This window comes from Alkalinema sp. FACHB-956, assembly GCF_014697025.1.
Classification (GTDB): domain Bacteria; phylum Cyanobacteriota; class Cyanobacteriia; order Leptolyngbyales; family Leptolyngbyaceae; genus Alkalinema.
This window is the reverse complement of sequence record NZ_JACJRC010000033.1, coordinates 1-57671: the sequence shown is the minus strand read 5'-3', so window position 1 is coordinate 57671 and position 57671 is coordinate 1. Positions and strand designations below refer to the sequence as shown.

Here is a 57671-nt window from a genome sequence, read left to right as displayed (position 1 = left end):
CTATCATTAAAGTTGCAGTCGGTCGTATTGGTTCACCCAAAATCACCGTTGATGCGGTCATTGATACGGGATTCACTAGCTTTTTGTCTTTACCCCTTTCCATCACACGGATTTAGATTTACCTTGGCATTACCGCGACTTTGGAACCTTGGGAGATGGGAGCGAAGTTGTTTTTGAACTGTACAAGGCTTCAGTGATTTGGGATGGACAGAACCAGATGATTGATGTTGTCGCTTCTGATGCAGAGCCGTTGGTCGGAATGGGCTTACTGTACGGCTACGATTTGTGCATTCGGGCAGTGGAAGGTGGTAACGTCACGATTAAGCCGATTGAGTAGTTGCAAGTCTCTCCGTTGAGGCACGGTCTAATCGGGTCGAGGAGAGAATTTAATCTTCCCCTCCCACACCACCTGCCATGCGGGTTCGCAACAGGCGGATCAGGTCGATGCGCAGACAACACGGATGGCTTAAGTGTAACCCTGAACTTTCATCCAAAGTTTCTTAATTGATAGCAATCCCTGTTTCTTCAACCATTCATTTGTTATTCCCATTTTCATTGCCAACGTCTTCGACAAGCGCCAATAGCCTTTACGATTTATGCCCGTCAAAAAGGTAACTGTCTCATTTACCCAGAAACCCGTCCGCGAAAGCAGAAATAGCGGTAGTTGAGAGCGATCGTGTAGTTTCTCCCCCATCTGTGTGATACAAATTTAGATCGGCTTGTCAGGTTGTTCCGTGGGCAGTCGTTTTTCGGTAAAAATCTAGAAAGATTTGATTATTGGCCTAGTGTGACCGATCGTCGCACCTGACTGGCAATGCTATGCTGGTTTCAGCAAAATCCACTCGCAGCAGGTGAACTTTGCGTTAGCAGGGTTTCGCTTTTTGGTGAAGATGGGACGCAGCAAGACAAAATGGTTATGAGAAATTCCAGTTTAAGACTACTCCCGTTTTCTTTCGTAAATTCTTCGCAAAGATGTTGACTTACAAAATGCTGAGGAATAAAATCCTTGTGACTGATTAGCTAAGTGATTTCTCTGATGCGCTTTGCCACATAAACTACCTGGGAGATTTCTAATGAGGTTCAAGCTTATTGGCTGTTTGTCTACTGCTTTCATCTATTGCATCAGCGTTAATGCAGTGGCTGCGATCGAGATAGTTTCTCAACAAAGGTCTCAATCAACTCCAACGATCGCTTCTAATCCCGTAAGGATGCTTGAACGTGAGCGCCGTAGGCTTGAACGTGAGCAACGTAAATGGGAACGTGAGCAACGCAATGAATTTCGACGACAACAACGCGAACTGCGACGGCTAAAACGTCAACAAGAATTGGAGAAATTGGAGCAAAGGCAGAAAGAACTGGAAGCTGCTCGGCAGGCAGCGACTGAGGAACAGCGATTAGAGGCAGAACGTCGTCGTCAGCATTTTGAAAATTTATCTCCAGAAGACAAGAAAGCTTATTTAGCCGAACAGGAAGCTCAAAGAGTTCAGGCTAGTAAAGTTGCTGCCCTTTTCATCCTAATGCTGGTGGCATCAGGATCAGGTAGTAGCAGTGTAGATCAACCTACAAGGCAACCTGATTACCCTTGTAATAAAGTAGTAAATGGGGTTTGCTGGTAACCCCTTAGTATTTGCAAAGTATTAGTCGTTATACTGACTGCCCAGAGAGAAAAAAACCTTCTATTCTCTGTCTTTCCAGCATTTCAGCTTACGTTTCAGAATTGTGGTTATCAAGATCGCTCCCATAATCGCATCATTAATATCATTCGAGACTCGGCACGGACTCATCGATCGAGGCTTTCACGACATTGATCCGTTCATTTTCCCAGCATTTGGTCGATCGAGGTTTTAGCAAAAGTAACTGGCTCATTGACCCAGAAACCCGTCCACGAAAGCAGCGATCGGGGTAGTTGAGGAGCGATCGTGCATTTTGTATGATGCAAAGTTAGATCGGCTTTTCAGATTGTTTCGTCGGTCGTCATTCTCAGGCAAAAATCTAGAAAGACTTTATCATTGGCAAAGCCTAACATATGCCCTGAGCCTGACATAATATGTCAGTAGTCATCTGACGGCTACGTGAATACTGATGAGACAAACTTTGTTCTAGAGCTAACCTTCGAGCAACAGCAGTGTTCAAGTTACGGGTAGTGTTACACGGTAGTGCTACACAAGTAATCATGCATTCACAGTGATGGGTAGCCGAATACAGAATGTTGTCCCTTCATTGACTGTAGACTTGACTTCTAGTTGCCCACCATGTTGCTCTACGATGATTTGCCGGGAAATAGCCAGTCCTAAACCAGTACCCTTGCCCACCTCCTTAGTCGTAAAAAATGGATCAAACAACCATTGTTGAATGTGCTTCGGAATGCCAGGGCCATTGTCAGTAATATAAATTTCCACCTGATCATCGGATAATGGCACCGTGGAAATGTGAATATAGGGTTGGGGTGGATTATTCTCCTCCAGTGCATCGATCGCATTGGAGAGGATATTCATAAAGACCTGATTCAGCTCACCGGAGAAACATTCAACCCAAGGCAACTCCCCGTATTCCTTAATGACTTGAATCTCAGCCCGCGCAGCCTCAGCCAGCCCCTCCCCGATCGCTGGGGCTTGAAGACGACTCTGTAGGATCATCAATGCGCTATCGATCCCCTCATGAATATTGACAGGTTTTAATTCCGCTTCATCCAGTCGAGAAAAAGATCGGAGCGATCGGACAATTTCACTAATCCGCTCCGATCCCGTTTTCATGGAAGTCAGCAAATTTGATAAATCCTTGTGGATAAATTCCAGATCGATCTTGTCAACTTGCTCAGAAATTTTAGGACTCGGCTGGGGATATTCAGCTTGGTACAGTGTAATCAAATGCATGAGATCTTGGAGGTATTCCGAAGCATAGGTAATATTGCCATGAATAAAATTCACAGGATTGTTAATTTCATGGGCAATCCCTGCAACTAGCCGTCCCAAACTAGACATTTTTTCACTTTGCACCAGTTGCGCTTGAGCCAGTTGCAGTTCTTGGAAATTCTGTTGCAACTGTTGCTTGGCAGCGTCGGAAGCCGCCTTAGATTGTCTCAATTGAGCGTGTTCGAAGTTTTGTACCTGCCAGAGGATGAATATCATCCCCACAACCAACCCAACTACAACGATCGCGATTAAATCCAGCAGTCGCAATTGGTTGTCAATATTTTGGCGGGGAATGACCAAAGCAACGGACCAATTGGCCTCTTGCAGTGGAATAAACGCGACATATTTTTGCGTTCCATCGATCGGAATTAATTCAATGCCTCTGCCTTTGTGAACCATGCGGTGGGCAATTTTAGCTAAATCATTGTCCGCCGACTGTAGAAAACTGGGAGCAGGTTTATCAAGATTGGACAAAAATGTTTGGTTGGGATGGACGATCGGTTCCCCCCGCGAATTCAGGGCAAAGGCATAACTCCCCTCCCCATACTTAAGCTGATTGACAACCTGCGTCAACCGATCCAGCAGAACAATCCCCTGAAAAACTCCGATCGGTGCACGGTTGCTTGCATCATTTGACCAAATGGGTGTGGCAATAATGAATTGAGGAACCTTGAGCACTCTGCTAATCATGGGATCGCTGACATAGCTGTTGCCAAATATAGCCACTTGAAAATGCTGACGATCTTTAATATTGGCGCTATTCGGCCCTCTACGACTATGAAATACATTGCCGTTCGGAGACACCATCGCAAAGGCAATGAAATCTTGAATACGCTTCGTTTCCTCCTGCATGTATGGTTGGACGATCGACCAATCTAGAGATCTCATTGTTTCAGTATTGGCCATCATCCCAACTTCAGCCTTCCGGGTTCCCAACCACCGATCTAGTTGGGTGGCCTGTTGCTGTACTTCCAAAAAGGCATTGCGCTGTAGATTCTCAAGCAGGAGACTGCGCACAAATTGATGGCTGAAATAAGCCGTTATGCCAACGGCAAGGGCCGTTGTCCCGATCGCAAAGCGTACCCAAAAATTACGTTTAGCAGTAGCTTGTTCCGAGACGAGTAAGTCATTTTTGGATGGAAATTGGATCGGAAAAACTTGAGAGAATACAACAGGGAAATTCATGCAAGGAACACCGTTTTTAATCCAAAAGGCTGAGAGGTCTCCGTGAGATAGGAGACCCTGTGCGTGCTCAACCCACTGCAATGCTAGATCGTTCTATTGGCAAGGAAATGGTGAATTCTGTGCCTTGCCCCACTGTTGAATTCACTGTGATCGTTCCCCCATGGGTTTCTTCTACAATTTGACGCGAGATTGCCAACCCTAATCCCGTACCTTTACCCACGCCCTTGGTCGTAAACAAATGGTCAAAAATTCTAGCTTGCACCTCTTGACTCATCCCTTTCCCATTGTCCCGAATGCGAATCGCAACCTGATTGGCTGCCTGTATCTCCGTTTGAATCGTAATCTGTTGCGGATTGAGTTCTAAATCCCGATAGGCAGTTTGTTGAGCAATTTCATCAAACATATCGATCGCATTGGCCAAAATATTCATAAACACCTGATTCAACTGACCCGGAAAGCAATCCACATCGGGCAGATCAGCATAGTCCTGAATCACTTGAATGGCAGGGCGATGTTCATTGGCTTTGAGACGATATTTGAGAATCAGGATCGTACTTTCCATCCCTTCCTGAAGGTTCGCTTTGACCTTATGCTCCCGATCGGACCGTGAAAACGTGCGCAGACTGGTGCTGATATTCTTGATGCGATCGGCTGCTCCTCGCATCGATCGGAGTAGCTTCGCAAAGTCTTCCGTGAGAAACTCCAAATCAACCCGATCGGCGTGGTCTTGAATATTCGATACAGGGTTGGGGTAATGCTGTTGATAAAGGGCTAAATGCTCCAGTAAATCCCTGAGATAGTCCGTTCCATTATTAATACTGCCGTTGAGGAACCCGATCGGATTATTGATTTCGTGGGCAATCCCTGCGACCAAGTTACCCAGCGAAGCCATCTTCTCACTTTGCACCATTTGTAACTGGGTATTTTGTAATTCCTGTAAGGTTTGCTCTAAGGCTTCGGATTTCTGGCGAATCGTCGCCTCTGCCGCAATCCGATCGCTCACATCTTGAACCATCGAAAAAACGCCAACGGCATTGCCCTGGGAATCTTTCAACGGAGTATTAATCCATTCGCAGGTGATGAGCGTCCCATCTTTCCGAAGATTTTTGTTTAAGCTGTAAAACCCCCCTTCCTGTCCCAGCAGTGCCTGCATAATTCGGTCAACATGGGACCGCTCAACATCTGGCACAATTCGGCTAGCGTGGTGTCCTGCCATTTCCGTTGCCGTATAGCCAAAAATCTTTTCCGCCGCTGGATTCCAACTTGCCACCTGAAATTCAGTATTCCACTCGATGATTCCAATCGGTGTTTTCTGGATCAAGAAAGTCAGTTTTTCTTGGAATGCTTTCGAGGCTGCTTCAGCGGCTTTACGATCGCTAATATCCCGCATAATCGTTGAGAAGTTTTCGACCTCTCCCGACTCGGATTTATGGGCAATAATCACTTGGGACACAGGCACTTCTTGCTGATTCGCGTCCAACAGGGCAACTTCGCCGCTCCAACTGCCTTCCTGAATGGCGGTGGGTAAACCCTGTTCGCGAATCATTTGGTTCACCCATTGTGGGTGACATTCTGAAATATGCTTCGGATGGTTGGGGTCCAATAAATCCGGGCGGAACTCACAGAATTTTTTGTTGTGCCATAAAATTCGACCTTGGGCACTGGCCAACCCAACAAAGTCGGGTGTCGTATCCAGAATCTTGATGAATCGCTGTTGCTCACTTTCTAGCTTTTTGCGATCGCTAATATCCCGAACTAAACAGTGGAGAATCGTCTCATCATCGTAGGGAATGGCCGTTAGCGTCACTTCCGCAAAAAAGGTGTGGCCATTAGAGCGCTGGTGTAACCATTCAAAGCAAAGATTACCCGTTTCCAGTGCTTGGGCAATGATCACCGCTTCCTTCTCTGAGGAGGGGCTGCCATCGGGCTGCAAGGCTGGGGAAAGGGCAGAGACAGAAAGATGGAGGAGTTGAGACTTCTCGCGGTAGTCGAAGAGATCCAAAGCTGCCTGGTTGCAGTCAATAAATCCACTGGGATTCAAGAGCAGAATCGCATCCGTTGCTTTTTCAAAAATTGTTTTTAGCCTTAACTCTGAAACCTGTAACTGGAGACTTTTCGCTTGCTCAATCGCATACAATCGAGCATTCTCTAAGGAAATGGCCGCCTGGGTGCAGAGGAAGTTGAGAACGACAATACGATCGTGGGTAAATGCGCCACTGGTTCCTCGATTTTTTAAATACAGGATTCCAATCAATTGCCCTTGATGGAGAATGGGTAAACACAATAGGCTTTTGGGCTGGCGCTGTTGTAGATACTCATCCATCACGGGTAAATCCGTTTTGAGATCATCAATCACAACCGTTTCTGCGGTGTGTTGGACGTAGTGAATCAGCTTAATGGGGACATCGAGAGTATTCTCCAACGGCTCTGAGCGGAGTTCTATGGTTTCGGGCGTGGCAATGGCAACAACCTGCCACTGATTATTGTGATCGGGGAGGATCAAGGCACAGCGATCGCCCCCTGAATTTTGCAAAATGATTTTAGTCAATTGACGCAGCAGTTCATCGAGTTGAATCGTGCTGGACAAAATTTGAGAGGCTTTGAGAATCGCTGCAAAGTCTAAAGCTTGGTTAATGCTAGTACTGCTGGACGTTTCGTGCTGACTCGCCTGAACCGATTGGAGCGGCATCGATTTCGGCGCAGTGATTGTCCTCAGCGTACTCAGAACATCCCTCGACTGGGCTGGAGGTTGCAGAATCGGAGCCAGCAGTTGCGGGTAGCGCGTTGTCAGGTCATCCACTTTGGCCGCAGATCCCCAGTAGGTATAGTCGTAATAGGCTTCCTGGAGGTACCCTGCGGCGACCTTGTCCTTGCCCCAAGCGAGGTAAAATTTAGCTGCTAATTCATTGGCGATCGCGGCTTCCTGGAGATACCCGTTGGCTTTGGCTCCAGCAATCGCCCGATCGTACCAATCGCTTGCTTCGTAGGGTTGGCCCAAAACGCGATAGCGTTCCGCTTCCACCAATTGAAACTTGTGCAAGTAGTTCATGGGCGCGCTGTCTGCCCAAGCCTGCATGCAGCGTTGATTCTCCTGTACCTTTTCCAAGGCGATCGCATCTAGTTCGGGCTCGCTGTTGCCCGCAGCGGCGAGTAGACTCAAGGATTGATAAAAATTCTTCAGGGGAACGATCAGAAGCCCCGCTGCGCCTTGTTCATAGGTCTCAAAGTGCTGGGCATATTCCTGCGCAGCGGGGTAGTCTCCAAACAGATAGGACAGCAAGAGCTTTGCTAAGTAAACATAGCAAATTCCATTGACATTTCTACTTTCGATCAATGCGGGTAGGGTTGTGGATTCATCAAACCATTCACCCACTAACTGGGTAGGCTGTTTGGACTGTTCTCGCAAATTGACGACGGTCTGTTGCCAAGTTGTCGCCCAGATTAACGAGGCTTCTTGCTTGATGCTTTGAATCAACTGACAGTACTTGGCAGCTTCGGACTCCGCCGTTGCCAAATTTTCCCCGCTCCAAAAGAGGAACTGTGCATAGCAATTGGCACAATATCCTACATATTCCAGATCCCCCTGTTCTAAGCCACTGGTCAGCCCCGCCAGAAAAACCGGAAGCGTCGATCGAATGGACGTTTTCCAATGCTTAACAAATAAACCAAATAGCAGGTTCACCTTGCTCGTGAGTTCCTTGGCCTGAAACTTCTCTAATACGGCGGTTGCCAGTTGCCCAAATTGATAGCCCCGCTCGATGTCTCCCGTCGCACAGAGAAATAAAGCATACAGGCTATAGGCGATCGCGGCTTGGGGAGAATTGCCGGATTCAATACAAATCTCCACCATGGTGAAAATTTTCAAAGGCAACAAACTGGGTTGGGCCAAATAGATGGATGCAAATAACCCCACCAGAATTCTCATGGCAGCATCCTGCTCGGGATCGGCTAGGCTGGGCAGATCCACAAAGCTCTCAATGGCCCGATCGCCTAACCGGATCTTGAGTTGTTCATGGTGCGCCAGGGTTGTTGGAAAATCACAATCCTGGGGAAAATCAATACCGACGAGTTCTAGGGCTTGTCTACCCGCTGCGATCGCTTCTAGGAGGCGATTTTGCGCGGTATAGGATTGAATTCTGATCTCGTAAAACTTGACTTTGTCTAAGGGCTTTTGAGTATTGCTCAGGGCTGCCTGAATCAGAGTTTCCGAGGTTTCGAAGTGGGTATTTAAATACTCTGACTCTGCTAGCAATTCATGGAGTTTGAGGGTGAGATTGTAGTGATCCTGCCAACTCTGGTGACCAAGTAGCGTTAAGCCCGTACTGAAATAATTGACCGCAGCACCGTAGGCTGTAGCGACCTTTGCTTTTTGCCCAGCAATCAAATTGAGCTGAGCCAGTTGCAATCTTTCAGCTGAGTCATCAATGAGATCAATACCGATATTAAACTGATTGACAATATTGAAAATTCGGGCTTCTCTTTGTGATTCTGGCGTATTACTAAAGAGTAATTGCCCAATCTTCAAGTGAGTAATTTGCTTTTGCGCCAGGGGAATTAGGGAATAGGCTGCCTGTTGGACACGATCGTGGAGGAAGCGGTAAGAGAGAGTTTCTTGGGACTGCTGAGTCTGTTGGGATTGTTGGTCTACTTCGCCCAAAAAGAACTTGTAAATCTCGCTTTGGGGCAAAATCAATCCTTCTTGCAATGCAGGCCACAGGGCCGTTGCCACCTCAGTTTGGGATTGCTCTGAGACGATCGCCAACGTATCCAAATCAAACTGCGCTCCAATGCAAGCCGCGAGTTTTAAAATGTCTTGGGTTGACTGCGGCAGCTTCTGTAGCTGCAATGCCATAAACTCAACCACATCGTCGGTTAGGGTCGAATCTCGAACCTGGACGATATCGCATTGCCAATGGCCCGCCGTGCGATCGAAGGTGATTAACTGATCGTGATGCAGAACCTTGAGAAATTGGGTTGCGAAGAAGGGATTGCCCTGGGTTTTCTGGAACACCAGTTCCGTGAGTGGCTGCGCTAACGCTTCCGTTGTCCGTAGGGTATCGGCGATGAGAGGGTTGAGGCTATCCGTGGTTAACGGCTTGAGTGTGATCGTGTTCAGATTAGCACCGGCTTTAGCCAAGCTTTCTAGGGTAAGCATTAACGGATGGGCCGGAAAGACTTCGTTGTCCCGATAGGCTCCGAGCAGCAGTAGGTAGCCCGTTTTGGCCTCCGCCATTAGCACCTGAATCAAATTGAGCGATGCAGAATCGGCCCACTGTAAATCATCGACAAAAATGACCAGTGGATGCTCTGCGGTGGTGAAGACCTGAATGAAACGTTGGAAAAGGAGGTTAAAGCGATTTTGGGCGGCAGTTCCCGATAGTGCAGGGGCTGGGGGTTGGGAGCCAATGATGCGTTCCAGTTCAGGAATCAGATCAACAATGACCTGGGCATTTTCGCCCAACGCCTGTAGAATCTGGGTTTTCCAAGTTTGCAATTGACTATCACTTTCGCTGAGCAGTTGGGTCACCAAGTCACGAAAGGCTTGGACGAAGGCAGAAAAGGGAATGTTGCGATTGAACTGGTCGAATTTGCCCTTGATGAAGTAGCCCCGCTGTTTGACGATAGGCTTATGGACTTCATGGATGACGGCAGTTTTACCGATCCCAGAGAATCCCGCGACCAGCATCAGTTCAGAACGCCCCTGCCCCTCCTGCTGCTCCGATGGAGAGGCTACACGATCGAAGGCGTCTAATAAAGTTTGGACTTCGGATTCCCGGCCATAGAGCTTTTCGGGAATGGTAAAGCGATCGCTAATATCCCGTTGTCCTAGGGAAAATTCAGGAATTGCCCCCGTTGTGTTCCAGTGGTTTAAACAAAGTTGCAGGTCGTATTTCAGACCTAGGGCACTTTGGTAACGGTCTTCAGCATTTTTGGCCATCAGTTTGGCAACGATCGCGCTGACCATGGCCGGGACTGCGGGATTCACCTGGTCAGCCGGGGTGGGCTGTTGGGCAATGTGGCAATGGACTAGTTCCAACGGATCTGCCGCAGTAAAGGGTAATTGCCCCGTCAGTAATTGATATAACGTGATCCCAAACGCATAGAAATCCGTGCGATAGTCAATGCCGCGATTCATGCGTCCCGTTTGTTCTGGCGCAAGGTAGGCGAGGGTACCCTCTAGGATGTTGGGATTGTGGATTTCTAGGGTTTCTTTGGGGAGTAGGGAAGCAATACTGAAGTCAATCAGTTGGATTTGTTTAGATTGTGGGTGAATCAGGATATTTGCGGGTTTAATATCCTTATGGACAATTTGGTGTTGGCAAAGATTGTGGAGAATATCAGCGATTTGCAGCGCGATCGCTAACACGTCAACAAGTTCCAACCTAGCTTGTTGAATATACTGATCCAGAGAAAGGTCACCACTATCCGCCATGACCAAGGCATAGCCCCGTCCGACCGGCTCCAACCCTAAAGGGCGTACAATCCCCGGGATAGCCAGATGATTAGTCATTGTGTACTGATTTCGAAACTGAACGAGTTCGCTAAAGCTGGGATACTCGCGTCGCAACACCTTAATAATGACTGGAGACCCTTGTGCTGTCTGCACGGCCCGATAGACTGCTGTGCGAGACCCGAGATACAGTTGCTCCCCCAGGGTATAACCGAGGATGTTTGGTAACGGCTCGTTCGGTAACGGCTCATTCGGCAACGACTCGTTCGGTAATAAGTCGCTGGGTAACCAGTTTTGGGAGATGGAAGCGGGTCGTGTCATAGGTCTCAGGGGAGCAGTGATCCTGGTTGGCAGGGTGCTCCCCTAGGATGCCCGATCGTTGAGGTTATCTCATCATAACTTCACAGAATTCCACAGAACCCTAGAAATCACCTAGCAGCATCCAACTTAAACGATGGGTCAACACCTTTTTGAGCCTATGTTTTCGTAATTTTACTGACTATTTACTGACTATGCTGTGCCTGGTTGCCAGATAACACACTGATCGTTCTCCTCACCAATGCACGTCTAATCAATGCACGTCTAATCAATGCACGTCTAATCAATGCAGTCGGCAGGTCAGCTCTCCACCACTCATACGTTCCCACTGTGTATAGTTTTCTAAATGAATGCTTGCGGGCTGTACTTTCCAAATGTCCGTTGCGTATTCCTCAATTGAGCGATCGGAGGAAAATTTACCCATTCGCGCAGCATTTAAAATGGACATCCGGGTCCAATGCTCACTATCGCAATAACATTGACTGACTTGGGCTTGGCAGTCAATGTAGGACTGGTAATCTGCCAACAGCATAAACGGATCGCTGCTGAGTAACTTGTCCAGCAACGGCTGGAATAACGCCCGATCGCCGTGGGAGAAATGGCCCGATGCAATTAAATCGATCGCGTCCTTCAGGTAGGGATTCATGGCGTAGTAATCCCAGGGATGATAGCCCTGGTGCTTCAGGCTGGCCACCTGTTCTGTTGTTAAGCCAAACAGGAAAAAGTTTTCCGCTCCGGCTTCTTCCCGAATTTCGATATTGGCACCATCCAGCGTCCCGATCGTCAATGCACCGTTCATAGCAAATTTCATATTGCCCGTCCCAGAAGCTTCGAGGCCAGCGGTGGAAATTTGCTCTGACAGATCTGCTGCTGGATACACCCGTTGGCTGTTGGTCACGTTGTAGTCCGGCAAAAAGACCACCCGCAGCCGATCGCGCACGTCGGGATCTTTATTGACCATTTCCCCCACGGCGGTGATTAGCTTAATCATCAGTTTGGCCATAAAATAGCCCGGAGCCGCTTTGCCGCCAAAGATAAAGGTACGCGGTGTCAGGTCTAATTGGGGCTGCTGTTTGAGTTGGCTGTATAGCGTGACAATGTGCAGAACATTTAAGTGTTGCCGCTTGTATTCGTGAATCCGTTTTACTTGCACATCAAACAGTGATTTCGGATCAACTAGAATATCTAGAGTTTTATGGATGTGATTCGCTAAATCCTGTTTAATCGCCTGCTTCATCGTATGCCAGTCGTGGCGGAAGGCGGGATCATCTGCCAACGGTTCCAGTTGCTGCATTTCACTGAGATGCTTAATCCAGCGATCGCCGATATGGGTGGTCACCAACTGCGTCATGCGGGGATTGCTCAAGACGATCCAGCGCCGAGGGGTGACGCCATTGGTCTTGTTGCAGAATTTCTGGGGAAAGAGTTGATAGAAATCCTGCAAAACGGTTTGCTTCAGCAGTTCACTATGCAATTCTGCAACCCCGTTAATGGTATGACTGCCCACACAGGCTAGATTGGCCATGCGCACATAGCGTTCCCCCGTCTCATCAATCAAGGACATGCGAGCCAGCCGATCGCCGTCCTTGGGAAACTTCATCCGTACCTGTTCTAGGAAGCGGGAATTGATTTCGTAAATGATTTCTAAATGGCGGGGCAACAGATTAGCAAACAGGTCGATTGCCCATTTCTCCAATGCTTCCGGCATCAGTGTATGATTGGTGTAGGCGAAGGTTTTTTGGGTGATTTCCCAGGCGGTCTCCCAGGCAATGGAATACTCGTCTAACAGCAATCGCATCAATTCCGCCACAGCGATCGCGGGATGGGTATCGTTGAGTTGAATGGTAAACTTCTCATGGAATTTCGCGATCGGAATGTTCTGGCCTTGCAAAATTCGGAACATATCCTGCAACGAGCAAGACACAAAAAAGAATTGCTGTTCTAAGCGCAATTGTTTGCCCGCCACCTTTTCATCGTTGGGATAGAGCACCTTAGTCAAGTTTTCTGAACTGACCTTTTGCTCCACGGCACCGTAGTAATTGCCTTGGTTAAACACCGCAAAGTCAAACGATTCGATCGCCTCTGCTTTCCACAGGCGCAGGGTATTGGCCGTGTTGACCTTGTAGCCCAGGATCGGTGTGTCGTAGGGAATTCCCAGCACTTCCCGATCGGGAATCCAGCGGACTCGATAGTGATCCTGTTCATCCCGGTAGGCTTCGGTATAGCCGCCAAGTTTGACTTCCACCGCCCATTCCGGTCGTGCAATTTCCCAGGCATTGCCGTAACGCAGCCATTTATCCGTCAGTTCCACCTGCCAGCCATCACGAATCACTTGGTCGAAAATACCGAATTCATAGCGAATGCCGTAGCCCAGGGATGGAATTTCCAAGGTCGCCAGCGAGTCGATATAGCAAGCGGCCAAACGCCCCAACCCCCCATTGCCCAGCCCCGGTTCTTCCTCCTGAGCCAGCAATTCATCGAAATCCAAGCCCAGTTCTTTGATCGCCTGTTTGACCTGATCAAAAATCCCCAAGTTAATCAGGTTATTGCCCAGGTGCGGCCCCATTAGAAACTCAGCGGACAGATAGCAAACTGTGCGCGATCGCTTCTGAGTATAGGCTTCGGCGGTACTGTTCCAGCGCTGCAACAACCGATCGCGCACCGTATAGGCCAACGCCATGTAGTAGTCATGCTGGGTGGCCAACGCCACAGGTTTCCCCTGTAAATAGAACAAATTGTCTAAAAAAGCGCGTTTGATGGTTTCGATACTGAGACCTGTGCGATCGGCCTCGATCGGGGTTAACGGCTCTTCGGTAGGTTGATGGTTGCCAGGGGCTAAATTCTCTACTGAGGTATTTTGTTTTGGCAGGTTCATAGCGGTGGATCTTTGTAGCGATTGCAGGTGACCTAGATAGCCATCCTCATCAGACTCGAGAAGTGGGAATCATGTTGTTCGATACAATACAGGTTTAATAAGATTGGTGTAACAATTCAGGCTGAATACTATCGGCGTAACAAGGCGACAGGCTGGACGATACCGGTTGAACAATAAAGCTGGACGATACTGGCTGAATAACACAGGTCTACGATCGACCCCAGTCGTCTGTGAAGTAACCCCTTCCTTTTGGGCACGAAAAGGAAAGATCCTTAGAGCTTGCCTTTTTGTTGCCACATTGCTAATTGATGATTTCTGATCGTGTTGTTAATTCTATTTGTTTTTATGTTGCTCTAGCGTTAGGTAAATTAATAATGGAATAACTTCTTCGCCTCGTGTAAACCTCCTCTAACCGGTGTGGGGTAAACAAAGGACTCTTTGCCTAAGGACGGACTTGTGAGCAAGTCTTGGATGTGATTTGCCTGCCTAGCTTCCTGAACTATGAATTCTCTCGCTGCAACTTACTAAGTCCTGTGTCCGGACTATACTCAGTTTGGGCACCCTCCTGCTGGGCGCATGGCTCCATCTTTGAATTTTGGATTCCTCGTTCGGGCTTAAAATCCGCCCTTCCCCAGCCTGTCGTCATATTTCATTGCCGACGTAATAATCAAGGAAAGATCTGAAAGCGATTGTCCCGAACCTTCACAGTCACGCAATCTTCCGGTGCAATCCGATCGCTGGATCGAGCATAAAGTTCCAATCCCGCTGCATTCACAAGTCGATAACGGTACTCCCGTCCTAAAAACTCCCGATCGCAAATCTTAAAATTCCCATCCCGATCGGGTGAGAGTTGTACATCTTCCTGCCGAATCATGAGGGTTGCCTGAGCAGTAGAAGGATGGGAGTTGGTTTTCCCAGGGGGCACGATCGGAAACTCACCGAAATCCGTCACCCACTGGCCTTCCTGCTGAACCGCTTGAACAAAGTTCGCTTGGGTCACAAATTCCGCCACAAACCGCGTTGCTGGGTACTGATAAATTTCCTCCGGTGTTCCTAACTGCTCCAAGCAACCCTTTGATAGAACAGCCACCCGATCGCAGATTGAAAGTGCCTCTTCCTGATCGTGGGTGACAAACACCGCTGAAATGCCCGCCTGCTTGAGAATCGATCGAATTTCCTGGCGCAGTCGCAGCCGCACTTGGGCATCCAAATTACTCAACGGTTCATCCAGCAAAATCAATTGAGGACGGGGTGCAAGAGCACGGGCCAAGGCCACCCGTTGCTGCTGTCCCCCGGAAAGTTGATGGGGATAACGCTTTTCCAAGCCCTCCAGTCCCACCAGCCCGATCGCATCCCGGACCCGATCGGTTTGCTCAGCCCGAGTTAAGCCTAACTTCGTCAAGCCAAATCGAATGTTTTCCCCCGCTGTCAAATGGGGAAACAGTGCATAGTCCTGAAACACCATGCCAACATCACGTTTTTCCGGGGGGATTGATCGATCGGGGGTGGCCACTACCTGCCCTGCCAGCATGATCTGGCCTGCACTGGGTTGCTCAAATCCTGCAATCATCCGCAGCAATGTCGTCTTGCCACACCCCGATGGCCCCAACAGCCCCAAGAGGTCTCCTTCCTGGAGGTCGATCGAAATTTCCTGAACTGCTGCGAATGCTGCCTGGGCAAACTGTTTGGTCACTGCCTCTAACTGCAAAATTATATTGCCATCCCCCACCTGAGTCAGAGAATTCATCGGTGCATTTGCAGAGGAAAGATTAGCAGCCATAGATTTTCGAGCAAGGAAAATTTTATTTATTGCAAGTAGTCATCAATAATTCTACGGTGCAGAATCGAGAAACTCTGAAATAATTTTCTGATAGGGCGATTAGTGAGCAACTTAAGAATCATGCAGCGTGGAATGCAACCGCGATCGACTCCAGTAAACTCGATTGCACTCTGGGGACAAAGTATCGGTAATTGGCTATGGATTGTCACGATCGTCGGTCTGGCGATCGTGCTCTCTTCTCCCATCTGGGCAATCCTGGGTGGCCTTTGGGTTGATTCTGGGGAAGTCTGGCAGAATCTGGCGACTACCGTTTTGCCCACCTATGTGATGAATTCCCTCTGGTTGATGGTGGGCGTGGGCGTGGGTGTCACGGCGATCGGGACAGGCACGGCATGGCTGGTCACCCTGTGCCGTTTCCCCGGCAGACGATTGTTCGAATGGGCGTTGCTACTCCCCCTAGCTGCGCCGAGTTACATCCTGGCCTATACCTACACAGAATTGCTGGACTACTACGGCCCAATCCAAACGCAGCTGCGGCAACTGTTTGGCTGGGAATCAGCGGCGGACTATTGGTTTCCCAATGTCCGATCACTGCCTGGGGCAATCTTGATGTTGACCTTAGTGTTATATCCCTACGTTTACTTAATCGCTCGATCGGCCTTTCTAACCCAATCGGTAGTGACTTTGGAAGCTAGTCGTAGTCTGGGTTGTAATCCCTGGCAGAGCTTTTTTCGGGTGGCGATTCCCCTGGCCCGTCCTGCCATTATTGCGGGGTTATCGTTAGCCTTAATGGAAACGCTGAATGATTTCGGCACCGTTGAATTTTTCTCAGTACAAACCTTTACAACGGGGATTTATCGTACCTGGTTTGATATGGGGGAGCAGGGGGCTGCGTTGCAACTGGCGCTCTGTCTTTTAGGATTTATTCTGGTTTTGATTGTGTTAGAACGTCTGTCACGGGGACAGGCGAAATATTATCAGACTGCCAATCGTATCCAAGATCTATCGCGCTATTCCCTCGGCTGGGGCCGATCGCTCCTCGCTTGGATCGCCTGTGGAGTTCCGCTCACCTTAGGTTTCCTGGTCCCGGCAGGCTTGCTTGCCCACCTGACCTGGATCAATCGCGAGATTGCCTTTGATAGCCAATTTATAGATTATGCCCAGCATAGTTTTGGGTTGTCGTTGATGACCGCAGGGATTGCGATGACGATTGCTGTGGTGATGAACTATGGTAAACGACTACATTCCACCTGGATCACACAAGTTTCAACGCAAGTGGCATCACTGGGCTATGCTGTCCCTAGCGCGATCGTGGTAATCGGCATCCTCATGCCCTTGGGCAAAGTTGACCAAGCGATCGGGGCGTGGTTGGAAACTCACTGGAGTATCACCACAGGTTTATTGGTTAGCGGGACGGTGACGGCCTTAATTTTTGCCTACATTGTGCGGTTTCTGGCGGTGGCCATGAATTCTGTCGAAGCCAGTTTAACCAATATCAAGCCCAGCTTGGATGAAGCAGCCCGTAGTCTTGGGGAAGGATGGCTAGGAACGCTTTGGCGAGTTCATATTCCGCTCTTGCGTAGCGGATTGCTAACCGCGATCCTACTAGTATTTGTTGATGTGATGAAAGAACTCCCTGCAACCCTAATCGTTCGGCCATTTAATTTCGACACCTTGGCCGTTCGGGTTTATAACCTCGCCGCTGATGAACGATTGGCAGAAGCGGCAGGTTCTGCTTTGGCGATTGTGGTGGTCGGTTTAGTTCCAGTGATTTTACTCAGCTGGCAAATGACGCGATCGCGCCAAGTCCAGTAAATCGAAGGAAATGGATAAGAAAATGCACACGCCATTAGGTGATATAGCGTGTGCATTGATGATTGAACCGATCTCAACTCCCTTCGATTGCCGGGATTGGGTTGCAGCGTCAAGGTTAAGTCCTTGATTTTTTCACGCCGATCGACTCCTGGGTACCCTGGGACCGCCTTATTTCCAACCAACTCGGTTTGCAATCTCTAACGCTTTGCCATTGTTCTTACCGTAAATTTGAGCGTTGAGCTTATCTTCCTTAAAGCGACCAAAGTCCTTCAGTACGGCATCCATGTCTACACCTCGCAGAACAGGATACTCGTTGTTGCTCTTCGCAAAAATCTCCTGAGCTTCGCGACTGGCTAGATGCTCCAAGAATTTAATGGCTGCTTCTTGGTTCTTAGAGGACTTGACTACGGCTGCACCACTGATGTTGATGTGGGTTCCGCGACTCAACACCCCAGCCCCTTGTTGATTGGGGAAGGCGATGCGAATCTTGCTCGCAATTTCCTGTTCTTCGGGCTTTTTGGACTTAAACAATCGAGCCACGTAATACTGATTGACAAAGGTAATATGCCCTTGGCCTGCGGCAACTGCCTTGATTTGGGCAGTATCATTCCCTTCCGGTTGACGGGCCAGGTTAGTCACAATCCCCTTGGCCCATTCCTCGGCTTTTTTCTCATCGTAGGCGGCAATGATCGAACCAATCAAGGATTGGTTGTACACATGGCCGGAGGAACGGGTTACAACTCGGCCTTTCCATCGGGAATCAGCCAAGCTTTCGTAGCTAATTGCCTTCAATTCATCGCCACTTACTTTCTCACGGTTATAGACCAAAACCCTGGCCCGTTTTGCCATGCCGAACCAGTGGCCTGCATCGTCCCGCAGTTCCTTCGGAATTGCAGTTTCCAGGGTTTTCGACTTCACAGGTAGCAAAATGCCAGCTTCCTGCGCCCGTACCAATCGGCCCGCATCCACGGTAATGATCACATCGGCAGGACTTTTGTCGCCTTCGCTTTGAATGCGACTGATCAATTTGTCCGCGTCTGCCTCAATCAAATTGACCTTAATGCCAGTCTTTTGCGTAAAGCTCTCGTAGATCGATCGATCGGTGTCGTAATGCCGTGCAGAGTAGAGATTGACGACTTGATCGGTCTTGGCCTCTCCGGCTTGATTCCGCAGAATTTGCTCGAAGGCAACCGCAGAAAAAGCAGCCCCTGTGGCTAAAAATGTGCGTCTCGTAATGCTCATAAATCCTATCTATCCCGATCGACTATCGCAATCAATAAAGCAAACTGAAATCCAAAAAAGATGCAATTCTCATTAGAATCTCAAAACTGACATTCCAGATTTAAGACAGGTTAATACAACATGACTTAGACCAATATGAAACGTCAAAAAAACTCACCAATAGTTTCTAAAAGCCTGTTCAACTCAATCATTCAGACATTTTTCATGAGCGATTCCTGCAATCTATATCAATTAGATATTGCACCGGTAGATTGGCATAGGTACCCCAGGAACCTGACAATCACTGTGCAATGTACAAATGAGATTGGGAACTAGGACAGTCAATCCAAGCTTATTAGTAACTATTATCAAGATCTAAGCATAAGCTTACTAAGAATTATTGTCAAGTAAGTAAGGTCGGAAAAATAGCCCCCGATCGCGGATGTTTAACCAAGGCTACGATCGGGGGCTCTGAAGATGTTTATGGAAATGATGTTTATGGGAATGACTTGGGACTCAGCCAGTAGCGTGGTCTTTAGCCTTGAACCAAGGGCTATTCTTTGCTCATCAACACTTCTCCCTTCAGCATCCGTTGGGCTGCGTCCAACAGCGCTTCTTCCAAGTAGGGCTTGGTAAAGTAACCGCTGGCTCCCAGGGAAGAGGCCATTTGACGGTGCCGATCGGCTCCGCGAGAGGTGAGCATCGCGATCGGGAGGTGCTTCAAAGCAGGATCCTTCTGGATGCGCGAGAGTAATTCTAAACCGTCCATGCGGGGCATCTCGATGTCGCAGAAAACAATGTCGCAGGGCAGCCCCGATCGCAGTTTTTCCCAAGCTTCCTGCCCATCGCGGGCCTGCTCCACCCGGTAGCCCACTTTGTTGAACGTCATGGACAACAACTCGCGAACGGTGATGGAATCGTCCACGATCAGCACCATCGGCTCCGTCTTGGCCGCTGCGGGTTCGGCAGACGATTGGCCGCTTTGATCCCACATGCTGCCGCTATCCCGTCGGATGCGACCCATGGAGAGATCAATCAGCTCTAGGACATCGGCGATCGGCATAATTCGACCATCCCCCAGAACCGTCGCCCCAGCCACCCCAACCGGCTTAGGCACGGGGCCTTCCAGTTGTTTGATTACGATTTCCTGTTCCCCTAACACTTGATCCACCTGGAGCGCCAGGTAATTGCCTGCACTGCGCAGCACAACCACAGACACCATGTCATCTTCTTGGTTGCCGCCGTAGACGTTACCTCGGCTGAGATGACGGTTGTGCGCCAAGAGTTCCGTCAGGGGACGCAGAGGCAGCAAGGTATCCCGCCAGGAGATACAAGCCTGACCTTCACTATTCGTTTGGATCCGATCCTTGGGTAAATCCAACATATCCTCTACCCCGTCCATGGGGAAGGCAATTCTAGCCCGATCGCTAATGCAGCAGAGTGCCTTGGAAATACTGAGGGTCAGCGGTAGACGAATGGTAAAGGTGGTTCCTTTGCCAAAACCAGAATCCGTGTTGATCGCACCTCGAATTTCACTCAAACTGGTACGAACCACATCCATGCCCACACCCCGACCGGCAAAGTCATCGGCTTTATCGCGGGTACTAAAGCCGGGATGGAACAGGAGATCGTAGATATCTAGCCGACTCATGGTTTGCGCTTCAGCGCTGGTGATCAAACCCTTCTCGATCGCCTTTTGGCGTACCCGATCGACATCAATACCTGCGCCATCATCGGCCACCGAAATGACGGTTTGGTTCCCTTGGTGGAAGGCCCGGATCAAGATGCGCCCAGTTTCCGGTTTGCCAGAACGGCGGCGCTCCTCCACGGTTTCGATGCCGTGGGTAATGGCGTTATTGACTAAGTGAGTCATCGGATCATAGAGATGCTCCAGAATCATCTTGTCAATCAGGGTTTCGCGACCTTCAATCACGAGTTCCGCCTGCTTACCGCATTTGACGGCAATGTCCCGTACCGCTCTGGGGAGTCGATCGGCGGTTTGGGCAAAAGGCACCATTCGAGAACGGGTCAGTCCCTCCTGTAACTGGGTTGTGACCTGCCGGAACATGCGAGTCACTTGGTCGGTTTCATCCACAATGAACTCGATGTCAGATGCCGACTCCCGTACTCGAACAATCAATTCAATCATTTCTTGGGACAGGGAATGGAATCCCGTGAAGCGATCCATTTCCAAGGGATCATACTCCACTGGGTTTTCCCGTTGGGCTTCAGGGGAGGCTGCGGCATGTTGCAGGGAAAGACTGCCCGCCATCCGGCTTTGCCGACTGGCTAGCAATGAACTTTCCAGCAGCGATCGCTCATACAGATCCTGCATCCGTTGCCCCACATCACTGAGTTGCTGAACTTGGTACAGCAAGTTGTCCAGGGATTGGCGCAGCCGTTCCTGATCCTGTTCCAGGCTGTTCCGGTTAACCACCAGTTCCCCCACCAGGTTGCTGAGGTTATCCAGATGCTTAACGGGCACCCGCATGGTCTGTTCGCTAAACCCTTTGCTCGATCGCACCGTTCTACGCGCTGGGGGCGCAGTCATCCCTTTCGACCCCGACCCAGTGTTTGGGAGCGACTTATCACCATCTTCCAGGAGGCGTTCGAGATCATCAAATTCCGGATCCGCTGCCAGCCGCAAATTATCGCCCATCTCAGGACTGCCCGAGAGCAGCGCTTCTAAATCAGAAAATTGATTGTTGGCTGCTTCCCCTGGCAGAGCGGTTGATTCAATTAAGGGAGTGGAACCTAACAGTGCCTCTAGATCGGCAAATGCACCTGCCTCCTCCGAACCCTCCATGGGTTCCAGTAGAAATTCGGAGTCATTGGTTGCCAGATTATCCAGATCTAGAAAACTGTCTAGGTCATCCAGCCCCGACATTGCCAAGTCCGGACTTTCAGATTCAGACGTTTGGTGCAAGGCCGCCGCACCCAAGCCCGCCGCACCAGCGGCTATCCCAGCATTCATCAATAAGCCAAAGTCATCGAGGCCATCACCTTCCGTGGATTCAGGTATCTCCATGGCAAGGTCTGTCTCTGAACCAAACTCTGAACCTAACAAACTATCCAGATCGCCCATGCTATCGAGATCACCCATGTCCTCTAGATCGCCGAGGCTGCCTAGACTGTCCATGCTATCGAGATCACCCATGTCCTCTGTGGCGAGTAAACCTGCTGAATCTGTTTCTGACAGGAGATCATCATCCCAGGGTGAAGGCTCGTCTAAACTCAGATCTAGATCCTCTAAATGATGAGTGTCTGCGGCAATATCTACATCGCTGGCGAAATCGGAAGCCGCTTCTAAGTTAGCTAGTTCGTCATCTAAACCAGTGTCTAAATGATCTAGGAATGAAGTCTCACCAAAGTCTAGGCCAGTTTCAGAGAACATAGCGTCCAAATCCGCCGATGCCTCATCCAGCGGCTCTGGTTCATCCAGCACTAGGTCTCCCAGGCGTTCTCCCTGGGCACCGTCAATGCTCAAGTCAGGGCTCAACTCATCCATCTCGAAGCTATCTAGACTGTTGAAATCGAGCAGGTCTGCCTCGATATCCATTGCGTCAGCAGCCTCAGCACTGGCGATACTGGAATCGCCAAACAAATCATTATCACCAAACAGATCATTAAAGCTATCCGTTTCAGGGGCTGCTAGGCTCTCTTGATCGATCAGTCCCCCCAAGGGATTATCCGGGAGAAGGCCCATGGAAGATCCACTAGTTCCTTCCTCACCCAGCTCTCTCTCAAAAGCCAGCTCTGTCTCAAACGAGAATTCCTCAAAGCTGGATGCTCCATCTGCATCGCCAAATAGATCTAAAGCGGTTCCATTGGTGAGGTCAGCCGCATCCAAATCTGACTCCAAGTCGAAGGATAAATCATCATCTGCCTGAAGATCGGTGATGGAACTGTCGCCTGTCTCTAGCCCCAGAAAGGCAGTTTCATTGTCCTCTTCTGGCAGATCTAGGAAGGTTGGATCATCACTCATAACACTGCTGGGAAGGTCATCTAAACCCTCCAGCGATCCAAATAAATCGAGGTCGGGAGAGACTTCCGTGTCGTTGAGATGAAGAACATCAGATTCTTGCTGGAGGGTGTCTCCCAAGAGATCATCCGGCGGAAAAGCAGACCCATTCTCGGGTGTTAAATCCAGTACTAGGCCATCGGCTTCTTCCCCAAAATCGCCAAAATCGCCAAAATCCAAGTCCAGATCCGATGAAATGTCTGCCCCTAGGAACGTCGCTTCTTCTAAGGTGGTTTCCTCGTCTAAGCCTGCAGTGTTGAACAAGTCATTGACCGCATCCAAATCTGGATCTAAACCTGGCGTTGAAGCAAGAGCCAAGCTGTCACTCTGAGCATCTGTAAGAATTCCCAAATCTTCGAGATCTCCTAAATCTCCCAGATCTTGATCCAAGTTGTCTTCTAGCCCCATCCCAAAGAGATCTTCCGGTTCAGCTAGATCCTCGGATGCGCTGGCAGCAATGTCTAATTCATTTTCGTCTAGCCCCATGAAGAGCTCGCCTAGATTATCTAAAGAGGCGTGGGATTCACTATCCAACCCCAAGCCATCATCTAGACCTAAGTCATCCTGGCTCAGCGCTCCGTAGGACGGATTAGATGGGGCTTCAGCCTCGAGTAAATCCAGTCCGAGGTCATTTAAATCCAACCCGTCTAAGTCTGAACCGAGAGAACCATTGAGATTTTCAGTGAGGCTGAAATCATCCCCGATCGCCCCGTCTGCTGCTCCAGTCACATCCGACGATTGTGAGAGTTCATCCAACAGATCTCCCCCAAATAAATCTGCTAGGTCATCGGCATCTTGGGCATCCGCTGGCCCTGTAACCCCTTCTAGCAAAAAGTCATCAAGCCGATCATCGGCTGGCGTAGCGGAGGGGGATTCTCCTAAATTCAGCGTGCCTGCCTCCAGCAGAACTTCTTCCTCTTGCCAGGTGGAGCCAAGATCTGGCACTTCCCCTTCAAATAAATCTGCTAGGGAATTAAGCTCCGCCATCCCCATTTCCGGGCCATTGTCATCTAAGCCTAATTCATCCTCCACCGCTACAGTCTGACCTGAACTGCTCAATTCATTGGTTGGAAGGGTGTCGTTCAAATCGAATTCATCCAATTCCATTAAGCTAGTGTCGGCGCTCTCAAGCTCCAGCCCCTCCAGATCCAGCGCTTCCAACCCTAGTTCTAAGGAATTGTCTTCCATAAAGCTCAAGTCATTCGCCTCATCGGAGTCCGCCAGTCCTCCGGTTGCGAACAAGTCTTCCTCCGTTGCTTGACCAAACAAATCATCAAAGGAGGTATCCGAAAAGTCATCGGCAACGACCCCTGAGGTAAGGTCTACGGCGATCGGTGCTAGGCTTGCTAACTGATCACTGGGTTGCAGCGTGGCATCCTTGCCTTGGATAACCAATTCCTGGGCCTGTTTTAATTCTTTAATGATGAGGGGAGCTAGGATCCGACAGGAATTCTCTGGGCAGGCGATCGCGCGTCGAGCTGTCTCTGTGAGATTGCACCAACCTGTCAAATTAAAGGGTTCACCCAAGGCTTTCAAAGAATCGCAGAGTTCTTGCAACTGCCGTCGCCCATCACTTCGGCTATCCGCTTGCTTAAAGAATTCCAGCATTTCCCGCAATTGGGACGGCACATGGTCTTGGAAAATCCGCACCATGGTGACATCGGGTTTAGCCGTGGCTGGTCGAATATTAGCCGAGGTGGCGAGAGTGGCGAGATGTTTTTCAATCTCCCCAAAAACGGGTTCTGCTGCCGCCATCGCCTGGGAAGAAGCTTCCTCCGGTAACCCAAAAGGCCCTTGCAATTGTTCCAGTAGCCCTTGCAAAGCATCGAACACCTGTAACAGCAAGGATTCTAGTTTTTGGTCAACGGGTATGCCTGGGGTTTCCTTTAAGATTTTGAAATAATCTTCCAGGCGATGGGAAATTTTCTGAATCCCACCCAGATTGAGCATCGCAGCTCCACCTTTGACCGAATGAGCGGCTCGAAACACTTCGTTGGCCATCTCTGGATCTTCGATCGTGCTTTGCAGATTCAGCAAACCCTGCTCAATGGTATTGAGGTGATCCTTAGCCTCCTCAATAAAGTAACCCATGATTCGTTGCTGTTGTTCAGGCTGCATAGCTATATCCCTATTTAATAGATCGCCTTCCCGAGAGGTACTTCTGTTTTATCGCAAACGGCTATTGAAGTTATAGCGTAGTGTTTTTGGGGCAAGGGGAGATTGACGGTCCCACCATTAGCTGCGATCGACGGTTTCAACGCGGAACCGTTCCACTGAGGTCAACAGGTCGCGGGCAACCCCCACCAGATTTTGCAGGGAAGCTGACACGCGCTGGGCCTCTTGGGAGGTTTCCTGCGCCGTCAATTCCACCGATTGCATCACCTGAGCCACGGCTCGTGAGGTTTCCGTTTGCTCCACCGTGTCTGCCGTAATGGATTGCACCAGGGTGTTAATCCGGTTGGATACCTGAATGATGTCATCCAGCGATCGCTTCGCCTGTTCAGCCAAGCGGGTTCCTTCGATCACCTGTTGTGTGCCTTCTTCCATGGCAGTCATCACTGACCCCGTTTCACTCTGAATCTGCAACACAATCTGTTCAATTTCCTTGGACGCTTTGGCGGCCCGGTCAGCCAACTGTCGGACTTCATCGGCCACGATCGCGAAGCCTCGTCCCGCTTCACCCGCCCGCGCCGCTTCGATACTGGCGTTCAAAGCCAGCAAGTTGGTTCGGGAAGCAATCTGAGAAATCAACGCCACAATCTTGGAAATTTCTTGGGAAGATTCGGCCAAGCGCTTCACCTTGCGGGTGGTTTCCGCCACCGTTTCTCGGATTTCCAAAATCCCGGATACCGTGCGTTCCACGGCTTCTCCGCCCTTGAGTGCGGTGGCTGATGCCTGTTGGGCCACAGACTCCGCTTCCCGCGCACTTTCGGCCACCCGTTGAATCGAGTCCGTCATCATCTGGACGGAATTCAGCGTCACCGCCAATTCTTCCGCTTGGCGCAACGCATCCGACGAGAGCCCCCGAGCAAACATTTCGTTTTCGGTGGATCCTTTACTGACCTGGCGGGCGGCCAATTTCACCTGTTGGACAATCTCCCGCAGGTTTTGAATGGTCAGGTTAAAGGAGTCCGCTACGGCACCTAGCACGTCTGCGGTCACCTCCGCTTGAACCGTCAGATCCCCTCGGGCCGCCCCTTCCACGTCATCAAGGAGGCGAATCACTTGCCGTTGCAGATCTTCCTTGGCTTGCTCCTGTTCTTCTGCCTTGCGTTGGGCTTCACTGGTGGTCGTCAGAATTACGCGGGCCATTTGGTTGAACCCGGCGGATAACTGGCCAATTTCGTCTTCTGAATAGACACTGGCGCGGGCATTGAGATTGCCATTGCAGACTGCGTCGAATTGCGTCCGCAAATCGTTAATCGATCGCTGCATTTGTTTGGCGTTCAGTTGACCCACAGCGTAGGCTGTTCCGCCCCCCACAACGAATCCCGCCAGGGCCATGAGCCATCCTGTCCCCGTCAGTCGAGATACCACTTCGCGATTCGCCTGTTGCGCCGCCGCATCTTGGTTCGTGGTAACCCCTGAACTGCTAGCCACCGCAAAACTGACGACTCCGACAGCCAGGGCTGAGGCGGCCCCCGCGGCCAAGGCGACGACCCACTGTTTTGCCTGTAGGGGAGCATTTTCTAAGGGAGCCAACCAACCCTGCTCTACGGTGGGGGCAACCTCTACATTTTGCGGCTCCAACTGGGTAAAACTAGGCAGTTGCTCGCTGGTACTCGAAAAATTAAATAGTTCGTCATCCCGAAGGGAACTGGTTTCTCCGAAGCTACTGCCTCCTGGCATGCCTGTTGCTATCCCAGCACCCGACATCGCAAAGCTACTTCCCATGGAAGGACTCGTAAACCCAGCTGAATCTTCGGACATGTCAAAATCAGCTAAGTTGCCCAAGTCATCAAAATCCTCAAAATCATCTAAGAAATCGACGCCCCCGCTAGCAGGATTCGAGGTGGACTTGAAGGCAGTCGCAGAATTATCAAACTTAGGCCCGCTGGAAAAATCGGAAATCTCCATGGTTTCCGCTGTTTTTCCAGGCTCTCTCCCCCCTACATCAAAGCTTCTCACGGGCGCATCCCCACCAGACAAGCTGGTACTGTTCCCCATAAAGAGTGTGGCTTCATCGGCATCCTCGGTCACTGAGTAGGATGGGTTCGTAAACGGCATCCCAAAGTCACTCGTGCCTCCAGTCATAAAGGCGGATGGAGAACGGTTCCCTTCCTGTTCGTTTTGGCTAGGAACCCCGGCATTTCCGGTCTCCTCGTCTTCGGAAAATACTTGATCAAATTCACGAAAAGCGTCTGGCAGCGGTTCATCCATCAGGGGATAATCCGCAGGCTCTGCAATCTCGAAGTCATCCAAGGTTCCCTGTGGTTCATCCAGAGAAAATCCATTCGCCGAAGCATTGGCAACTTCCCCCCCAAAGGGATTACTGGCAAACGGATCAGCCGTATCCAAAACCACCTGATCTAAGGAATTCGGTTGGAAATCAAAGGGATTGGCTTGAAAAGATGTGGCAGATTCTTCCTGCCGCAGCGGCGCAGAGTCTTCGTCTAGGTCAAAATCCATATCCGCCAATACAAAGTCATCTCCCCCAGTGCTGGCAGAAGTCTCTTGCCAACCGGATACCTCATACTCATAGGTTTTGAGAGACCCGGTATCCGGTTCCGCATCCCCTGCTGCGCCATTACTTTCCGCAGCACATTGGCGGGCGTAGTTCAATCCTGTATTGGCATAGTCCACAAATTCAGGATCGGAGGTGACTCCCAAGACCGATTGGTATTCATCCTGGGCCACGTCATAGCGCTGAAGGCCATAGCAATAGATGTGCCCCTTCAGCAAACGCGCACTGGGATCCTGGGGGTAATCTACGACAAGGCGATCAACAATCTCAGCCGCCTCTTCGTAACGCCCTTGCATGTAGGCTTTTTCCGCCTGTTGATATTCCTGTGCAAATTCAGTGCCGCGTGCCATTTGCCTCCTCCCAGTGCTTACTTGCCATGCCGTTAAAAAGTTTGACGCTGATTTGACGTTTCTCCTGTAGCCGTTTACCTACTGATCTCAGGCGTAGAATTCCGTTGTAGAGTTAGACTAGGATGACGCTCAGTATGTGTACCACTTGTGTTACCTGAAGTTGTGTTACCTAAAGGCCCAAGCAGGAAAGGCCCAAGCGGGAGTCAGGACTGAACGGTTGTTGTTGACTGCTCCCTCAACGGACGAGGGTACTTCAGGATACTGAATTTTTAAAGTTTTGAACAACTGAATCGTTTTTTATCTGGATACCTCCAGCGAGGCGTGTAAGTTTTCATAGGGATACCATTTTAAGAAAATTACTAAGGGTTCAGCCAGACGGTCCCTGGGCCAGGAATTTTCAATGACCCTCTGATCTCGCTTTGTCTATCCAATTGGCAGAAACAGCGGATGAACTTAAGCTGCCCATCGAGCCGATCGCAGAATTGAGACTTGATCGAGCAGTCGCAGAAATCGTTTTCCTTCTTCAAAATGCCATTCTCCCCGCAGAAACGGTGCAACACTATCGTTGACGTTACTGGCAGGGTGAACTTGCTCTACGTCCAGCCATTCCATGCCAACCACCCGATCGACTGCGAGACCAAGGAGGATGTCCTGATCTTCTACCGCAATCACCGAAATTTCCTGGCGATCGGTGTTCAAAGGAACTGGATCTCCCAGAAATTGTCCCAGGTCTGCTACCCACACCACTCGGCCCCGCACGTTCAAGGTTCCAAGGAGGAGGGGAGAAACATTGGGAATTGGCGTAATACGATCGGGCGAAGGCGAAAGCACTTCCCGAATTCCCGTGGCTGGCAGGGCAAACTCCCCCCCTGAGGGAATAAAAAACCTTAGGTGCAACTCACCTTCAGGACTTTCCAATTCCTGAAATTCAGGGGCCTGATCCTGCCCTCGACCGGTTAAAAAATCTGGATTACCAACCATGGGTACCCCTAACCTCGTAACAACTGCTTCACAGTGCCGACCAGCTCAGTGGGCTGAAACGGTTTGGCGATATAGGCATCAGCCCCTTGTTTCATCCCCCAGTAGCGGTCAAATTCCTCCCCTTTGGAAGAACACATCACCACAGGAACATTCTGTGTCTTGGGATCGGACTTGAGGCGACGACAGACTTCGTACCCATTCATCCGAGGCATGACAATATCCAAAACGACCAAATCTGGACATTGCCCCTGGATTTGCTCCAGAGCCTCTACCCCATCGGAGGCTATCGTCACACTGAGACCGCTCCCTTTGAGGAGATCCGTAATCATTTCCCGTTGAGTGACACTGTCTTCCACCACTAAGACTGTACTCATAACCCCCTACCTGCTCAATTGGCCTGACCGATCGCGGGAAGTTTACCGCTCCTTGGAAAAACCACCTAGATATTAATTAAGGTACCCTCAATCGCCGAAATAATAATGAGGTTCATGGGAAAACCCTGAATTTTCCATCTACCGGCATCACCTGTTGGACTTCGCTGGGACTTTGTTGGGACTGCGCTGAAGCTCTCCCCATGGTTAACGCCCCCTATTGCTAATGAAGAATTTGTCAATGACGAATTACCCCGAGTTAATTTCCAGTTGTCCCATCCCCACGTACTTTTCCAGCAACATAATGAGTTCATCTTCACTAAAGGGCTTGGCTAAATAGTCCGTTGCCCCTGCCATGCGAGCCCGCACGCGATCGATAAAGCCATCACGCCCCGTCAACATAATAATGGGGGTCTGACGAAACGCGGTGGATTGTCGTAGCATGGCACAAACTTCATACCCATCCAAGTCAGGCATGGCAATATCACACAGGATCAGGTCTGGCTTCAGCTCAAAAAATTCACTCAATGCTTGAACAGGATTGGAGAGAATGGCAACCCCATAACCGTGACGTTGCAACAGATGCTCCACAGTGCGGAGTACCGTTGTCGCATCGTCCAGACAAGCAATTTTAGGAGAATAGCCCGGTTGGGCATTCATCAAGAAGTTAGAGGACAAAGGTGTAGCAATATCTTTTTTAGTCCCTGAAGTTGGCAGTGGCGAATCACCATAGGCAAATTGAATCCATCCCCGCTGTACACAGGGATAAATTGCCCGAGCAACGGTGAGAATATCCCGATTGAGGCTGCGGGCAATCTGCTGTAGGCTAGTCACTCCGTCAGCGTAGCGCAACAGCGCGGCCACCGTTCCGGGAGGGAGAGCACTGCGCAGAGAAGTAGGATCCACAATCACCGGGCACTGATCCGAAGACTGCAAATGGGGATAAAACTGCTTCCATTCTTGAACTTGTTGCACAACTTGAGTAAGAAGAGGACTAATCTCTAATGTTGTGAGCTGAGGGGTCAAGGGAGCGGCCATTTCAAAAATAAAGTACCCCTGATGCAAACTCAGCAGGTCAAAGAGTGTTTCATGAATGAGCCGCTGGAGAATATTTCTGGCTTGCTCCGGCGTCAGCGTGCGATTTTCAAGTAAGGCCCAGAGGCAGCCATACTCCGGTGCATTCACGATCGAATATGCAGACACGCTTAAACTATCCAGGGCCGCTTCTGCGTGATAGCGCCCTAAATAGCCACGCAAACGTGTCAACCCCACATTGGGGTTGCCCGCATAGACGATTTGACCGTTGACGAAAAAGACATACCAGGATCGCCCCACCAACGATCGTTCTGGCGAGCCATTCGACGATCGACCCAATCCGTGGGTAGAAGGGACGTAGGACTCCACCAGCAACTGGCCAGTGCGTTGCCCCAATTCAATCAACTGAAGAATACTGCGAACATCAATTTCAGTCAGCTCACCCTGCATGGATCCCCAATTATCTCCCGCTGGATGCAGAATTTGTTATCTCTCCCTATTGTGCCTCGGGTCTTGGGGATTGCCTCACTGGAATCTTAATTAAGACTGTGAAGCCTGAATGTCCCTATCCGTTGGTACGATCGTGCTAGCCCTCAACGGAATCGCCCGTCAGGGGACTTCCGAATTTTCAGATATCCTTTGCGAAATCTCCAACGATCGCCAGAGACATTCAGCTAGACTGATGAAACAGCAAAACCTTGGGCATAATGGGATATAGAACATAAATTGCAGAAAGTCATTGCAGAAAAGTCAGGCCTGCTAGCATGAAACCCATGGAAGCGGCCTGATTGATTGCATGATTAAGGTTATATTCTGTAGGACTGGGGCATAGACACGGGAGAGGGCTATCGGCGTGCTATATCTAGCAGAGGTCATTCAGAAGAAGGGCGGGATCATGGGAGGCAGCAAGGCCGAATTGCGCTTGCTGGCTTGCCAACGCGCAGAGCAAAATTGGAGCGCTGTCAACGGAGAAGAAATCGTTGCTGCCGAAGAAGCGAATCGTTACAGTGCTGGCACGCTGCTACTGGTGGATTTGACAAACAGTAAACAAGTGCAACGCATTCAGGAGGCTGGACGTCCCCTCGTCAGCATTCTACAGAATTTTTCGCGGCTCCAAGAAAAGTTTAAAACCCAGGAAGAAGAGATTGAACAGTGGAAGCAATCTCTGACTTACCAAAGCCAAGAGCTCAATCGACGGGAAATGGAAATGGAAGCCCGTCGGGAACAGTTAGAGCAGCTTGAGGAGGACTTTGAGCAGCTTGAACAGCAGCGTCAGCAGTTTGAGCAGTCACGATCGGAATTTGAGCAAACCCACCAAGAGGTGGAACGCCAGAAACAGGAACTCGAAGGAGCCTGGGAGCATCTGAGGGGGGAATTGCGTCGTTTAGAAGAACGACAACAGGAACTTCAAGGGGCTTCTGTTCTCGATGAGGATAAGGCTCAACAGATTGATCAACTGTTGCAGCAAATTGCTAGAAATCGCATGTCTGCTCAGCAGATACAGGAGCAGTCCCAGCAGTCAACAAACCAGGTTAATCAGCATCAAGACTTGCTGAATCAGCACTGGCAAATCTTGGAACAACATCGCACCTCGATCGACCAGCTGCGGAATGAACTCAATCAGCAATCCCAGGAACTGGCCCAGCGTTGGAGTGACTGGCGCGAGTCGGAGTGTTCTTTAGAACAAGCCAAGTCTGAACTGAAATTCCAGCAGGCAACTTTGCAAATCAAGCAAGAATATGCCCAGATGCTGGGACTCCAAATTCAGCACCACGACGATATCCATCACCAGCTCTATCGCATGACCGAGGGGATTGATGGCGTTAATATTAGCGACCAGGTGGATGTGGATGCTCTGGAGAAAATGCCTCTGGATAACCTCCAGTCCATCGTGAATGACCTGCAAATTGACTTTGACAAGTCGTCTGAATTTGTTCGGGGTCAGGAAGAAGAACTGGACTTTAAACAGCGGGAAATTGATGCTCTTCAGGCAAAAGTCAGTCAGGTCAGTGAGTTCGATCGGATGAGCTTGGAGGCTGAACTGGCGGATGAGCGGGATGCTTACCAGTTCTTGAACGAAACGCTAGTTGGGCAACGGCGGAATCTCCGGGAAAAACAAGGCGTTCTCCGCCAGCACCAGTCGATTTTGGCCCGTCGGCAAGGGCTGCCGGATCCCTATGCTCAGGAAGGTGGGCTCAATCTCGGCCCCGTCTTTGCTCAGATTGAGGGAGTGCGCCACCAGCAATCGGATGAATTGCAGAAGGTTGAGGCCCAGATTGAACAAATTCGCAGTGCGATCGACCAAGCGCAGGGTATCCTCACCGGCCAATCAGCCGAGCTTGACAATCGGCGACGTGACCTAGAACAACAAGACCAAGCTTTGGCGGATAAGCGTCAGAGTTTGGGAGAAGTGGTGGGTAAGATCGCCCTGTATGAAGCCCTCCTGCAACCGGTGCAGGATAGTTTGAACGGCTTACGGCATAAATTAGCTGAAATGGCGGAAGTTGCGGTGCAAATGCAACAAATGGAAGACGCACAGCAGCAGGCTTTGACTCAAGTTCAAGCAGTCTTTACCAGCCTCCAACAGCCCCAACTTGCTGCGTCCTAATGGGTGGCTAGGGCTCCATTAGGGCTTCATCCTGTACGGAGCAGTTACAGAGCAGTACAAGTTACCTCAGCAGTGGAAGTTTACCTCAGAGGTTGGCCCAGATAGATCCAATCTCCTTCGACCCAGGCGATCGCGCCACCGGGAAGGGGATCGGTGGTGGATTTTTGGGGTGCATCTAATAGGGCAACAATTTTTTCGATATGGGCGAATGTGGGGGCATGGTGAAGGGTTTCTTGCAAAATCTGGCGAATGACTCGGCGCTGGAGTGCGATCGCGGTTTTCTGTAAAAGACGGCGGTTGAATAGGGCGGTGCTGGAATGGGGCCGTTCTGACTGAATTTCCTGACGGATTTGACGGGCCAGCGCTTCGAGATATTCCACTTCCGCTGTCAAAAGTTCTGCGGTTTGGGCGAGGTGAAACTCCGTCTGGGGATTAAAATGCTGCTGCAAGTAGGGGATTAATTCTTGGCGAATGCGGTTACGGCGGTAGGCAAGATCCTGGTTGGTTACATCTTCCCAAACGGGCAACTGGAAGCTGGCACAAATCGTGGCAGTTTCCTGCCGAGTAAAGTTTAATATCGGTCGAACCAGTTGTATGGTGTCTGAGACCGATCGACTCCAGGCCAGTGCTTGTAACCCATCAGTACCGCTGCCCCGCAACAGATTATAGAGAAGGGTTTCTGCCCGATCGCTGGCGGTATGGCCTGTGGCAATTACTGTGAAGCCGTTGGTTTGAGCGATGTTGGTTAGACAGTCATAACGCCACTGACGCGCTGCGGCTTCGCTGGTAGGTGGAGTTTCAGCGATCGATCGATAACATGGCAAGCCTCGCTCCTGCGCTAACTGTTCCACATGATCGGCATTGGCTGTGGAATCTGCACGCCAGCGATGATCACAGTGGGCCACCGCAAGACTCCACTGCCACAAATCCTGTAAATCGAGGAGTAGTTGTAGCAGTCCCAAGGAATCCTGACCACCGGAAACCGCAATGAGAATGCGCGATCGAGCGGGCAAGAGCGGTCGATCGCGCAGGGTTTGGTGGAGTCGCCCATGGAGGGCTGTCCAGTGAGGCCGAGCCATAGGCGCAAGGTTGTGTGTAATCAGCAGAAGATTGCGGAAATGGCACTATTCAAGGCAAGGTTAGCAAGGCAAGGTTAGCAAGGCAAGGTTAGCAAGGCATTCGAGGCAATTGAACGAGGTAATTGAACGATCTTGAAGACCAGTCAACCGTTAAGGCAAGTCAAATTCATCCAAGTCATCGGATTCCATCGTTCGAGCCTGAATGCGGACACGTTCTCGCGAGCTGCTATGCTCTGGCAAGCTTTCCTGGGGTTTAGCCGGTGAAAATTCTAGACGAATTCGTACCCGGCCCCGTTGCCAGCCAGAGCCTGTCAGTCGCATGGCATCACAGGGCAGCCCATCGGCAAACCAGCTTTCATGGGCTTCAGACCAATCTAGTTCTCGATCGCTGATCGCCTGCGCCAAAGCATCTAAAAACTCGCTGACCTTAAATGTTGGATTTTCCATCAAAATGCGGCCTGCTTTGACAAACAGAACCTCATCTTCCTCTAAGGGCACAAAGCGATTATCCATAATGAGACGTTAAACCTTGCCCACCGGGTGCATTGATTGATTCTCCGATCGGTGAGTTTCCCCAGAACCCCGACAGACTAGAGAAACCAGCCATAACTATGTAAGCCCTTGCCCAGCAAGTTAACACCGAGGTAGCAAACCCAAACGACAACAAACCCCATTGCTGCCAACAACGCAGGGCGACGACCCTGCCAGCCCTTTGTGATTCGGGCATGGAGATAGGCCGCAAAGACCAACCAGGTAATTAACGCCCAAGTTTCTTTGGGATCCCAACTCCAGTAGGATCCCCAAGCTTCATTGGCCCACACGGCCCCGGAAATAATCCCGATCGTTAGCAATGGGAAGCCCAATCCGATAATGCGATAACTGATGTTATCCAAGGTATCTGCAAGGCTCAAACGCTGGGGCGACAGACTCACAGAGGTGGAGGTTGAAGGGGCTTCCAGGACTGCCGTGCTGCCCCGGAGTTGACTGCCATCTGACGCTGTAGAGATCGGGTTAGCCACAGCGGGGGTCTCCGGAGATTGCGATCGGGTGAGGCGATAGGCCCCTGTTCCCACGGAACTTCCCCGTAGTTCAATATTTTGTCCCCGAGTAACCAATAGAAACGCGATCGCCAAAACTGAGCCCACCATTAAAGTGGCATAGCTGAACATCATGACGCTAACGTGCATCATGAGCCAGTTGGACTTGAGTGCTGGAACCAAGGGGGCAGAGGCTTGCATATCATCCGAGAGGGACAAGGCTGCAAAAGCGGTAATGCCCATGGCAACGGGAGCTGTCGCTACGCCAACGAGACGACTTTTGCTCATATTTTCAGCAATCAGGTGCATTGTGGTAATGCCCCAGGCCAGGAAAAAGAGGGATTCGTAGAGGTTACTGAGGGGAAAGTAACCAGCTTCTAGCCAGCGGGCAGCTAAGAGTGCTGCCATTGTGATGTTTGCGATCGCCATTCCGGTTGTTCCCAACCCTGATAGCACTGGAATGCCAGGAAACGCAGCTCCCACCCAGTAAACCAACATCGTGACAAACAGCACAGCAAACGAAGCATTATCCAGGAGTCCCTGAAGGGCAACCAAATCCATAGGGTGTTCTCTTCTTACAGTCCAACGGTCTTGATCTCGTCGATCGTCACAATCGCTCTGATCCATTCTAAAAGGCTGACTGGATCATCGGTCATAGAACCTAGAATTTGCGAACTTAGAATTGACGAACCTAGAATTTGCGATCGCGTCATGGCCCGATCAAATAACGGCCCGATTTCACAAATAACGGCCCGATTTGACTTGACAAACTAGAGAATAAAAAATCTAGAGAATAAAAAAATGGGGCTCTACCATTGTGTAGCCCCGAATTCTCTTTACAGTATTTCAGGGAAGCAATCCCTTGTCGCTCTAATGTCTTCAAGCTTTGAACGATGGAGGCTTTGAACGATTGAGGTGTCCCGCTGAGTATTTGTATAGGCATTTGTACTATAAAAAACTCAGCCTGGAACAACTCAGCCTGCCATCCTAGGCATCTCGATTGAGGGCAATCTTGACTTGACGGAACTCATCCTTGAGGCGATTTTTCATTTTTTCGGGCACAGGCCGATTCGGATAGGACGAATAGTGGCCGGCCAAGGAATTGACAGCGGTTCGCATCGTTGTAAAGGAACTCAGCTTGACAACCGAACCATTCCGACGGTAGCGCGCTGCAAAGTCGTTAATTTTCTGCTTAGCGTCTTCTACCAATTTTTTGCGATCGGGATTGTCTGGTGTCGCATCAATGGCTTCTACCAAAACTTCAATGACACCCAAGGTATCCTCTTTGTAGTTCCCCGTGAGACTATCTGCTGCGGCCATCCCCGGCAGACCCATTAGCCCCATTACAACTACTAACACGAGCGCCAGTAGGCGAGACAGATAGCGCTTCATAAGCCGTTTAGCAAACCTTATAACAAATCAGCCTTTCAATCGTACCGTGGATTGGATGCACCCGTGGGAAAAGTTGCCAAGATTACACTTTGCTGAGATTTCCCGGTGCTGAGATTTCCCAATGTAGAGATCCTAGCTGCAATCCGCCCTCGCGGAATTAACCAAATCGACCGCTCACATAGGCTTGGGTCGATTGCTCCTTGGGACTTTGGAAAATGACTTCGGTTCGATCGTATTCCACAATGTAGCCTGTCCGCCCCTTGGGGGTTTGCTCGACATTAAAGAATGCCGTGTAATCAGAAGACCGGGATGCCTGCTGCATGTTGTGAGTCACGATGATGATCGTGTATTTCTCCTTCAATTCTTGCAGCAGATCCTCGACCTTCAGGGTGGAAATCGGATCCAATGCAGAACAAGGTTCATCCATTAAAATTACATCCGGCTGCATGGCGATCGTCCGGGCAATACACAACCGCTGTTGTTGCCCCCCGGAGAGTGCTGTCCCACTTTCCTTAAGCTTGTCCTTGACCTCATCCCACAGGGCCGCGCCCCGTAAAGACCGCTCCACCAGTTCATCCATGTTGCCCTTGTAGCCCACCAGCCGAGGGCCAAAGGCAATATTGTCATAGATGGACTTCGGGAAGGGATTGGGTTTTTGGAACACCATGCCAATCCGACGACGAACTTCAACCGGATCTACTTCAGGGGCGTAGAGGTTTTGTCCGTGGTACTGCACACTGCCCCGTAGTCGGAAGCTTTTGATCAAATCATTGAGACGATTAAAGCAGCGCAAAACCGTACTTTTACCGCAACCGGAAGGCCCAATAAACGCGGTAATGGCATTGTGAGGAATCCCGATCGAAACATCTCGAACTGCCAAAAAATCGCCGTAGTAAATGTTCAGGTTATCGGTATGAATAACCGTATCGGTTTTGGCAAGCATGTTCGGTGAAGCAGTCATAACTTAAAAATTAATTCCTTAGTCACAATAATGGACGGGTTCCGTGAAATCCAGAGGACATCAAATCTTCCGACGGATAAAAAATCTCGCAAGGATATTAGTCACCAACACTAGCAGAACCAGTAACAGTGATCCAGCCCAGGCTAGTTGCTGCTGGTTGGGATAGGGGGCGGTTGCAAACTTATACACCAACAAAGAAAGCGTATTGGTCTGCTGCCAAATATTTTGGATCCAAGTCGGCCAACCCAAGGCAGTAAATAGGACAGGAGCCGTTTCCCCAGCGGCCCGTGCGACCGAGAGCATGACCCCAGTGATAATTCCCGGTAAGGCTGCGGGTAGCACAACCCCGGCGACGGTTTGAAATCGGGTTGCTCCCAACCCCACCGCTGCTTGCCGCAGTTCACTGGGTACCAATTCCAAGGCTTCTGTGGCCGTCCGCACGATCACCGGCAGCATCAAAATGGCCAGAGCGACCCCTCCCGAGAATGCCGAAAACGTTTTCGTTGTCAGAACGATCGCGCTGTAGATAAAGGTTCCTGCCACAATGGACGGCACACCACTTAATACATTGGTAGCAAATCCAATCCATCGCGCCAACCGGGTATCCCGAACAAATTCGGAGAGGAAGACCGCCGCCATCACACCAAAGGGGACTGCCAATAGGGTGGCAATTCCCACCGTGTAAAGGGTTCCCTGTAAGGCATTCCCGAGCCCCCCATTGAGGACTCGAGGCGGGGGTTGGACTTGGGTAAATAAATTTAAGTCTAAGCGAGATACGCCATTAATGAGGACATATAACAACACGGCAACCAGCGGAACAATCGCAATGACAGCACAGGCGATCGCTAAACCCGTCATAACGTTGGAAAATAGCGTGCGGGGAGCCCAAGGGTTGCGGTGGAGGCTACGGGAGATAAAGGGTTGACTGTCGCTCATAGAAAAACTCTGTGCATCAGGATAGGACGGGTACCACTAAACCTTCATCCGAACCCGACGAACGACGAGTTCTGCGAGGACATTGACAATTAATGTGATTAAAAAGAGGACAAAGGCTGCATACATCAGTGAAGAGATTTGCAGTCCACTGGCCTCTGCGAATTGATTGGCCAGCAATGAGGCGATCGTGGAGCCTTGGTCAAAAAGTGAAGGATTAATTTTATTGGCGTTACCAATCACCATGGTGGTTGCCATGGTTTCCCCCATGGCCCGACCCATCGCCAGCATGATGCCGCCAACAATTCCAGAAAACGCGGCGGGCAAAATCACTTTGAACAAGGTTTCCCAGCGGGTTGCCCCTAGGCCATAGGAAGCTTGCCGCAGTTCAGGGGGCACCGCAACGAGGGCATCGCGGGAAATGGCTGCAATGATCGGCAAAATCATAATGGCTAGAATCACGCCCGCGACATACATACCTGGCCCGGTAGGTCGCGTACTAAACAAGGGAATCCAGCCCAGCCCTGCATTCAGTGCCACACCCATGTTTCGCAGGATGGGAATCAGGACAAAAATGCCCCACAGGCCGTAGACAACACTGGGAATGGCCGCCAACAATTCCACCATGAAGACGATCGGACGTTGAATTTTGTTCGGTAGGAAATCTTCACTGAGAAAAATTGCCACCCCAATCCCGATCGGCATCGCAATCAACAAAGCAATCAGCGAACTGACCAACGTTCCGTAAATTTGCGGTAGGGCACCATAGATGTCTTCAACGGGATCCCAACGGGAGGAGGTTAGAAAGCCAACTCCAAACTGCTGGATGGCAGGTAGCGCTTCCCAGCCCACCCGAATCGCAATGGCCACCAGCACGAGGGCGACCCCCACTGCAAACAACCCCGTCAGCCAGACAAACCCGTTGTCAAGTTGTCGAGCCAAGGGCGATCGCGCGCGTTTGATTTCGGACACTTGTTGATTGGACAATGCCATATCTAATCAGGAGGAAATAATAAGCAAGGAGTGTGAGGAAACGAACTGATATCGAACATTTACAGCCCTAGCAAAGCTCTATCGAAAAACTCTATTGAGCCGCTTTGATGCCATCAACAGTCGCTAAGACCTTGGTAGCTACTTCATCGGGCAGGGGAATGTAGCCCAGGTCAGTTGCTGCGGCTTTACCATCCTTCATCGCCCACTTCATAAAGTTCTTGAGGGCATCCACTTTGGCTGCATCGGGATAGTTTTCGTACAAGAGCAACCAGGTCAGGCTCACGATCGGATAAGCTTCTTTTGCTTCCGGATCGGGTACAGACACTGCAAAATCCTCTGGGATTTTAACACCCGTGAGCGCCTTAGCTGCCGCATCGGGGGTGGGGGTAATGAATTCACCAGCTTTGTTCTGTAGGGCCGCCATCTTCAGATTGTTTTCCTTAGCGTAGGAAAATTCGGTGTAGCCGATCGCGCCTTTGGTCTGCTGGATCTGGGCTGTGACCCCTTCGTTCCCCTTGGCTCCGGTTCCCGTCGGCCATTCCACCGACTTGCCGGATCCAGCTTTCCAGTTGGGGCAAGCTTTTTCAATGTGCTTCGTGAAGACGGATGTCGTACCGCTGCCGTCGGAACGGTGCACCCAGGTGATAGGATCCGCAGGCAGATTCACACCCGCATTATCCTTGGCAATTTTGGCATCGTTCCAAGTCTTGATGGAACCATCCACAATGCCGCAGAAAGAGTCTCGGGAGAGCTTCAGGTTATCAACCCCATCAAGGTTGTAGGCAAATACCACAAACAAACCCGTGGTCGGCACTTGAATGGCTTTCCCACGCTTAGCAGGAAACTTTGCTCGCTCGTCATCCTTCAAAGCAGAGTCCGTTGCACCAAAGTCTACGGTTTCTGCGAGGAACTGCTTGACTCCAGCCCCACTCCCCACGGATTCATACCCAATTTGAATCCCGTTGGCTTTGGAGAACTCATCAAACCACTTTTGATAGAGAGGATAGGGAGCGGTTGCGCCTGCACCTTTGATGGCTAACCCAGCACCACCAGCAGCCGGGGGAGCACTCGTGGCTGCGGAAGGCCCTGAAGAAGGTGCTTGACCTCCGCCACAGGCAGTCAGACTCAGGGTTAATGCGCACAGGGAAGCGGGGGCTACCCAACGAACCATCGAACGGGACAAAAACATAACTCAGGAAAATGATTGGTATCGCAAATTACTTACTTACACTACAGGCCAACCTTAAAGGCTAGGTTAAGGCCAAAGTAATATCTAGAGAATGCGTGGGTGAACTGTTGGCAAATCCTGACAACGTGGAATTCCACAGATTTTTGAGCTCCCTTGAGTCGGGTCAAAAATCCCGCAACAGGACCGAAAAGACGCCATGCCAATATGGAAGCGACTTTACAATGATTTACTTGGGATCCACTGAGGAATCCTGGTCAGGGGAAAATTTAAAATGCTTAGGAATTTTTTTAGGGATTTTAGCTCGTAAGCACGATCGATTCGTGATGATTCAGAGCTAGGCCAGGAACGCAATTCGGGCCTTCCCAACCATTTCTTAAACTTCTTGTAATCTAGGAAACAAATTTGGTTCTTATCCAAATGTATCAGCAATATTGCCAAAACTTAAGCAGTTCTGGCTAGTTATGATTTGAAAGTCTGACAGAAGATCTGGAAAAGGTTAAGTGAATGTTAAGTCAGGACTTTTACTGAGTTGTTCAAGATACTGGTGGTAGGTCTGAGTTGAGGGAGGCTTGGGACTATCTACAAACCTGTTATGAAAGCTCTGTTCTAACCAGATTCTGACCAGATGAGGATGGCCCGATCGCCGCTTTGGTGCGTCCGGAATCCCCATAGAATTCGTCCATTCCATGACGGCCTAGAACCCGGCCTGGGACCCAGCCTAGAACATTGTTGTTCAGAAACAATTCAGGGGTGTTTAGAAACAATTAGGTATCTAATGACACACTCACAAGAATTTATTTCTATAAAGTTAAAGATTCTGAGATAAAAGCCCTTGAAAAGTGTAATACGCCCACCTGAGCAGGTCAGTTATAATGTCTTACAACTATAGAGATATAGGGTCTGTAATTGTGCTACGAACCGGCCTACTGTCGAGCCTTTGTCTTGCATGCAGGCTGCGTTAGCAAAATATCGACCTTGAAACCTCAAGACGGATACGGAGAGTATCGTGACTATCTACGTTGGCAATCTGTCTTTTCAGGCAACTGAAGACGATATTAAAGAAGTTTTTGCAGAGTACGGCACTGTATCACGAATCAGTCTGCCGATGGATCGAGAAACGGGTCGAAAACGGGGCTTTGCCTTCGTAGACCTCAGTAGCGATGCAGAAGAAGACTCTGCGATCGACGCTCTAGATGGGGCTGAATGGCTGGGTCGAGAGCTCAAAGTGAATAAAGCGAAGCCCAAGGAACCTAGACGGTAATTCAGTATTGGAACTTTAGAATACCAGAAGAGGCCACCCATTTCGTAAATTCAAGGGAGATGGGTGAAGTGATTTTGGGGGAATTTTTCAACTATTCTCAGACTTGGGTCAGGGTGTCTGTTGGGGTGAGTTAGAAATTGCTACCCCAACAGCTCGCTGTCTCATATTTCTATGCTATTGGGTGTCTACGCTATTAAGCGTTCTGTGCCATGGATTCAGCCTGCTAGTTAAGCCGCCTGCTGAGTCCATGGTTCCTGCTGTCATAAAGTTGCTACCCCTAGTTCAGAAATTTTGCGGCTAGATTCATGGCATCTCCAATATCCACGTCACCATCTTGATTGGAGTCTAGAAACAGACTGAGAAGGGGGTTATTTCCCGTGGCCATGCCTTGGGTACTTGCTCCAGTTTGCAGGACATTGAGGACAACCGGTACCAGGGTGGGCAGAATGCCTTGGATGAGGTTGGGATCCAATCCGGTGCGATCGCCAATGGCCGTGGCAATCTGTTGTTGCATGGCTGGTGAGAATAGCGTGGAGAGAGCTTGGGGATCCGCAGAAGTTCCGCTTAACTGATTGACTGTGGCCTGTACCGCATCCGAGCCTTGGGTGGCTTGCTGGTCTTGGAGTGCCGATCGCACGTAGCCGCCCACCATGGACATGACCATTTGGCTAGTCTGTTGATCCATCCCGGTTTGTCCTGCCAGTTGTTGCACTGTGCCGAGAATGGAGCCTAGCTGGTCAGGGGAGCCTTGCTGATTGGGATTTTCGATCGCACCCAAAATTTGGTCAAATAAACTCATAAACTGCTCAAAATGAATTGCTAGAGAGAATTCCCTCTGGATTGTATCGACTGTTGTTGGAAAGAGCAGACGTTTGATCGTTAACATTTAAGGATCGCTGGTCAAGATGACAGGACGATCATTCTGTCTTGTGGTTGTGACACAGCCCAAATTATTCGCAAGCCCCTGCTAACCCATGCCTTTGCCCCGTTTACTTGCGCTTACCATTGGCACGATCGTCATTCTTAGCATGATGATTTGGCTGGTGGCTTCGCTGAACCAATTAGCTACTCAACTGGCCTTTTCTCCGGTATTGGCGACCGTGCTGTTGGGGTTGCTGATCCTGTTGCTGGGGGTGTTAATTGGGACGTTTGTCTATTACCTGCTGATTGTGCCGCAGCGTCAAACCGCTCGACGATCGGCTAAACGCATTCCGCCCAAGGTGCCAACGGACAAAGCGGAAGCTGCCCTGGAAAATATCAAAGCCATCCAACAACAACTGGATCAAATTCAAGACGAAATTACCAAGCGGGAATTGCTGGAGCGATCGCGGGAAATTGAGCGCAACCTGGCTCGGGGCGCACTCATGGTGGTGGTGTTTGGGACGGGATCGGCGGGTAAAACCTCTTTGATTAATGCGCTGATTGGCCGGATGGTGGGGCAAGTGGGCGCAACCATGGGCACGACGGAAGTGGGAGAGACTTACCGTCTAGCGTTGAAGGGGGTGGAACGGGAAATCCTGATTATGGATACGCCGGGAATCTTGGAGGCGGGAATTGCGGGAACGGAACGGGAAGCGCTGGCGAAAAAACTGGCAACGGAAGCTGATCTATTGCTGTTTGTCGTAGATAACGATCTGCGCCAGTCGGAATACGAACCCTTGCAAATGCTGGCCGCCATGGGTAAGCGATCGATCCTGATTTTCAACAAATCTGATCTTTACACGGCAGAAAATCAACGGCTGATTCTAGATCAATTGAAAGAGCGGGTGCGCGGGACGATCGCGGGGACGGATGTGATTGCGGTGTCGGCCAATCCGCCGGAAGTTTTGATGGATACGGGAGAACGGGTGCGACCGGATCCGGATGTGATGCCACTGATTCGCCATATGGCGGCGGTGCTGCGGGCGGAGGGGGATGACCTGCTGGCGGATAATATTTTGCTCCAGTCGCAACGGTTGGGGGCGGATGCGCGACGGCTCCTGGATGCCCAGCGGCGCAGTCAGGCGGAAAAAATTGTCGATCGCTTCCAATGGATTGGCGCAGGGGTGATTGCGGTGACGCCGGTTCCGGTGGTGGATTTGCTGGCGACGGCGGCGGTGAATGCCCAAATGGTTGTGGAAATTGGCAAGGTTTACGGCTGCGAAATTAACCGCGATCGCAGTCGGGAGTTGGCGCTGTCCCTGGGAAAAACGTTGGTTAGTTTAGGAATTGTCAAAGGGGCGATTACGCTGATTGCGACGGTGTTGCAGGTGAGCGTGGCTGGCTTGATTATTGGGCGGGCGGTGCAGGGGATTAGTGCGGCCTATCTGACGCGCATTGCGGGGCGGAGTTTTATTGAATATTTCCGGCAGGATCAGGATTGGGGCGATGGGGGCATGGCGGAAGTGGTGCAACGGCAGTTTGAACTGAATCGCCGCGATGAGTTTGTCCGGGAGTTTGTCAAAGACGCGATCGATCGGGTGGTGCGTCCGTTGAAGCTGGAGGCGGAACTGGAAGACTCGCCGATTCTCCAAGAAGAACTGCCTGCGGACTCCCCTGAGGATCGGGATGAATGGCAGCGTTAACGTTAGTTCGATGAATTTGTGGTATTGCGCGATCGTCGGGGCTGCTGCGCAGCAAAGATCTGTCGAACTCCCATGGGGTTAATCTACAATCAGGGACTGCTGAAAAGCTTGGTATTCTGACGAGTTCAAACCAAGTTGTAAGACCGACCAAGTTGTAAGACCGAAACGACCCTCGCGAGATTTCCTGATAATAAATCGGTTTCTGCTAACCACAGTCCTGGAAAAATTTGGCTTCTGAGAATGCTGTCTGCATCGGCCAATAGCGGCACATAATCGCCATTGCTCAACACAAACCAATCCAAAGCCTGATCTAAAACCCGCCAAACCAGATATTCCTGCACGCCATTCCGGCAATACACTTGTTTTTTGCTGTGGAGGTCGTAGGAGGCACTACTCGCTGCAATTTCCACAACGAGTTCTGGCGCACCTTCCACATAATCATACTCATGGTCATCCTCCGTAATGCCTTCAATTAACTCTGCTTTGCAGTGTTGGGCCATGGCCTGATAGCGCTGCTCAAACTCACTGCGAGATAAATGATCACCATTTTCCAGAGGGGGAGTGGTGAGTGATGGCTGAGAGACGGTCACCATAGACTGACTCCAGAAGGGCTACGGAAGGAATGCCGTTGAGAGGTACTGCGGTTGGGAAGGAATGCTGTCGGGAAAGAATGCCGTTGCGGGGGCTAATAGCCTGAAAAGGGCTGGGCTATTGCCCTCGGTGGCTGGAATTTACTGGCCGAATAAAAATCCGATCGGGGCGGGTACCATTTCGCGGGCGTCTAGGAACTGCACCACGACGAGGTAAATAAAACCGAGGATTAAGGAAATGACTCCTGTCAAAATAGCGGTTAGCTTAGGGCGTTCCATTGCGATCGGGGTCGGGATTGAAGAAAGGTCTACATGGCTTAGTGTAGCGCGGAGGGCTATCTTCGAGTAGCATGGCATATTTGAGTGGCGTTACGTTTGACGTGGCGTTACGTTCAAGCAACTCTGGGTCACCTTTTTCGAGTAGCATTTTTCGAGTAGCATTCCATAAGTGCATTGCCTAGGAAGCCATGACTGATTCCGCTGTAAGAGCTGTTGAGGAACCTTCGATCGTCATCCAAACCCAAAATCTCTGCAAAACCTATCGGGCGGGATTTTGGCTAGTGCAGCGGGTGCGATCGCTTCAGCATGTGGATTTAACGGTGTACCAGGGGGAGACCTTTGGGCTGCTGGGGCAAAATGGCGCGGGTAAGACGACGCTGCTGAAGACGTTGTTGGGGATTGTGCGGCCTAGCAAGGGGAGTGCGATGTTGCTGGGTCAGCCGATCGGCGATCGGCGGATTAAACAAAGGGTGGGTTATCTGCCGGAGAATCCTTACTTTTACGATTACCTTACGGGGTGGGAAATTCTGCAATTTACGGCGGGGCTGTTTCAGCTTTCTGGCTCTGTGCAGAAAAAGCGGATTCCAGAACTGTTGGATTTGGTGGGGCTGTCCCAGAAAGATGCGAAGAAGAAGCAACTGCGGCGTTATTCCAAGGGGATGTTGCAGCGAATTGGGTTGGCGCAGGCGTTGATCAATAATCCTGATTTGGTGTTTTTGGATGAGCCGATGTCGGGGTTAGATCCGCTGGGTCGCTACCAGATCCGCGAGATTATTGTTTCTTTGAAGCGGGAAGGTAAGACGATTTTCTTTAATAGCCATGTGCTGTCGGATGTGGAAAAGATTTGCGATCGGGTGGGGATTCTCGATCGGGGTGAATTAATCTGCGAAGGTTCGATGCAGGAGTTGTTGGGGGAAGCGAAGCGGTATTTGGTGAAGGTGAAGGGGGGAAACCCGGAAATTTTGCAGCAACGGTTGGCGGGTTTGCATTTTCAGGATGGGTTTTGGGTGGGTTATCTCAAGGGTGATCCGCAGGACTTTATTGCGAGTCTGCGGTTAATCCAAGCGCAATTGGTGTCGATCGCGCTGGCACGGCCTAGTTTAGAAGAGTTTTTTGTTAAGCAGGTGGAAGAACGGGGGATTTCTTAAGTAATGTCTAGCCTGTTGTAAAAACTGTTCTTATTTTGGTTGTATTGAGTGGTTTGAAATTGTTTTTAGTAAGAAGTGTTCAGCGTTTCTTGGGATTTTTTGAATAGATTGTAGTTAGTTTAATTTCTAAAGTAGTTTGTAATCCTTTTTAGTGTTTTAACGCTTTTTTTAGTGATTTAGATCAATTGACTCAGCGTTTCTAAGATTGCCAATCTATTGAGGTTCAATCTTTACGATCGATCGTAATTTTGGATTCCTCGATGGGTGTTTTTTGCAAGGCTGAGGGGGCTACCGGATTTTCTGGAGTACTGCGCTAAAATTCTGCATCAACAAAAAATACAAATTAAGCAGTTTTGTAAAGTGGGATTGACAGGGTGCTCCTTTCTCCGTAGTGTATTCTGTCATAGCGATCGCCATGGACATCCTTCTTTCGTGAGATGGGTTGGTATGAAGCATGGAGTCGCTTGGATCCTAAAAATTTAGGGCACTACTCGGGATTGGTAGGACAACCCCAAGTAGCTATTCCCCCTCGCTGAGTGCACAGCAAGGAGGCTTGATGAGGATTTTAGCATCTGACCGAGCCACTCTTGTTTGTGATGTCAAACGGGGTGGCTCTAAATTTTTGGGCTTCTTTAGACCCTCATCCCCGGCCCTTCTCACCAGTGAAAAGGGTGTCATTTGCGGTAGGGATGGGATTCACTTCAACAAGGAGAAGCTCACATTATGGCGAAAGGTTCTAGCGATCGGAGCGATCGTGAAGTTCAACATGAGAAACAACGCTTGCAGATTCACTTAATCGGTCATCAAGAATTCATTCAAGACACGATTAATCAATTGCATAGCCATCGGATTGCAGACAGGATTCACTGGAGTCAGCCGATGCCGATCGTGCATTCGGACGGACAATACATCAGCATCCTCAGCCGAGAACGCCAGCGTTAATAGTTGCAGTATAGGCATTCCGATTGAGTCATGAATGTCAGCGTTAACAGTTGAAGTCTAGGTATCCCGCAGGTTGTATAGGTCGTTTCGCAGTCTGTGGGTACCCCCCCCCCTAACGAGGAATATGGGCGCAAAGCATGGTTGTCATCCTAATGGTGAAACGACTAACAACTTAAGAAGATCTCCCATGGATTCTATAACTCAATCACAATAGAAATACATTGGAGAATCAATAAAATGACAAAATAAACAATGGAAAATAGAAATAAAATTCAACATTCAGATCCTGGCTTATAGATTCGCTAGATCGTTAAAGCGATTGTGGTATTGTTCTCGAAATGGACGGGGACACGGTAGTAAGATGACGCTGCATCAGGGGGCATGGTGTGAGGCAACACAGTGTAAGGTGACTCTATTGGGCTTCGATCGGATGGGGTGGATGACAGTATGGCGAATCAACTAGACCTGATTGGAGAAATGGTGGTTGTCCTAGGGGCTGCGACCCTTGGAGGGGCCATCACCCATCGCCTACGTCAACCGGTCTTACTGGGGTATTTAATCAGTGGAATTGTGGTAGGGCCGGCGGGACTCCAGTGGGTGGGCCAATCGGGCGATATTCAGGTGCTTGCTGAGATTGGGGTGGCTCTGTTGCTGTTTGCGCTGGGGGTGGAGTTCTCCCTGCGGGATTTGCTGCGGATGCGGACGATCGCCCTCGGGGGTGGGAGTCTGCAAATTTTCGGCACCATTCTCTTGGGCGGTGGCTTAGCCTATCTCACGGGTTGGGTGGAGAGCATCCCGCAGGCCCTATTTCTGGGTGCAGTGCTTTCCCTCTCGTCCACCGCTGTGGTGCTCAAAAGTTTGATCGAACGTAACGAAATTCAAACAAGTTTCGGTCAAATTATGTTAGCCATTTTGATTGTGCAGGATTTAAGTTTGGGCATTATGCTGGCCATTTTGCCCACCCTGAGCTACCCCCAACAAACCATTGGTATCTCGATCGCTGCGGCCATTCTCAAAGTCCTCCTCTTCCTGACGGTCTCCGCGATCGTGGGTAAATGGAGCCTGCCTCCCATAATCCAGAAAATTGTGCGCACGGGATCCTCAGAACTGTTTCTCTTGAGCTTGTTGGTGTTATGTCTTGGGATCGCCAACCTGACCCATACCCTGGGGTTGGGAACTGCGATGGGTGCGTTTGTCGCAGGTTTGATGATTTCCAATATCGAATATGCCGATCATGCCCTCGATCGGGTCTTGCCGATGCGGGATGTCTTTGCCACCCTCTTTTTTGCCTCCATTGGCTTGTTGATTGATCCCAGGTTTCTGCTTGCCCATGCCGTCACCCTGTTGGGATTGGTTACCGTCGTCATGCTAGGCAAAGCCGCGATCGTCATTGCCATCATTGTTGGCTTTCGGTATTCCCTGAAAACGGCCATCACCGTGGGCTTTGGGATTAACCAAATTGGAGAGTTTTCCTTTGTCCTAGCCGGGGTTGCCAAAAGTCAGGGCCTGTTTTCCGAAGACCTGTATGGCTTAACCGTGGGAACCACAGCGGTGACTTTGTTGATGGCTCCCTTTATGTTGAAAATAGCGCCGATCGGGTTGCGTTATTTAGAGCAATCCCCTTGGTTCAATGCCCTGACCGTGCAGCCTGAACCCCAAATCGTGGGTGCTGCGGCAGACCTGAAGGATCACATTGTGGTGGCTGGCTATGGCAGGGTTGGCCAAACGCTGGTGCGGATGCTGTACTTCCAAGGCCATGCTTTGTTAGTGATTGACAACAATGAGTCTGCGCTGGGCAGCCTCCGCCAGCAAGGGATCCCCTATCTGTTTGGGGATGCGTCCAGTCCGTTAATTCTGGAAAAAGCCCACCTCCCCCAGGCCAAATCCATGGCGATTACCCTGCCCGATCCGATCGCGACTCGGTTGACGATCGCTCGGGCTTTAAGCCTGGTGCCGGATTTGGATGTTACAGTACGAGCCCACATTAACGAAGAAATCGAATCCTTCTATCAACTGGGGGCGAATGAAGTCGTCCAACCTGAATTTGAAGCCGCGTTGGAAATGGGAGCCCATATGCTGCTCAAATTGGGCACCACTCCCCAAGCGGTTCAGCAGACCGTCAATCGCTATCGCAACGGTCGGTATCGGGACATTCTGCCTGCACGGGCAGATTATTGGGGCTGGACTGACTTAGAGACGATGGTTTCGGGGTTGAACCACCAATGGTATACCCTGAGTGACAACTGCTCGATCGTGGGTCAAACCCTAGCCCAGAGCAATATTCGCCGCCATACAGGAGCTACAATCATGGCCATCGATCGCCAGAATCAAGTCCTCCGCTACCCCACCGGAGAAACTTGCCTGCAAGTGGGCGATCGGCTGTTGGTTGTGGGCACCCGTGAAACGCTCCAGGGCTTTGAGCGGACGGTTCTCGCCCCGATGCAGCCGCCCCAGTCCCCGGAGTCCTGACTGGCTGGCCCGCCCACTCTGGAGGGGCTGTGACGGGTTGCAGTTGCAGCCTCCTTACCGCAGCGAAAACAACCTTCGCTAGAATAATGCTCAGCGTTCCATCCGTGGGAGGAGTAGACCAGTGGACGAGCTACGGGCGGCTTTGGAGTTGGCAACTGAGGAAGAACTGTGCGAACTAACTGAAATCTTGTTTCGTCCCAAGTTTAATCCGATCGACTACCTGAACAAAACGGATCCATTAGATATTCAAGCCCTCGATCGGGAGGATTGGATGGATGAGTTGGAAAATCGGTTTCGGTTTTTAGCGGCAGATGGCATGACGGTTCTCCAGCGCAAAACCCACCATGTCAGTTATCGTCAAGCCTTACTGCAAGTCTGCCGTTACCTGCGTCTGCCCTACCAAGCTGCCATGACCACCATGGAACTGGAAGCCGAGATTTTTCTGCACTTGCTCAACCGTGCTTGGAAGAAGCTCCCCGAGGCGGAACAGGTGAGCTTGAGCAAGCGGGTACAGCGATCGCTCTCCCACACGAGTTTACTCGATCGCTTACCCCAAGCGCTCCAAAAGGATCCCATGAGTTTGGTGATCAAAGGGGGCAGTGCGATCGCCCTCAGTTCCGTGGTTAAGCCCTTGTTGCTGCAACTGATTGCCCGTCAGTTTGCCCTCCATGTTGCCCGCTACCAAGTAGCCAATTCCACACTGGCCGCCGGGGGCTTAGCGACCGTTTCCCACTTGCAGACCCAGGTGACGATGCGAATGGCCCAGTACGGCATGGCCATGAATGCCGCCCGCTACGGTACCGTGAGAACGGCTTTTTCGTTCCTGGGGCCTGCGATGTGGGCTTGGTTTTTGGCAGATCTGGGCTGGCGCAGCATTTCTACGAACTATGCCCGCATTATTCCGACCATTTTTACCTTGGCTCAAATTCGCCTGACGCGGGGTAACGATGACGGGGGGATGGTGATGGCCTACAGTTCATAATTCCGCCTGCACCTCATGCAGCCATCTATTAAACCGAACCGCCTGCGCCCTAAAATGGTGCAATGCTTTTTCAACCCCATCCCGATCCTAATCTTCGTCGCCACTGGTACGTTACACAGCTTGGCTTGGTTCTGCTACCGTTTAGCACCCTGCTGGGGGGCGTCACGCTCCTGATTAATTCCTTTGTCCTTTGGGCAAGGTACGCCAACCAATTGGTGCAGAATTTGGTCAACCAAGTCCTGCTGATGCTGGGTGTTTGGATGATCATTATTGCCCTGTTTGCCCAGTACAAGGGCTATTCGTTACCAGGGTTGTTTAACTTTCTCCCCTTTTTCATCGTTTTTGTTGCCCATAGTCGGTTGATTGAATTTCCGGGACAACTGCGGCGCATGGCTTGGTTGATGGTCTTGCCCTCGATCGCGATCGCGGTCGTTGGGTTAGGACAACTGTTTTGGGATTGGCATTTCCATCTTAAGTTGCTGACCGTAGAAAATCCCAATGGAGCGGATTCCGATGGGGTTATTCTGGATTGGCTGGTGCATCAAGGGGGTCGCCCGGAAGGCCGCATGTCGTCGTTGTTCTACTACGCGACGGTGCTGGCGAGCTATTTTGTCATGACGTTTACGTTGTCCCTGGGGTTGTGGGTGGAGACCCTCTTTACCCGGCGCGATCGGGGTTGGCAACGTTGGCTATCTATTCTCGGATTAGGCGCGATCGTAGCCCTAGACGGCGTAGCGCTGTTTTTAACCAATTCTCGCAACGCCTGGGGAATTGCCTTGGCAGCCTGTGTGTTGTATGCCGTTTACGTGGGCTGGCGTTGGGTCTTGGGGGTCGCAACTTGGGTGGTGGTGGCGGTGTTGGAAGCGGCCTATGCGCCACCGCCGTTAAGGGATTGGTTTCGGGCGATCGTGCCTCGGATGATCTGGGCCAGAATTAATGATGAGTTGTTCCTCGATCGACCGATCGCGTCACTACGAACAACCCAATGGAAGTTTGCTTGGTCGATGATTCAGCAGCGGCCTTTAACAGGGTGGGGATTGCGCAACTTTACGCCCATGTACGAAGCGGCAATGAACTACTACATTGGTCATCCCCATAATTTACCGTTAATGCTAGCGGCAGAGATGGGAATTCCTGCAACGTTAGTTTTTTATTCCCTGATTGGCTGGGTGATGTTTAAGGGGGTGATGTGGGTAAGGGAATCACAACATTCTTGGAATGATCATTATGCGATGTTTTCCATTGTATTAACGTTCGCAGCCTGTAGTGTGTTTAGTTTATTTGATGTGCCGATTTTTGATGCGCGGATTAACCTGATGGGCTGGCTGCTACTGGCTGGCATCTGGGGGGTTGTGTTGCGCAAGAAGTAGGACTTGCAGTTCGAAAAATGGGTCGGTCGCGTGTGAGTGGTCTGCACGCTGCACCGACCGTTCAGTGACCTAGACCGTGCACTAGCAAGCGGCTGCAAGATCTATCGGCGTGGTTGCCATTCAGTTGCGCTGGCAGCGGCGATCGGGGCCGGATCCCCACTATTGGAAAGATACAAAACCCCTGGATCGTTGGCAGGGGTAATTTGCATAGCTGGGTTCGTCAATCTATGGGTCATGGCAGCATTACTGTTGCCGGGAACGGCTCCAGACGGCATGACGCCGTTATCCGTTTCTCGACAAATCTTGCGTAAATCCACAACCGTTCCGTCTGGCTTGCGATAGAAACAGGGAGAATCCTCCCCACGATTCTGAGCAATCTGACTAACTTGTTCTTGAGCAAGGGTTTCAGCGGGTGCAGACGGTGCGGGTGCGGCTACCTGGGTGTTCGGGAACATCATTGCGCGATCGGACTCGGTACTGTAACTCGGAGTCGGTTGCCACAGATGGACAAACAGCACAATGAGTAGAGAAATGATGGCTAATCCGATCAGGGATATCTGTTTTTTCATCACCGGGCCTCCTAGCCTACACGAATGATTTTGGATACACTGGGCACACCCCGACTATTCAAGGCAAATAACATGTAGTAACCGGGAGGCGTCACGTTAGCATTCGAATTCAAGTTTAAGGTGTAATTGCCCCCACTGCCTGTAAAGCTGACTCGCTTAAAGCGCTGATCGGTATTAATGCTGTGGGTGACGGACGACGATCGAACCAGGGTGAACTCCGTGACATCGCTACTGGCCTGAACCGTAAAATTTTGGCTGTAACCCACGGCTGCTGGTGCACTGGTAATCGTGGGACGGCTGCCATTAAATAAATAGGGTGGACTATAAATTTCAGCATCCGCATGATTGACGCTACAACTCCCGCATAATCCGCCACCGCCAGCTAACACGCGCCCATCGGGTAGCAGTAACGCAACGGAGTGATAGGTGCGGGGTGTCGCCATACTGGCCATGGTTGACCAACTATTGGTGCTGGGATTGAACATTTCTGCGGCGAGGATTGCACCATTGTCACTAAAGGCTTTGCCGTTATTCAGCCCACCGACCATCAAGACCTTCCCATCGGGGAGTACAACACCGTTGCCATAGGCGCGGGGATAACGCATGGAGGGGACTTGTTGAACCGTGGCTTGATTGTTATTGATATCGATCGTGTAAGCAGCACTGCTCGAGGCAGTCGTCTCAGAGTTTGCGCCGTCGTAATTGGGATTGCCCCCAGCGGATAGGACTTTCCCTACGTCGTACATGACATAGACGCCGTTTTGGTTAAAGATATCGTTGCCCCGCTGGCCAGCAGCTTGGTAAGACCCACTGCCACCCAGATCCAGCCACTGCAGGTTGGGGGTAGGGCCAGCCCCAAACAGTTTGCCATTGGGCGCTACGATCAGGTGGGGATGTTCTTCGGCGCGGTTGAGCGGATTCCCACTGTAAAAGGGAGTCATGATCGCACCGGTCAGCGTCCGCCAACCCTGAGTGAGATTCCAAATTTCACCTCGCCCGTCTAGGCCAGAGGTGCGGTTGCCACCTAACGTGAAGACTTCGCCGTTGGGTAGGGTGACGGAGGTGTTGTACCAACGCCGCTGGGCCATATCTGCCGATCGATTCCACTGATTGGTTTGCCCGTCAAAAATACTGGTGGTTGTGACCGTGGGGCCGCCTCCATTCACCAATAACCGACCATCTCCCAACAGGGCAGTCCCAGGACAGAACATGTCGTGGTTGGTGTTGGTCACCAGGTTTTCCTGGACTTGGTTGGTCTGGGGATCAAAGATGGCTGTATAGGTTTGCTGCGGGCCTTGATTGCCAACGAACGTATTGCGGTCAAAGGAAGACCAAGTGACCACTTTGCCATTGGGGAGCAGGGCTGCCGCGACGGGAATCGAGGGGAAGGCAATGCGGCTACTCCATTGTCCTTGGGTGGCGGGACTGGGAACTGCGGGGATCGCTGCAACGGGGGTGAGTTGCCATTGTTGATTGGTTCCCGTGTGAGCTTGCCATTGAATCAGTTGAACCCCGTTGTTTTGGCTGGCACCGGGGACATCGATCGCCTTTTGGCTATGTTTGGCAAGGATGCGATAGTAGCCATCTCCGGTCGGTTGAAAACACCAGCGCTGACTGTCACTGTTGGTGTTTTGCCATTGAATTAATTTCGCCCCATTATCGCGGCTCGCTCCGGTCACATCGGCACTTTTTTGGCTGTGGCGAGCGTTGATGGTGTAGTAGCCATCGGTTAGGCGCTTCAATTGCCATTGTTGGTTGGCACCGCCTTGGTAGGGCCATTGGATCAGTGCTGCACCATTACTGGTCTGCCCCCCATAGACATCGATCGCCTTACCGCTATGGCGTGGGGTGATGCGATAGTAGGCACTGGTGTCGAGATTAGCGCAGATGTTTGCTTGGGCGAGTTGGACAGGCGCTGGTTCACGTAGGGTGAGGGGAGTTTCAGCGGGTGTGCTGTTGAGTGATGGAGCTGCTATAGGCGTCAGCAATTGATCCTTGGCAAGAGCTGTGGCAAGAGCTGTGGGTGCAAATAGGCTCAAACAGAACCACATCAAAAGGCTGAGGAGAATTCCAGGATAAGTTAATACCGCGACTAGTCGATGACGTAGCCATTTCAATCCGCTTTGCAACATAGTTAACCCTGAACAAACAATTCTGAACAAACAATTGAGTGCCCCCTAAAGAACCTCACCCGTCTTGGAAATCAAGTTTGACAGCCGTTAAATCTCCAATAAAAAATCACAGGCAACCCATCAAACCCCTCAAAAACGCGATCGCATGCCACTGGAATCACAATTTTTAGGGATTCAATTGTTAGGTGCCCTAAATTCGACGGCGCAGAATGTTGATTAGTCAGGCTGGATGAGGCGTCTCCTCAAAAACTTTGGGATTATCATTGGGATTGTCATAATGTGATAGAGGCTAATCACATATGCATAGAAATCTAAATTTCTATGATTTACTGTCGATAATAAAAATTGGCCAACCAGGTTTGCATCCTGCTGAAGAAATACTTGTTTGTAGCGTCAAGAAAACGATACAAGTGTTGATGCTATTAGGTAACAAGCGGTTATACCTGCTTAATGAATTCTTAAGCAAAATAGTCTGATTCAGGTTGTCACAATCATTGCCGTTGACATTCTATTCTGCATAGACAATTGATTGTTTTTTCATCAAAACCGGAATTGTCTTCAGTATTTGCAGTCAACAAATCACTGATTCTGAATCCCGGTTTTGCCTCTCCTTAGGACAACTCGTCGATCGCCGCTACTCCAACGTCCGATCGCGTTCCATCATGCTGATGTATTTCCAATCGGAACCAAGGACGGGAATGGGTGGACTCCAACGAATCCGTTCACAAAACCGCACGACTTGCAGTTGGTTGATCGTGGATTGGATTTCTTCGCGGGTGCCGAGGAGGTAAATTTGGAAGGGTCTGCGGGAATCGTCGATCGAATTCTCTGGGCGATCGCTGCCGCCGAAGCCAGTAAACATGGGATTTCTCCTGATTGTAGAGACGGGAAGAAACCCCAAAAATTAAAGCCACCCTTTTGCGCAGGACAAGTAGGGTGGCCCGATCGAATGTTACAATCCGTGTCAGACCGCCTAGCTGCCTAGATCAGCTTGGGGGTTTAGCTGCCCTCTGTTGTTACCAGCAACGTTGGGTAGCGCCTTAATTTTCGGGAGCTTAAGCTGATTTCAATCGGGGTGTTTAACACGGTTGTACTCAGCTATGAGAAACAAGCCTACGGACAAACGAAGGTTCTGTCAACCGTATTTCAAAATTTTGCAATCCCGTAATATTTGGCAATGTCGTAGGGCGATCGGCAAAATTATAACGGTAGCTAAAATCGTTAGGACAAGCATATTTGTGATTACCAATCGTTCGATCTATTGAGTCGTGAACGGCTGCGTTAACGGTAACGATGAAGCTGAGGTGACCTACAAGTTTATTCATCTGGCAGACTGTAGGTACCTCACGGGGTGTTGCAAAAGCGATCGGCTCGTTGGCCCAGAATCCCATCCGCGAAAGCAGCGATCGGGGTTGTTGAGAGCGATCGGGTATTTTCTCACTCATCTGTGTGATGCAACGTTCGATCTGCTTTTCAGGTTGTTCCGTCGGCAGTCGTTTTCCGGCAAAAAATCTAGAAAAAGTTCATGATTAGCCCCACCTAACCGATCGTCGCACCTGACTGGCAATGCTAAACTGGTTTCAGCAAAATCAACCCACAGCAGGTGAACTTTGCGTTAGGTTGCTTAAAATATCGGTGAGGACATAGCGAGAGGTTGTCCGGTGGTGCTTGATGTTCAAGAGTGCGAACAAATCATCTCAGAAATTGAATATGAGAAGGATATTCGCAAGTATCCAGATAATCTCCGTAGAGGACAATTTAAATCAGGTTGGGAAGATGCAGTTATTCGCCAACAGGTTTATTCACCAATCACTCTTCAAAGACTAACTTGGCGTAACTTGGGCTATCGGACAGGAGTACGTTTTGGTGAGAGGTCAGTAGATGAGATCAATCAGATTTTTGAACTGTTTGCCCGACATTACAAAAGCGTAAGGGGCATTGACCCTTTGTCTTGGCAAAGTGACATAGAGCAATGGGTCGCAAAACATCGAAAACTACCTAACACCCTAAGTAGGGATTTAGTAAGATTTTTTGATCTGGTTTTTGAACATACGCAACATCCAGACGAAGCGTGGTTTGGAGTTCATGAACAAACAGTGAGCTTAGTGGTGGGTGGCATATTTTTGGCTGCAATCAATCTGTCTAATCCTGATTATGGTATTTGGGTGCTTTTAGACCAAAACCCAGTAGTCATTCCTAAAGTTGATTATAAGCCCGTTAAATCCACGCAAAAGTATGATCCTCTTACTTGGGCACATCTAGATGATGTTACAGATGTTAGTGTCTTGCTTGAAAGTTCTGAATTTTGGTTGTCTTACTCAAACGCATCCACCAAAATTCTAAATTCACCAATTTCCCGTACTCGTAGTGTAGAGTTTCAGCAAGGCAGACATAAACGTCGTCTAAACGAGTTTTGGAGTAATCGGCTTGAGAACCAGGATGACCTAGCGGAGTTGCAAGACGAGCGACAAAGAATTGAAGCAGAAGGATACTTTAATGTTGAGAATCTAGAGGATGCAAGAAGAAGAGTCACAGCTTCTATTGTGCAACGGCAAGGGCAATCTGAGTTTCGTCGTAAGCTACTTACTGCTTATGCTGGTCGGTGCGCTATTTCTGGCTGTGATGCAGAACCAGCAATAGAAGCGGCGCATATCTTTCCCTATCAAGGTACTCAAACTAATCACATCACAAATGGGTTGCCACTAAGAGCGGATATACACACTTTATTTGATCTATATTTACTATCGGTTCAGCCAGATACTTATGAAATAATAGTTGCCCCAGAACTTATTGAAACCTGTTATCAGGAATTTTTGGGCAAGAAGCTCATTTTGCCAAAGGATACGTTTTCATTACCTAGTAGCGAGGCACTCAGAAAGCATTATGAAAACTTCTTGCAGAAGCATAGTCGGGGAGAGTAGCCGCAACCTAACACGTCACGGCAGTGGACGGGCGAAAGCCGCTGGTACAGAGTTCGAGGTTGCTAGCCGCCGCTGCGTTTTGCCGTTATGCTGACTGCTCAGAGAGAAAAAAGCGCTTCCATTCTCTATAGCTAAAGCCAGCGACCTTAGGACGTAGACTAGAAGGGAAGTGAGTAATTCCCCCTGCTGACCATGGCCCGCCCCTACAGTGAAGATTTTCGACGCAGAGTCATCGAAGCGATCGAATTGGACG

36 protein-coding genes and 1 pseudogene (1 of these 37 running past the window's edge) are annotated in these 57671 nt (G+C 50.2%); 12 read left to right on the top strand and 25 right to left on the bottom strand.

Annotation, left to right across the window (positions count from 1 at the left end; genetic code table 11):
• Together H6G21_RS22405 and H6G21_RS22400 are read left to right on the top strand one after the other, a co-directional pair.
• Nucleotides 1–337 (top strand): annotated as a pseudogene (locus H6G21_RS22405) (clan AA aspartic protease); it begins 34 nt to the left of the window's first position.
• 736 nt (nt 338–1073) lie between these two features.
• Nucleotides 1074–1616 (top strand): hypothetical protein, encoded by a 543-nt coding sequence (locus H6G21_RS22400; protein ID WP_190576193.1) that lies wholly within the window; start codon nt 1074–1076, stop codon nt 1614–1616.
• 555 nt (nt 1617–2171) lie between these two features.
• Here H6G21_RS22400 and H6G21_RS25865 read toward each other — a convergent pair.
• The 4 genes from H6G21_RS25865 to H6G21_RS22380 all read right to left on the bottom strand — a co-directional run bounded on the left by H6G21_RS25865 (nt 2172) and on the right by H6G21_RS22380 (nt 15488).
• On the bottom strand, nt 2172–4097 hold the full coding sequence (locus tag H6G21_RS25865; RefSeq protein WP_190576191.1) for an ATP-binding protein: 1926 nt from the start codon (nt 4095–4097) through the stop codon (nt 2172–2174).
• Between the two features lie 67 nt (nt 4098–4164).
• The gene (locus tag H6G21_RS22390) at nt 4165–10869 is read right to left on the bottom strand and encodes an AAA family ATPase (RefSeq protein ID WP_190576189.1); all 6705 of its coding nucleotides are present in this window, start codon (nt 10867–10869) and stop codon (nt 4165–4167) included.
• A 280-nt stretch (nt 10870–11149) separates the two neighbouring features.
• Nucleotides 11150–13741, bottom strand: a complete 2592-nt coding sequence (locus H6G21_RS22385; RefSeq protein WP_190576187.1) for a glycogen/starch/alpha-glucan phosphorylase — start codon at nt 13739–13741, stop codon at nt 11150–11152.
• 667 nt (nt 13742–14408) lie between these two features.
• Complete coding sequence (locus H6G21_RS22380; protein ID WP_190576203.1) at nt 14409–15488, bottom strand: ABC transporter ATP-binding protein; 1080 nt, start codon at nt 15486–15488, stop codon at nt 14409–14411.
• A gap of 153 nt (nt 15489–15641) precedes the next feature.
• On the opposite strand from H6G21_RS22380, the gene H6G21_RS22375 reads away from it, so the two are divergent.
• Entirely contained in the window at nt 15642–17336 is a 1695-nt protein-coding gene (locus tag H6G21_RS22375; RefSeq protein ID WP_242042006.1) for an iron ABC transporter permease, read from the top strand.
• A 168-nt stretch (nt 17337–17504) separates the two neighbouring features.
• Here H6G21_RS22375 and H6G21_RS22370 read toward each other — a convergent pair whose 3' ends face one another.
• The 6 genes from H6G21_RS22370 to H6G21_RS22345 form a co-directional block, all read right to left on the bottom strand.
• Complete coding sequence (locus tag H6G21_RS22370) at nt 17505–18578, bottom strand: Fe(3+) ABC transporter substrate-binding protein (RefSeq protein ID WP_190576185.1); 1074 nt, start codon at nt 18576–18578, stop codon at nt 17505–17507.
• 532 nt (nt 18579–19110) lie between these two features.
• Nucleotides 19111–24696 carry a hybrid sensor histidine kinase/response regulator gene (locus H6G21_RS22365; protein ID WP_190576183.1) on the bottom strand — a complete coding sequence of 1862 codons (5586 nt, stop codon included), beginning with the start codon at nt 24694–24696 and terminating at the stop codon, nt 19111–19113.
• Nucleotides 24697–24813: 117 nt separating this feature from the next.
• Nucleotides 24814–27612 carry a methyl-accepting chemotaxis protein gene (locus H6G21_RS22360; RefSeq protein ID WP_190576181.1) on the bottom strand — a complete coding sequence of 933 codons (2799 nt, stop codon included), beginning with the start codon at nt 27610–27612 and terminating at the stop codon, nt 24814–24816.
• Between the two features lie 453 nt (nt 27613–28065).
• Nucleotides 28066–28593: a chemotaxis protein CheW gene (locus tag H6G21_RS22355; RefSeq protein WP_190576179.1), complete on the bottom strand. Its 528-nt coding sequence runs from the start codon at nt 28591–28593 to the stop codon at nt 28066–28068.
• Between the two features lie 8 nt (nt 28594–28601).
• Nucleotides 28602–28967: a response regulator gene (locus H6G21_RS22350; protein WP_190576177.1), complete on the bottom strand. Its 366-nt coding sequence runs from the start codon at nt 28965–28967 to the stop codon at nt 28602–28604.
• Between the two features lie 246 nt (nt 28968–29213).
• Nucleotides 29214–30449 (bottom strand): response regulator, encoded by a 1236-nt coding sequence (locus tag H6G21_RS22345; protein WP_190576175.1) that lies wholly within the window; start codon nt 30447–30449, stop codon nt 29214–29216.
• Between the two features lie 403 nt (nt 30450–30852).
• Here H6G21_RS22345 and hmpF point away from each other — a divergent pair, with 403 nt between their 5' ends.
• The gene (gene hmpF, locus H6G21_RS22340) at nt 30853–32607 is read left to right on the top strand and encodes a pilus motility taxis protein HmpF (protein ID WP_190576173.1); all 1755 of its coding nucleotides are present in this window, start codon (nt 30853–30855) and stop codon (nt 32605–32607) included.
• A gap of 80 nt (nt 32608–32687) precedes the next feature.
• Here the strand turns inward: hmpF and tilS are convergent, their stop codons facing one another.
• The 8 genes from tilS to pstS all read right to left on the bottom strand — a co-directional run bounded on the left by tilS (nt 32688) and on the right by pstS (nt 40185).
• A complete protein-coding gene (tilS, locus tag H6G21_RS22335; protein ID WP_190576171.1) occupies nt 32688–33686 on the bottom strand; it encodes a tRNA lysidine(34) synthetase TilS in 999 nt (332 codons plus the stop codon).
• Nucleotides 33687–33836: 150 nt separating this feature from the next.
• Nucleotides 33837–34199 (bottom strand): KGK domain-containing protein, encoded by a 363-nt coding sequence (locus H6G21_RS22330; RefSeq protein WP_190576162.1) that lies wholly within the window; start codon nt 34197–34199, stop codon nt 33837–33839.
• A 77-nt stretch (nt 34200–34276) separates the two neighbouring features.
• Nucleotides 34277–35284: a c-type cytochrome biogenesis protein CcsB gene (ccsB, locus tag H6G21_RS22325; protein ID WP_190576160.1), complete on the bottom strand. Its 1008-nt coding sequence runs from the start codon at nt 35282–35284 to the stop codon at nt 34277–34279.
• A 426-nt stretch (nt 35285–35710) separates the two neighbouring features.
• Nucleotides 35711–36115, bottom strand: coding sequence for a photosystem II protein Psb27 (psb27, locus tag H6G21_RS22320; RefSeq protein ID WP_190576158.1), 405 nt, complete (start codon nt 36113–36115; stop codon nt 35711–35713).
• A gap of 157 nt (nt 36116–36272) precedes the next feature.
• Nucleotides 36273–37076, bottom strand: coding sequence for a phosphate ABC transporter ATP-binding protein PstB (pstB, locus tag H6G21_RS22315; RefSeq protein WP_190576156.1), 804 nt, complete (start codon nt 37074–37076; stop codon nt 36273–36275).
• Nucleotides 37077–37136: 60 nt separating this feature from the next.
• On the bottom strand, nt 37137–38012 hold the full coding sequence (gene pstA, locus H6G21_RS22310) for a phosphate ABC transporter permease PstA (protein WP_190576154.1): 876 nt from the start codon (nt 38010–38012) through the stop codon (nt 37137–37139).
• Between the two features lie 36 nt (nt 38013–38048).
• A complete protein-coding gene (gene pstC / locus H6G21_RS22305) occupies nt 38049–39002 on the bottom strand; it encodes a phosphate ABC transporter permease subunit PstC (protein ID WP_190576152.1) in 954 nt (317 codons plus the stop codon).
• Nucleotides 39003–39093: 91 nt separating this feature from the next.
• Complete coding sequence (pstS, locus tag H6G21_RS22300; protein WP_242042005.1) at nt 39094–40185, bottom strand: phosphate ABC transporter substrate-binding protein PstS; 1092 nt, start codon at nt 40183–40185, stop codon at nt 39094–39096.
• Nucleotides 40186–41197: 1012 nt separating this feature from the next.
• On the opposite strand from pstS, the gene H6G21_RS22295 reads away from it, so the two are divergent.
• Nucleotides 41198–41452, top strand: coding sequence for an RNA-binding protein (locus H6G21_RS22295; RefSeq protein ID WP_190576150.1), 255 nt, complete (start codon nt 41198–41200; stop codon nt 41450–41452).
• A gap of 277 nt (nt 41453–41729) precedes the next feature.
• Here H6G21_RS22295 and H6G21_RS22290 read toward each other — a convergent pair whose 3' ends face one another.
• The gene (locus H6G21_RS22290; protein WP_190576148.1) at nt 41730–42251 is read right to left on the bottom strand and encodes a DUF937 domain-containing protein; all 522 of its coding nucleotides are present in this window, start codon (nt 42249–42251) and stop codon (nt 41730–41732) included.
• A gap of 175 nt (nt 42252–42426) precedes the next feature.
• Between H6G21_RS22290 and H6G21_RS22285 the strand changes: the two genes are divergently transcribed.
• Nucleotides 42427–44016, top strand: a complete 1590-nt coding sequence (locus H6G21_RS22285) for a GTP-binding protein (RefSeq protein WP_190576146.1) — start codon at nt 42427–42429, stop codon at nt 44014–44016.
• Nucleotides 44017–44141: 125 nt separating this feature from the next.
• On the opposite strand, the gene H6G21_RS22280 is transcribed toward H6G21_RS22285, so the two are convergent.
• Both H6G21_RS22280 and H6G21_RS22275 read right to left on the bottom strand, forming a co-directional pair.
• Nucleotides 44142–44609 (bottom strand): Uma2 family endonuclease, encoded by a 468-nt coding sequence (locus tag H6G21_RS22280; protein ID WP_190576144.1) that lies wholly within the window; start codon nt 44607–44609, stop codon nt 44142–44144.
• A 138-nt stretch (nt 44610–44747) separates the two neighbouring features.
• Nucleotides 44748–44885 (bottom strand): hypothetical protein, encoded by a 138-nt coding sequence (locus H6G21_RS22275; RefSeq protein ID WP_190576142.1) that lies wholly within the window; start codon nt 44883–44885, stop codon nt 44748–44750.
• A gap of 188 nt (nt 44886–45073) precedes the next feature.
• Between H6G21_RS22275 and H6G21_RS22270 the strand changes: the two genes are divergently transcribed.
• From H6G21_RS22270 to H6G21_RS22250, 5 genes are all read left to right on the top strand, one after another.
• Entirely contained in the window at nt 45074–46033 is a 960-nt protein-coding gene (locus H6G21_RS22270; protein ID WP_190576141.1) for an ABC transporter ATP-binding protein, read from the top strand.
• A 723-nt stretch (nt 46034–46756) separates the two neighbouring features.
• The gene (locus tag H6G21_RS22265) at nt 46757–46975 is read left to right on the top strand and encodes a hypothetical protein (RefSeq protein ID WP_190576140.1); all 219 of its coding nucleotides are present in this window, start codon (nt 46757–46759) and stop codon (nt 46973–46975) included.
• Between the two features lie 447 nt (nt 46976–47422).
• Complete coding sequence (locus H6G21_RS22260) at nt 47423–49444, top strand: cation:proton antiporter (RefSeq protein ID WP_190576138.1); 2022 nt, start codon at nt 47423–47425, stop codon at nt 49442–49444.
• A gap of 121 nt (nt 49445–49565) precedes the next feature.
• Entirely contained in the window at nt 49566–50426 is an 861-nt protein-coding gene (locus H6G21_RS22255; protein ID WP_190576136.1) for a hypothetical protein, read from the top strand.
• Nucleotides 50427–50488: 62 nt separating this feature from the next.
• Nucleotides 50489–51796, top strand: coding sequence for an O-antigen ligase family protein (locus H6G21_RS22250; RefSeq protein ID WP_190576134.1), 1308 nt, complete (start codon nt 50489–50491; stop codon nt 51794–51796).
• Nucleotides 51797–51897: 101 nt separating this feature from the next.
• Here the strand turns inward: H6G21_RS22250 and H6G21_RS22245 are convergent, their stop codons facing one another.
• The 3 genes from H6G21_RS22245 to H6G21_RS22235 form a co-directional block, all read right to left on the bottom strand.
• Nucleotides 51898–52365 carry a hypothetical protein gene (locus tag H6G21_RS22245; RefSeq protein WP_190576133.1) on the bottom strand — a complete coding sequence of 156 codons (468 nt, stop codon included), beginning with the start codon at nt 52363–52365 and terminating at the stop codon, nt 51898–51900.
• Nucleotides 52366–52376: 11 nt separating this feature from the next.
• Nucleotides 52377–54497 (bottom strand): RICIN domain-containing protein, encoded by a 2121-nt coding sequence (locus H6G21_RS22240; protein WP_190576131.1) that lies wholly within the window; start codon nt 54495–54497, stop codon nt 52377–52379.
• Between the two features lie 634 nt (nt 54498–55131).
• The gene (locus tag H6G21_RS22235) at nt 55132–55359 is read right to left on the bottom strand and encodes a hypothetical protein (protein WP_190576129.1); all 228 of its coding nucleotides are present in this window, start codon (nt 55357–55359) and stop codon (nt 55132–55134) included.
• 799 nt (nt 55360–56158) lie between these two features.
• Between H6G21_RS22235 and H6G21_RS26380 the strand changes: the two genes are divergently transcribed.
• On the top strand, nt 56159–57418 hold the full coding sequence (locus H6G21_RS26380; RefSeq protein ID WP_190576127.1) for an HNH endonuclease: 1260 nt from the start codon (nt 56159–56161) through the stop codon (nt 57416–57418).
• Between the two features lie 15 nt (nt 57419–57433).
• Here the strand turns inward: H6G21_RS26380 and H6G21_RS25530 are convergent.
• Nucleotides 57434–57671: hypothetical protein (locus H6G21_RS25530; RefSeq protein WP_206755619.1), on the bottom strand; the 238-nt coding region annotated here is incomplete at its 5' end.

Excerpts from the sequence above, each read along its gene's own strand:
- H6G21_RS22285 (WP_190576146.1), top strand. The coding sequence starts at position 42,427 with ATGCCTTTGCCCCGTTTACTTGCGCTTACCATTGGCACGATCGTCATT.
- pstA (WP_190576154.1), bottom strand. The coding sequence starts at position 38,012 with ATGAGCGACAGTCAACCCTTTATCTCCCGTAGCCTCCACCGCAACCCT.
- H6G21_RS22350 (WP_190576177.1), bottom strand. The coding sequence starts at position 28,967 with ATGAGTACAGTCTTAGTGGTGGAAGACAGTGTCACTCAACGGGAAATG.
- H6G21_RS22290 (WP_190576148.1), bottom strand. The coding sequence starts at position 42,251 with ATGAGTTTATTTGACCAAATTTTGGGTGCGATCGAAAATCCCAATCAG.
- H6G21_RS22250 (WP_190576134.1), top strand. The coding sequence starts at position 50,489 with ATGCTTTTTCAACCCCATCCCGATCCTAATCTTCGTCGCCACTGGTAC.
- pstB (WP_190576156.1), bottom strand. The coding sequence starts at position 37,076 with ATGACTGCTTCACCGAACATGCTTGCCAAAACCGATACGGTTATTCAT.
- H6G21_RS22365 (WP_190576183.1), bottom strand. The coding sequence starts at position 24,696 with ATGCAGCCTGAACAACAGCAACGAATCATGGGTTACTTTATTGAGGAG.
- psb27 (WP_190576158.1), bottom strand. The coding sequence starts at position 36,115 with ATGAAGCGCTATCTGTCTCGCCTACTGGCGCTCGTGTTAGTAGTTGTA.
- H6G21_RS22345 (WP_190576175.1), bottom strand. The coding sequence starts at position 30,449 with ATGCAGGGTGAGCTGACTGAAATTGATGTTCGCAGTATTCTTCAGTTG.
- H6G21_RS25865 (WP_190576191.1), bottom strand. The coding sequence starts at position 4,097 with ATGAATTTCCCTGTTGTATTCTCTCAAGTTTTTCCGATCCAATTTCCA.
- H6G21_RS22235 (WP_190576129.1), bottom strand. The coding sequence starts at position 55,359 with ATGTTTACTGGCTTCGGCGGCAGCGATCGCCCAGAGAATTCGATCGAC.
- tilS (WP_190576171.1), bottom strand. The coding sequence starts at position 33,686 with ATGGCTCGGCCTCACTGGACAGCCCTCCATGGGCGACTCCACCAAACC.
- H6G21_RS22400 (WP_190576193.1), top strand. The coding sequence starts at position 1,074 with ATGAGGTTCAAGCTTATTGGCTGTTTGTCTACTGCTTTCATCTATTGC.
- H6G21_RS22355 (WP_190576179.1), bottom strand. The coding sequence starts at position 28,593 with ATGGTTGGTAATCCAGATTTTTTAACCGGTCGAGGGCAGGATCAGGCC.
- H6G21_RS22370 (WP_190576185.1), bottom strand. The coding sequence starts at position 18,578 with ATGAGCATTACGAGACGCACATTTTTAGCCACAGGGGCTGCTTTTTCT.
- H6G21_RS22375 (WP_242042006.1), top strand. The coding sequence starts at position 15,642 with ATGCAGCGTGGAATGCAACCGCGATCGACTCCAGTAAACTCGATTGCA.
- ccsB (WP_190576160.1), bottom strand. The coding sequence starts at position 35,284 with ATGGATTTGGTTGCCCTTCAGGGACTCCTGGATAATGCTTCGTTTGCT.
- H6G21_RS22265 (WP_190576140.1), top strand. The coding sequence starts at position 46,757 with ATGGCGAAAGGTTCTAGCGATCGGAGCGATCGTGAAGTTCAACATGAG.
- H6G21_RS22245 (WP_190576133.1), bottom strand. The coding sequence starts at position 52,365 with ATGAAAAAACAGATATCCCTGATCGGATTAGCCATCATTTCTCTACTC.
- H6G21_RS22240 (WP_190576131.1), bottom strand. The coding sequence starts at position 54,497 with ATGTTGCAAAGCGGATTGAAATGGCTACGTCATCGACTAGTCGCGGTA.
- H6G21_RS22260 (WP_190576138.1), top strand. The coding sequence starts at position 47,423 with ATGGCGAATCAACTAGACCTGATTGGAGAAATGGTGGTTGTCCTAGGG.
- H6G21_RS22380 (WP_190576203.1), bottom strand. The coding sequence starts at position 15,488 with ATGAATTCTCTGACTCAGGTGGGGGATGGCAATATAATTTTGCAGTTA.
- pstC (WP_190576152.1), bottom strand. The coding sequence starts at position 39,002 with ATGGCATTGTCCAATCAACAAGTGTCCGAAATCAAACGCGCGCGATCG.
- H6G21_RS22385 (WP_190576187.1), bottom strand. The coding sequence starts at position 13,741 with ATGAACCTGCCAAAACAAAATACCTCAGTAGAGAATTTAGCCCCTGGC.
- H6G21_RS22270 (WP_190576141.1), top strand. The coding sequence starts at position 45,074 with ATGACTGATTCCGCTGTAAGAGCTGTTGAGGAACCTTCGATCGTCATC.
- H6G21_RS22330 (WP_190576162.1), bottom strand. The coding sequence starts at position 34,199 with ATGGATAATCGCTTTGTGCCCTTAGAGGAAGATGAGGTTCTGTTTGTC.
- H6G21_RS22360 (WP_190576181.1), bottom strand. The coding sequence starts at position 27,612 with ATGGCACGCGGCACTGAATTTGCACAGGAATATCAACAGGCGGAAAAA.
- H6G21_RS22280 (WP_190576144.1), bottom strand. The coding sequence starts at position 44,609 with ATGGTGACCGTCTCTCAGCCATCACTCACCACTCCCCCTCTGGAAAAT.
- H6G21_RS22390 (WP_190576189.1), bottom strand. The coding sequence starts at position 10,869 with ATGACACGACCCGCTTCCATCTCCCAAAACTGGTTACCCAGCGACTTA.
- H6G21_RS22275 (WP_190576142.1), bottom strand. The coding sequence starts at position 44,885 with ATGGAACGCCCTAAGCTAACCGCTATTTTGACAGGAGTCATTTCCTTA.